Source organism: Nonomuraea glycinis (genome assembly GCF_014646515.1).
GTDB lineage: Bacteria > Actinomycetota > Actinomycetes > Streptosporangiales > Streptosporangiaceae > Nonomuraea > Nonomuraea glycinis.
Genome location: NZ_BMNK01000021.1, coordinates 57,672 through 115,342 on the forward strand (window position 1 = coordinate 57,672; position 57,671 = coordinate 115,342).

44 protein-coding genes (2 of these 44 cut by a window edge) are annotated in these 57,671 nt (G+C 69.2%); 22 read left to right on the plus strand and 22 right to left on the minus strand.

The annotated features are described in order from the left end of the window. The 4 genes from IEY87_RS39625 to IEY87_RS39640 all read left to right on the plus strand — a co-directional run. Positions 1-327: the final stretch of a phosphotransferase family protein gene (locus IEY87_RS39625; protein ID WP_189144011.1), read on the plus strand. The gene continues 696 nt to the left of window position 1, outside the view; 327 of the gene's 1,023 nt are visible here — the last part of the coding sequence; its start codon lies beyond the left edge, outside the window; the stop codon is at positions 325-327. 104 nt (positions 328-431) lie between these two features. Next, positions 432-683: a hypothetical protein gene (locus tag IEY87_RS39630; RefSeq protein WP_189144012.1), complete on the plus strand. Its 252-nt coding sequence runs from the start codon at positions 432-434 to the stop codon at positions 681-683. Positions 684-741: 58 nt separating this feature from the next. Next, on the plus strand, positions 742-1,593 hold the full coding sequence (locus tag IEY87_RS39635; RefSeq protein WP_189144013.1) for a helix-turn-helix domain-containing protein: 852 nt from the start codon (positions 742-744) through the stop codon (positions 1,591-1,593). 63 nt (positions 1,594-1,656) lie between these two features. Next, a complete protein-coding gene (locus tag IEY87_RS39640; protein ID WP_189144014.1) occupies positions 1,657-1,923 on the plus strand; it encodes a hypothetical protein in 267 nt (88 codons plus the stop codon). Between the two features lie 51 nt (positions 1,924-1,974). Here IEY87_RS39640 and IEY87_RS39645 read toward each other — a convergent pair whose 3' ends face one another. After that, on the minus strand, positions 1,975-3,327 hold the full coding sequence (locus IEY87_RS39645) for a sensor histidine kinase (RefSeq protein ID WP_189144015.1): 1,353 nt from the start codon (positions 3,325-3,327) through the stop codon (positions 1,975-1,977). Positions 3,328-3,338: 11 nt separating this feature from the next. Then, a complete protein-coding gene (locus tag IEY87_RS39650; protein WP_189144016.1) occupies positions 3,339-4,034 on the minus strand; it encodes a response regulator transcription factor in 696 nt (231 codons plus the stop codon). Positions 4,035-4,244: 210 nt separating this feature from the next. Between IEY87_RS39650 and IEY87_RS39655 the strand changes: the two genes are divergently transcribed. Then, complete coding sequence (locus IEY87_RS39655; RefSeq protein WP_189144017.1) at positions 4,245-4,886, plus strand: DUF2238 domain-containing protein; 642 nt, start codon at positions 4,245-4,247, stop codon at positions 4,884-4,886. A 58-nt stretch (positions 4,887-4,944) separates the two neighbouring features. Here IEY87_RS39655 and IEY87_RS39660 read toward each other — a convergent pair whose 3' ends face one another. After that, positions 4,945-5,466 carry an ATP-binding protein gene (locus IEY87_RS39660; protein ID WP_189144018.1) on the minus strand — a complete coding sequence of 174 codons (522 nt, stop codon included), beginning with the start codon at positions 5,464-5,466 and terminating at the stop codon, positions 4,945-4,947. A 225-nt stretch (positions 5,467-5,691) separates the two neighbouring features. Here IEY87_RS39660 and IEY87_RS39665 point away from each other — a divergent pair, with 225 nt between their 5' ends. Then, entirely contained in the window at positions 5,692-7,317 is a 1,626-nt protein-coding gene (locus IEY87_RS39665; RefSeq protein ID WP_189144019.1) for an NsdA family TPR-like regulatory protein, read from the plus strand. A 566-nt stretch (positions 7,318-7,883) separates the two neighbouring features. On the opposite strand, the gene IEY87_RS39670 is transcribed toward IEY87_RS39665, so the two are convergent. The 4 genes from IEY87_RS39670 to IEY87_RS39685 all read right to left on the minus strand — a co-directional run bounded on the left by IEY87_RS39670 (position 7,884) and on the right by IEY87_RS39685 (position 21,092). After that, positions 7,884-8,441: a hypothetical protein gene (locus tag IEY87_RS39670; RefSeq protein WP_189144020.1), complete on the minus strand. Its 558-nt coding sequence runs from the start codon at positions 8,439-8,441 to the stop codon at positions 7,884-7,886. Continuing rightward, positions 8,438-17,239: a DNRLRE domain-containing protein gene (locus tag IEY87_RS39675; RefSeq protein WP_189144021.1), complete on the minus strand. Its 8,802-nt coding sequence runs from the start codon at positions 17,237-17,239 to the stop codon at positions 8,438-8,440. The genes IEY87_RS39670 and IEY87_RS39675 overlap by 4 nt, the downstream gene beginning before the upstream one ends. A gap of 1,331 nt (positions 17,240-18,570) precedes the next feature. After that, positions 18,571-20,076 (minus strand): phytoene desaturase family protein, encoded by a 1,506-nt coding sequence (locus IEY87_RS39680; RefSeq protein WP_189144022.1) that lies wholly within the window; start codon positions 20,074-20,076, stop codon positions 18,571-18,573. A gap of 125 nt (positions 20,077-20,201) precedes the next feature. Beyond that, entirely contained in the window at positions 20,202-21,092 is an 891-nt protein-coding gene (locus IEY87_RS39685) for a LysR family transcriptional regulator (protein ID WP_189144023.1), read from the minus strand. A 71-nt stretch (positions 21,093-21,163) separates the two neighbouring features. Between IEY87_RS39685 and IEY87_RS39690 the strand changes: the two genes are divergently transcribed. The 4 genes from IEY87_RS39690 (at position 21,164) to IEY87_RS46875 (ending at position 26,612) form a co-directional block, all read left to right on the plus strand. Beyond that, positions 21,164-22,138 (plus strand): YeiH family protein, encoded by a 975-nt coding sequence (locus tag IEY87_RS39690; RefSeq protein WP_225277620.1) that lies wholly within the window; start codon positions 21,164-21,166, stop codon positions 22,136-22,138. Positions 22,139-22,252: 114 nt separating this feature from the next. Beyond that, positions 22,253-23,179: a pseudouridine-5'-phosphate glycosidase gene (locus tag IEY87_RS39695; protein WP_189144025.1), complete on the plus strand. Its 927-nt coding sequence runs from the start codon at positions 22,253-22,255 to the stop codon at positions 23,177-23,179. After that, entirely contained in the window at positions 23,176-24,105 is a 930-nt protein-coding gene (locus IEY87_RS39700) for a carbohydrate kinase family protein (protein WP_189144026.1), read from the plus strand. The genes IEY87_RS39695 and IEY87_RS39700 overlap by 4 nt, the downstream gene beginning before the upstream one ends. Before the next feature lie 83 nt (positions 24,106-24,188). After that, on the plus strand, positions 24,189-26,612 hold the full coding sequence (locus IEY87_RS46875; RefSeq protein ID WP_189144027.1) for a hypothetical protein: 2,424 nt from the start codon (positions 24,189-24,191) through the stop codon (positions 26,610-26,612). A 3-nt stretch (positions 26,613-26,615) separates the two neighbouring features. Here the strand turns inward: IEY87_RS46875 and IEY87_RS39710 are convergent, their stop codons facing one another. The 6 genes from IEY87_RS39710 to IEY87_RS39735 form a co-directional block, all read right to left on the minus strand. Beyond that, the gene (locus tag IEY87_RS39710; protein ID WP_189144028.1) at positions 26,616-29,498 is read right to left on the minus strand and encodes a helix-turn-helix transcriptional regulator; all 2,883 of its coding nucleotides are present in this window, start codon (positions 29,496-29,498) and stop codon (positions 26,616-26,618) included. 32 nt (positions 29,499-29,530) lie between these two features. Beyond that, on the minus strand, positions 29,531-29,965 hold the full coding sequence (locus IEY87_RS39715; protein ID WP_189144029.1) for a GNAT family N-acetyltransferase: 435 nt from the start codon (positions 29,963-29,965) through the stop codon (positions 29,531-29,533). A 103-nt stretch (positions 29,966-30,068) separates the two neighbouring features. Then, positions 30,069-31,205 (minus strand): acyl-CoA dehydrogenase family protein, encoded by a 1,137-nt coding sequence (locus IEY87_RS39720; RefSeq protein WP_189144030.1) that lies wholly within the window; start codon positions 31,203-31,205, stop codon positions 30,069-30,071. A 6-nt stretch (positions 31,206-31,211) separates the two neighbouring features. Next, positions 31,212-32,123 carry a hydroxymethylglutaryl-CoA lyase gene (locus IEY87_RS39725; protein ID WP_189144031.1) on the minus strand — a complete coding sequence of 304 codons (912 nt, stop codon included), beginning with the start codon at positions 32,121-32,123 and terminating at the stop codon, positions 31,212-31,214. Further along, positions 32,123-34,153: an acetyl/propionyl/methylcrotonyl-CoA carboxylase subunit alpha gene (locus IEY87_RS39730; protein ID WP_189144032.1), complete on the minus strand. Its 2,031-nt coding sequence runs from the start codon at positions 34,151-34,153 to the stop codon at positions 32,123-32,125. Before IEY87_RS39730 ends, IEY87_RS39725 begins: the two co-directional genes overlap by 1 nt. A gap of 3 nt (positions 34,154-34,156) precedes the next feature. After that, on the minus strand, positions 34,157-35,725 hold the full coding sequence (locus IEY87_RS39735) for a carboxyl transferase domain-containing protein (protein ID WP_189144033.1): 1,569 nt from the start codon (positions 35,723-35,725) through the stop codon (positions 34,157-34,159). A 64-nt stretch (positions 35,726-35,789) separates the two neighbouring features. Here IEY87_RS39735 and IEY87_RS39740 point away from each other — a divergent pair, with 64 nt between their 5' ends. The 4 genes from IEY87_RS39740 (at position 35,790) to IEY87_RS39755 (ending at position 38,956) form a co-directional block, all read left to right on the plus strand. Then, positions 35,790-36,386: an SACE_7040 family transcriptional regulator gene (locus tag IEY87_RS39740; RefSeq protein WP_189144034.1), complete on the plus strand. Its 597-nt coding sequence runs from the start codon at positions 35,790-35,792 to the stop codon at positions 36,384-36,386. A gap of 162 nt (positions 36,387-36,548) precedes the next feature. Then, a complete protein-coding gene (locus IEY87_RS39745) occupies positions 36,549-37,529 on the plus strand; it encodes an ATP-binding cassette domain-containing protein (RefSeq protein WP_189144035.1) in 981 nt (326 codons plus the stop codon). Further along, positions 37,526-38,386 carry an ABC transporter permease gene (locus IEY87_RS39750; RefSeq protein WP_189144036.1) on the plus strand — a complete coding sequence of 287 codons (861 nt, stop codon included), beginning with the start codon at positions 37,526-37,528 and terminating at the stop codon, positions 38,384-38,386. Before IEY87_RS39745 ends, IEY87_RS39750 begins: the two co-directional genes overlap by 4 nt. Before the next feature lie 114 nt (positions 38,387-38,500). Then, entirely contained in the window at positions 38,501-38,956 is a 456-nt protein-coding gene (locus IEY87_RS39755) for a GPO family capsid scaffolding protein (RefSeq protein WP_189144037.1), read from the plus strand. Positions 38,957-39,007: 51 nt separating this feature from the next. Here the strand turns inward: IEY87_RS39755 and IEY87_RS39760 are convergent, their stop codons facing one another. Then, the gene (locus tag IEY87_RS39760; RefSeq protein WP_189144038.1) at positions 39,008-40,357 is read right to left on the minus strand and encodes a hypothetical protein; all 1,350 of its coding nucleotides are present in this window, start codon (positions 40,355-40,357) and stop codon (positions 39,008-39,010) included. 240 nt (positions 40,358-40,597) lie between these two features. Here IEY87_RS39760 and IEY87_RS39765 point away from each other — a divergent pair, with 240 nt between their 5' ends. From IEY87_RS39765 to IEY87_RS39785, 5 genes are all read left to right on the plus strand, one after another. After that, entirely contained in the window at positions 40,598-42,778 is a 2,181-nt protein-coding gene (locus IEY87_RS39765) for a thiamine pyrophosphate-dependent enzyme (protein WP_225277621.1), read from the plus strand. 134 nt (positions 42,779-42,912) lie between these two features. Continuing rightward, a complete protein-coding gene (locus IEY87_RS39770; protein ID WP_189144040.1) occupies positions 42,913-43,965 on the plus strand; it encodes an ABC transporter substrate-binding protein in 1,053 nt (350 codons plus the stop codon). Continuing rightward, positions 43,962-44,789, plus strand: coding sequence for an ABC transporter permease (locus IEY87_RS39775; RefSeq protein WP_189144041.1), 828 nt, complete (start codon positions 43,962-43,964; stop codon positions 44,787-44,789). The genes IEY87_RS39770 and IEY87_RS39775 overlap by 4 nt, the downstream gene beginning before the upstream one ends. Continuing rightward, positions 44,765-45,454 carry an ABC transporter ATP-binding protein gene (locus tag IEY87_RS39780; protein ID WP_189144042.1) on the plus strand — a complete coding sequence of 230 codons (690 nt, stop codon included), beginning with the start codon at positions 44,765-44,767 and terminating at the stop codon, positions 45,452-45,454. The genes IEY87_RS39775 and IEY87_RS39780 overlap by 25 nt, the downstream gene beginning before the upstream one ends. Further along, positions 45,451-46,800 carry an LLM class flavin-dependent oxidoreductase gene (locus IEY87_RS39785; RefSeq protein ID WP_189144043.1) on the plus strand — a complete coding sequence of 450 codons (1,350 nt, stop codon included), beginning with the start codon at positions 45,451-45,453 and terminating at the stop codon, positions 46,798-46,800. Before IEY87_RS39780 ends, IEY87_RS39785 begins: the two co-directional genes overlap by 4 nt. 5 nt (positions 46,801-46,805) lie before the next feature. On the opposite strand, the gene IEY87_RS39790 is transcribed toward IEY87_RS39785, so the two are convergent. Next, positions 46,806-47,339: an ATP-binding protein gene (locus IEY87_RS39790; RefSeq protein ID WP_189144044.1), complete on the minus strand. Its 534-nt coding sequence runs from the start codon at positions 47,337-47,339 to the stop codon at positions 46,806-46,808. Between the two features lie 242 nt (positions 47,340-47,581). On the opposite strand from IEY87_RS39790, the gene IEY87_RS39795 reads away from it, so the two are divergent. Further along, the gene (locus IEY87_RS39795) at positions 47,582-49,141 is read left to right on the plus strand and encodes an NsdA family TPR-like regulatory protein (protein ID WP_189144045.1); all 1,560 of its coding nucleotides are present in this window, start codon (positions 47,582-47,584) and stop codon (positions 49,139-49,141) included. 16 nt (positions 49,142-49,157) lie between these two features. On the opposite strand, the gene IEY87_RS39800 is transcribed toward IEY87_RS39795, so the two are convergent. From IEY87_RS39800 to IEY87_RS39815, 4 genes are all read right to left on the minus strand, one after another. Beyond that, a complete protein-coding gene (locus tag IEY87_RS39800) occupies positions 49,158-49,691 on the minus strand; it encodes a hypothetical protein (protein WP_189144046.1) in 534 nt (177 codons plus the stop codon). Positions 49,692-49,705: 14 nt separating this feature from the next. Beyond that, a complete protein-coding gene (locus IEY87_RS39805) occupies positions 49,706-51,772 on the minus strand; it encodes a hypothetical protein (RefSeq protein WP_189144047.1) in 2,067 nt (688 codons plus the stop codon). Beyond that, complete coding sequence (locus tag IEY87_RS39810) at positions 51,769-52,020, minus strand: hypothetical protein (protein WP_189144048.1); 252 nt, start codon at positions 52,018-52,020, stop codon at positions 51,769-51,771. Before IEY87_RS39810 ends, IEY87_RS39805 begins: the two co-directional genes overlap by 4 nt. Positions 52,021-52,352: 332 nt before the next feature. After that, on the minus strand, positions 52,353-53,027 hold the full coding sequence (locus IEY87_RS39815; RefSeq protein WP_189144049.1) for a maleylpyruvate isomerase family mycothiol-dependent enzyme: 675 nt from the start codon (positions 53,025-53,027) through the stop codon (positions 52,353-52,355). A gap of 225 nt (positions 53,028-53,252) precedes the next feature. Between IEY87_RS39815 and IEY87_RS39820 the strand changes: the two genes are divergently transcribed. Together IEY87_RS39820 and IEY87_RS39825 are read left to right on the plus strand one after the other, a co-directional pair. Next, positions 53,253-53,807 (plus strand): hypothetical protein, encoded by a 555-nt coding sequence (locus IEY87_RS39820; protein WP_189144050.1) that lies wholly within the window; start codon positions 53,253-53,255, stop codon positions 53,805-53,807. Between the two features lie 500 nt (positions 53,808-54,307). Continuing rightward, positions 54,308-55,405: a cytochrome P450 family protein gene (locus tag IEY87_RS39825; protein WP_194511364.1), complete on the plus strand. Its 1,098-nt coding sequence runs from the start codon at positions 54,308-54,310 to the stop codon at positions 55,403-55,405. A gap of 158 nt (positions 55,406-55,563) precedes the next feature. On the opposite strand, the gene IEY87_RS39830 is transcribed toward IEY87_RS39825, so the two are convergent. The 3 genes from IEY87_RS39830 to IEY87_RS39840 form a co-directional block, all read right to left on the minus strand. After that, positions 55,564-56,868: an FAD-dependent oxidoreductase gene (locus tag IEY87_RS39830; RefSeq protein WP_189144052.1), complete on the minus strand. Its 1,305-nt coding sequence runs from the start codon at positions 56,866-56,868 to the stop codon at positions 55,564-55,566. Positions 56,869-56,933: 65 nt separating this feature from the next. Then, complete coding sequence (locus IEY87_RS39835; RefSeq protein WP_189144053.1) at positions 56,934-57,479, minus strand: PadR family transcriptional regulator; 546 nt, start codon at positions 57,477-57,479, stop codon at positions 56,934-56,936. Positions 57,480-57,560: 81 nt separating this feature from the next. After that, a protein-coding gene (locus tag IEY87_RS39840; RefSeq protein ID WP_189144054.1) for a TetR/AcrR family transcriptional regulator crosses the window boundary here: on the minus strand, positions 57,561-57,671 show its final stretch. The gene runs 471 nt beyond the window's last position; 111 of the gene's 582 nt are visible here — the last part of the coding sequence; its start codon lies off the right edge, out of view; the stop codon is at positions 57,561-57,563.

Consider the following 57,671-nt stretch of genomic DNA (forward strand, 5'->3'; position numbering starts at 1 on the left):
ATCGTGGACTGGGAGATGTGCACGATCGGCGATCCGCTGCTCGATCTCGGCTGGCTGCTGGCCGTCCTGCCGTTGAGCGAGGCGCAGATCCCCGGCCTGGCGTCGCCGCGCGAGATCGTCGACTGCTACGCGGCGCTGTCGGAGCGGGACCTGTCGGCGATCGACTGGTATGCGGTGATGGCCTGTTTCAAGCTCGGCATCGTGCTGGAGGGCACGTATGCGCGGGCATTCGCGGGCAAGGCGCCCAAGGACCTCGGCGACGCGCTGCACGCCACCACGCTGAGCCTTTTCGAGCGCGCGGGAACCATCATGCGTGACTCCCTTTAGCCATAGTGCCCGAAATATCATGACTTTTACGGAACATGATCACGACTCGTGCTTTGCCTCGTACAATTGCGCGCAATTGCAGTTGTTTTCGGGGAAGGATCGTCATGCGCATGCGGTTCCTGGGGTCGACATCAGAGGCGGGCGCCTGCCCCACCCTGTACGAAACCGACCGGGGCACGATCGTCGTGCAGGGCCTCCGGCTCACCGACGCCGAGGCCCTTGCGGACTTACGCGACATCCTCGACGGCGAGACCGCGGTCGAGGTGCCGCGCGAATTGCTCACCGAGATCGCCCGCCGGGTCCTGCGCGACGATTCGGCAACCGCTTTCCCTGATAGGAGCCCCGCATCCGGTTGATCACGATTGTCGGGTCAAGGCTGGCATGACCCCCGTGAGCGGTTTAGCCTCGTGCCGCGTGACGTCCTTTCAGCAGGCTCGGATGGACCTCGGTGGCCAGCTCCGGCAGCTGCGCGAGGCGGCCCGGCTCTCGGGCAAGGACCTGGCCGAGAGGCTGCGCTGGCAGCCCTCCAAGGTCTCCCGCCTGGAGAACGCGCGGCAGACCGCGACGGAGGACGATGTCGTGGTCTGGGCCCAGGCCGTACGGGCCACCGCCGAGACGACGGACGGCCTGATCACCCAGGCCCTCGCGCTGCAGGAGCGGCATGACGGCTGGAAGCAGCGGCACCGCAGCGGCCTGGCCGCCATCCAGGAGGACATGCGCGATCTGGAGGCGCGGACCAGGCTCTTCCGGGCGTTCGAGCCGGCCGTCATGGTCGGCCTGCTGCAGACGTCCGAGTACGCCCGGCACGTCTTCCGTAAGGTCAAGCGCCTCTACAGCGCCGCCGACCAGATCGACGCGGCGGTGCGGGTGCGGATGCAGCGCCAGGAGATCCTCTACGACCGGACCCGGACGTTCAGGTTCGTGATCTCCGAGGCGGTGCTGCACACCCGGCTGACCCCCGTCGACGTGATGCGCGGCCAGCTCGACCGGCTGCTGGCCGTGAGCACCCTGCCGAACGTGGAGTTCGGCGTGATCCCGTTCACGAAGGAGCTGCCGTCGGCGCCCATGCACGGCTTCTGGATCTACAACGAGGCGATGGTGGGGGTGGGCACGATGACCAAGGAGCTGGTCATGCGCGACCCCGATGACATCGCCTTTTACGCACGAGCCTTCGACGATTACACAAAGGTAGCGAAGTTTGCAGAAGAGGGGCGTGATGTCATCATTCGCGTCCTTGACGAATACCGCAAACAATCCTCACATTAATCTCGCAATTGCTTGCCCCCCGCCGCAAGATCGTGCAATTCTGGCGCGAGACGGAGGTGACGCATGATGCTGGACACCGCGCTCTGCCTCGAGCGATTCGCGTGGTTCATCGGACGGCACGCTGACCTGTCCGTGGAAGCGCTGGCCCTCGCCAGCGACCCGGCATACGTGTCCGTGCGCAACCGTTTCTCCGCCACTCTCATGGAAAGCGTGACGTGCTCGGAGAACGGAAGTTTCGTCACCTCCTGGGGATACCGGCTGGGCAGCACCGACGACGTGGAGTCCGCCGCCGCCCGCCTGGCTTTCCTCCTCGCCGCCCTGCCCGCCTGACCCGCCGGGCCGCGCACGCCACCTTGCCCGGCCCGCGCGGGTCCACCTGGGTCATGGCTTCTCGGACGCCTGCGGCCTTCCCGGCAGCCTCATCGTCGCGATGGTGCCCCCGCCGGTCGCGTTGGCCAGGCTGACCACTCCCCCGGCCTCCGCCGCCGCCTGCGCGACGATCGCCAGCCCCAGACCCGATCCCGGCAGGGAACGCGCCGACGGGGAGCGCCAGAAGCGCTCGAAGACATGCGGCAGCTCGTCCTCGGCGATGCCGGGCCCGTGGTCGCGAACCGTCAGCACGCCCTCGCGCAGCTCCACCTCGACCTCGCGGCCGGGGCTGAACTTGGCGGCGTTGTCGATGAGGTTGAGCACGGCCCGTTCGAGGGAGGTGGCGCTGCCGACGACGTACCACGGCGACAGCTCGGTGCTGACCTCGGCGCCGCGCAGCCTGGCGCGTTCCACGGCGGCCGTGACGACCTCGTGCAGGGGCAGCTCGACGTGCGGCTCGTGGTCGGTGTCGCCGCGGGCGAGCTGCAGCAGGTCGCCGACCAGCGTGGTGAGCTCGGCGAACTGCGCCTTCACGTTCACCAGCAGGCGCTCCTTGGCCCCCGGGTCGAGGCTACGGCCGGTCTGCTCACTGCGCAGCAGCAGGTCGATGTTGGTTCGCAGGGTGGTGAGCGGGGTGCGCAGCTCGTGCCCCGCGTCGGCAACGAGCTGCTGCTGGCGGACCCGGGAGCCGGCCAGGGCGGCGGTCATCGCGTTGAAGGAGGCGCTCAGCCGGGCGATCTCGTCGGTGCCCTCCACCGGGATGCGGGTGTTGAGATCCTCGGTCTGCGCGATGTGCTCGACCGCCCTGGTCAGGCGGCCCACCGGGCGCAGCGCCGCCCGCGAGACGAGCAGCCCGGCCGTCGCGGCGACGAGCACGCCGAGCGCCGCGACGATCACCAGCATGACCGACACCCGCCGGAGCGTGCTGCGCAGCTCGTGCAGGGGCCTGGCGATCACGAACGCGGCGTTCTGGTCGACGTTCTTGACCAGCACGCGGATGGGCTTGCCGTTGTCGGCGAAGCCGTCGTAGACCTCCTCCTGCCCCCGATAGCCGGCCGCGATCTTCCTCTCCCGATAGGTGACCTTGATCGCGGTGTTGCCCATGACGCAGCGGGTGCCGTCCGGGTAGACGATCTGCATGGGCTCGGGGAAGGGCGGGTAGTCGCCGCCCGCGGTGCTGATCGGGTTCGGCGAGCATTCCTTCACGGCCTTGTCCAGCAGGGACCACGGCACGCGGATGTCCCTGAGCGACTCGTTGAGCTGCCACGACAACTCCCGCTGGACGAAGTACCAGCAGCCCACCGCCGAGACGGCGACCGCGATCGCCACCGCCGCCGCGACCAGCAGGGTGAGCCGCGAGCGCATGCTGCGACCTCTCACGTGGCGCCTCTGAGAACGTAGCCGACACCCCGCACGGTATGGATCAACCGGGGCTGGTCGCCGGCCTCCGTCTTACGCCGCAGGTACATCACGTACACGTCCAGGGAGTTGGACGACGGCTCGAAGTCGAACCCCCACACTTCGGCCAGGATCTGGTCCCGCGTCAGCACCTGGCGCGGGTGTGCCAGGAACAGCTCCAGCAGCAGGTATTCGGTCCTGGTGAGGTCCAGGCGCCGCGCACCCCTGGTGACCTCCCTGGTCGCCGGATCCATCTTCAGGTCGCCGAAGCACAGCGTCGGCTCGGGCTCGCCGGCGCTCAACGCACCGCGCCGCAGCAGCGCCCGTACGCGGGCCAGCAGCTCGTCCAGCTCGAACGGCTTCACCAGGTAGTCGTCAGCCCCCGCGTCCAGGCCCGACACCCGGTCACCGACGGCGTCGCGGGCGGTCAGCATGAGCACCGGCACGTGGTCGCCCGCCGCCCTGAGCCTGCGGCAGGCGGTCAGCCCGTCGAGCCGCGGCATCATGACATCGAGCAGCACCGCGTCGTACGGGGTGCGCGCCAGCTCCTCCAGCGCCGCCTGCCCGTCGTTGGCGGTGACGACCTGGTAGCCCTCGAACTCCAGACTCGACTGAAGCGCCTCGCGCAGTGCGGGCTCGTCGTCCACCACCAGCAACCGGGCCAGCTCACTCATGCCCCAACGCTAGAGCAACATTCTGAGAACACGATGAAGGGGCCGCTTCGCGGCAGCCGTTCGAGCCCGAGCGCTGTCCTGAGCCGAAGCCGCCGCGGCTGTGCGGGGGCGCGCCCATCTTTTCGTGGCTTGGCGGCCTTTTCGTGGCGCGGCGGGGCAAGCCCCATACTGGCATGCACCTCCCGTCCCCCAGTATCCCGAGGCCGCCCCATGACCCTCACGTCCGCTCCTGTCCGACGGCTGCCTCTGGTGCTGGCCGCGGTGGTGCTGGTCGCCCTGGTCATCTCCGGCATCCAGCCCCACGACCGGTTCACCTGGTTCCTGGAGATCTTCTGGGTGCTCGGCGGACTGCCGTTGCTGGTGGTGACGTGGCGGCGTTTCCCGCTCACCACACTGCTGTGCTGCCTGCTCGCCGTACACGCGCTGGTCCTGATCGTCGGCGGGGCCTACACCTACGCCCGGGTCCCGTTCGGGTACTGGCTGCAGGACGTACTGGACTTGTCGCGCAACCCCTACGACCGCATCGGCCATCTGATGCAGGGCTTCGTGCCCGCCATCCTGGTCCGCGAACTGCTGACGCGGACGTCCCCGCTGCGCGGCAGCGCCTGGCTGGCCCCGCTGACCGTCTCCGTCTGCCTGGCCTTCAGCGCCTTCTTCGAGATGCTGGAGTGGTGGGCCGCGCTCGCCGCCGGAGAGGCGGCCGACGCGTTCCTGGCCGTCCAGGGGGACCAATGGGACACCCAGTGGGACATGGCCTGCGCGCTCATCGGGGCGATCACCTCGATCCTGCTGTTCAGCCGCCTGCACGACCGCCAACTCGCCCGCCTGAACGCCTCCGCACCGACCCGGTGACATCCTCCCGACGTCCGGGGCCGCCGAAGCTCAACAGACGCCGAGAGACTTCCCCCGATCAGCCGCCGGGCTGGAGCATCCGCGCCCACACCCGGTGGCCTACCTCCTCGTCGCCGTCGTACCCAAACTGGTCGGCGAGCGCGGCGACGATGGCCAGGCCCCGGCCGTGCTCCGCATCGATCCCGAAGAGCCTGCCGAAGCGGGGGATGCCGCCCCAGCCGCAGTCGTAGACCGCGATGGTGGTGGTGGCCGTCGTGCGGGTGAGCTCGACGATGAAGGTTCCCTTGGAGCGACCGCTGGCGGTGTGCCGGACGGCGTTCGCGGCGAGTTCGCCGGCGATCAGTTCGGCGTCGTGCCGGTGGTCGGAGTCGGCCAGCAGGTAGCGGGTGAAGTGGCGGGCGTGCGGGACCTGGTCGAGGGCGCCGGGGTAGGTGCGCCGCCAGGTCAGGCCGCCGGGGTGCAGGTCGATCATCGCGTCGATGTGCTCGCGGAGAACCGGGTCGGCGCTCGGGTCCTGCTCGCGTTGCCGGGGGATGTGCAGGCGAGCGGGCATGGCCGCAGGTTCGGTGATGTTGGGCACGGGGACCTCTCCAGGAACGCATAAGGGGTTCGGTCAGGTACCACTACGCTGCCCGGTCCGACGTGCCGCGTGGACCGCCACCGCATCCTCCGGCACCACCCCGGCGGCGTCGGCGCCGACCTGCCCGCACCTGCCGCAGCCATGAACGACACCCCGCTACGGCTCCGATCGACTACCCACCTTCTCGCACTCAACGTGACCATTGCTTTACAGTGAGCAATCAACATGGAGGTGGTCCAGATGTCCGGAGAAGGCTACCGGGTGCTCCTTCAAGCTCGCTCGTGGAGTCAGTGCCTGCGAGGGAAGGGCTTCACTTGGGATCAGATCGCGGACGTGCTCGCCCTCACCCACCAGGTGAGCCCGTTGCGGCTTCATCGACTGGCACACGGCCGCACCGCCGTCGACGTCGTGTCCATGGTCAACGACGCCGACCCGGCGGGCACCGCCGCACTGCGCGATTCGCGGCTGTACGACTATGAGGGGTGGCCGGAGACGGGCCGCCGACCGCCCGCCCGGCTGCTGGCCGTACTGGCCAGGATCTACGAGACCACGGCCCGGAGCCTGCTGCCTGAGGCGGTCATGGCCTCGTACGAGACTGCCGATCGTGTCCTGCTCGACGAGGCGGACTTCCGCCATCTGGACGCCAATCGGCCCACACCGCCCAATAGGGACAGTCGTGTCACCGCAAAGACGGATGCAGACCGTACGTCTGCGGGCAGGACGGCAGTGGACGCGGCGTCATGCATGCGGTTGCTGCGCGCCATCGACATTGAGGAGGCCGACGTGAAGCGACGCGAACTGCTCTTCGAGCTGGCCCTGGTGTTCGGCGGAAGCCGCGCACTCGATCTGCTACGAATCCTCACCACTGAAGAGGAGGAACGTCTGGCCGGAGTGCTGCGCAACACCTGGCGGACGGACGAGGCCACGGTGCGGACCTTCGAGAAGCTGACATTGCAGGCGCGGCGGGCCGACGACGTGTCCGGACCCGCAACGTTGGTGCCGGTCGTCAACGGACAGCGGGCAGCAGTTGGCAAGCTGCTCACCCGCGAGTCGATGGCACCGGGCCTGCGTGACCGGCTTCTCGACACGTACGCACAGCTGTCACAGTTGACTGGCTTTCTCTCCTACGACTTGTGTGAGTATGCGGCGGCTGAACAACCCCTGCTCGACAGTCTGCGAACAGCACACGACCTCGGAAATCCGACGCTGATCGCCTACGCGCATTACTGGCTGGGCAGGATGTCCGCCGACCAGCACCGCACCGCAGCCGTCTTCGACCATGCCTTCGCCATCCAGAGCTGGGCAACCCGATCTCCGAGCAAACTGCTGACCCCGCTGTGCCAATCGCTGTTCTCGCTCGCCTATGCCGCCGAGGGCGATGCTGCGGCGAGTATCCGAGAGCATGAGAGTGCGCTCGCGTCAGCGGGAGCGCCGAAGGCCGACGAACCGGCGTACATGTACTGGGTATCGCCAGCGGTGATGGAATCCAGGCGGACCACCTTGCTGGTTCGCCTGAACCAACCCAGAGACGTCATAGAGGCGGCCGGGCGCTATCTGGCTGAGCATGACTCGAAGTTCAAGAGGGCACGCGACTGCACGAGGGGGCATGGGTTCGTGCTCGCCCGGTACGCCGGCGCCCTGGCCATGACCAAGGAGATCCCCGAGGCTGCGGCCCGGCTGACCGAGGCGGCCAACATCACCAGGCGACACAGCTCAGCTCGGCTGACCGATGAGATCAACCAGGCACGAGCCCGACTGGAGCCCTGGACGAACACCACCTACGTCCGCCACCTGGACGAGACCCTGCGATCCTGCGGCCTCACCCCGACAGGTCCAGGAACCAGGGCCTGAACCGGCAGGAGGCGGCTCCCAGCAAGCTGGTCCAGCGGGAGACCGTGTCTCCTCTTCACCGAGATCGACGAGACCGCGATCCCCGAATTCCCCGAAGACATCTGGCAGGCCACCGTCCGCCAAGACGGCGGCAATCCACGAGCACGCTCATGTCGCCGAACCGACCGGTCTGAACGAAGGCGCCACGCTGTGGGGCCGTCAGGTTGCTGGTCCGCCGGGTCCGCCCTCCGGCCCGCGATGCCCGTCGGTTGATCAACCTGGAGAAGACCGCCGACTGGAAGCACGCGCTCATCGCCACCCACTGCCGTAGGCGGTGTAGCCGTTGATCGCCCAGGTGTCACCGGTCTCGCTGGTGATCTGCTCGACGTCGGTGTGCGGATTGTAGCCGCAGTAGGACGACTCTTCGCACCCTTATCGGCCACCTTCACCTGCAGGGTTTTCAGACCTTGGACCCTTCCCTCACAGTCGCTGTGCATCGATGAAGCAGCAGCCCTTCCCATCACCGCCTATTACGTACGTATTGGCCCCTCTGCAGAACGTGACAGAAGGGCCAATAAAGCACTTATCTACGTCGCCGTACCCTGGTGTGATTCCCGCCATTCCCAGAGGCGCCTGAGGAGAGGCCCCTCAACTTTCTTCGCGCCACAGGCATAAGCCAGCCAGCGGAGTTCCTCGCACGGAAAGGCTGGCTCGCCAGACGAGTCAACCCACAGCAGCACCGAATTCTTCGAAAGCATGGTCACATCCCACCACGCCCAGCCCCTCAGCTGTGGATCGAAGCAGAAGAGCCAATCCTGAAGTTCCCACGGCTCTTCGCCATGACGGGAAACATACTGTTGGCTTCCCGAGGACGCCGTATGGTCACAACCAACCACCACGGAGCCGCGAGTCACTTCTGCGAACCAGTCAGGGATCAGGATTTCTGGTATGGCTTCCGAATCGAAGTCAGCCTGATTCGCCGTACGGATTGCAGCAGACAATACTGCCCGGAGTCTAGTGACGTAGTCGACCGCGTCGACATTAGTGGTGACCAGGAACGTAGCGAAGATTGGCGGCCCCTTGGTCTTCTTCGTTGGCGAAATATCGATTCGCTCCAGTTCGCCAACGAACTTACTGGCATTCATCGGATCACCCGACCAGAACCGGGAGTGATTGCTCCCATGAGAGCACCGAACATATTCGATGGAATTCCATATAGCCCGGGTGAAACCGAAGGATCTGCAATGTCCGGGCGTGTCTTTCGGAGTCGACTCCACTCACGTGCACTTCCTGCGAATCCTCGCGGCTTTCGCTGCGGAAGAGCCGACTCTCGTACGCGGTCAACGAATGAGCCATCCACGTCGAAACTCAAAACTTGACCATCCGCACCACGGAACTGAAGTGAATGTGAAGCATCGCCACTCATGTTTAAGTACAGGCGCCCTTCTCCACTCAACGAGACGTTTCCGTAGGCATCGATCCCAAGGCGCTGACTATCAGGGTGGGAGGTCTGCGTCCGGTAAACCGTACAGTTGGAGTTGTGGACCAGTACTGGTGTCGTCCCTGCTAGTACATAGTACGTGTGCAGGTCGGCGACCGTCATGTTGTGGACTCGCTGGACGGCGGTCCACTTCTTGATTGCCTTGATCTGGACGTGAGTTCCCGCGGAGGTGCGGAGCCACATTCCCGGTGTGAGGTCGCTCGCGTGGAGCCATCGCCGCAGTTCGGGGATCCAGAAGGGGTGGTATTCCGTGGCGATCACCGTGCTACCGGCGTCGCCGTTGTCGATGCTGATCTGGACGAGGTGCTTGTCGCCCTTGCTCGTCATGAGCGCGGTGACGGGCTCGGCCCTGGTCTCTCCGGTTTCGGGATCGGTGGCCAGTATCTCGTCGCCGACCACCACCTCTTCGATCGGCTTATACGTCCCATCAGCCATGGCGACTTGGGTGCCTGGGACGAAACTGTGGCAGCGCCGCACCACATTCCCGATGTATTTTCCTGCGTCTCCGACGGGGAGGATTCCGACCAGGTCCCATACGGCGCCCTCGGTGTCCCCCTCGTTCAGATGCTTGATGGCGAGGGCGATGTCAGCCGGGGTGCCGACGATGGGGACGAAGCTGATGATCTCCAGTTCCTTCTCGCCCATGGGGCGCCCGTTCCTCGTACCACCGTCCAGCGATACTCCGGCGCGAGCAGCCTCCCGTGCGTCGATGAAGCCATCGCTGTCGTCGTCCTTCATCGACGAGTTGTATGTCGGATGGCTCAGGGAAGCAGGAATCTTCTCATCGGCGGAGCCTGGATTGCATTCGACGCTCGCGTTGTCGTGGCATTGCGATCCGTCGTATTTGGGATCGTGCCAGGGGCGTGGTTCGTGACCGTCGTGTTCGATACCGGTGATGGGGTTGCCGCCGGTGAAGGCGTAGCGGTTGCTGGTCCAGGGGTCGGTGCCGAGACTCAGGTCGTTGAGGGCGCCGTTGTAGGTGTCGCGGAGGAGGAAGCGGTTGAGGCCGGGGTTGTAGTCGCGGAACCCCATGTCGTACATGCCGGTGGAGTTGTCCCAGCGCTTGCTGTTGAAGCGGTAGGGGTTGTACTCCTCCTTGGCGGTGGGGTCGACGGGGTCGGGTTTGTCGACGCCGGTGAAGAGTTTGTCGTCGTTGCTGCCGTAGGCGGTGTAGCCGTAGGTCGCCCGGGTGTCACCGGTCTCCGAGGTGATCTGCTCGACGTCGGTGTGCGGGTTGTAGCCGTAGTAGGACGACTCCTCGCGGTTGTCGGCGGTGAACTTCACCTGCGACAGGCGCTCACCCCACGGCGAGTATTGGAAGGATTTGGTGAGCTGGCCGGCCACCTCCTCGTCCAGGACTTCGGCGGACAGGCCGAGGTAGGAGTAGGTGGTGGTTTTGGCGTTGGCGGTGCCTTCCTTCTCCGTCTTCGACGTCGTCCGGTCGAGCGGGTCGTAGCTGTAGGTGGTGACGGTGCCGGTGACGCCGTCGGCGCCGAGCTTTTCGTGGCGGGTGACGTGGTCGAAGCCGTCGTAGGTGTACTTCTCCTGGGTCTTGCCGCCGCCCTGGATCGTTCGGAGGCGCCCGTAGGGGTCGTAGGTGTAGGTGGAGGTGGCTCCGGCGGTGACCGAGGTCATCAGGCGGTTGCGGTCGTAGCTGAAGGTGGTCTGCTTGCCGAGGACTTCTTGTTCCCAGACGTTGCTGTTGGCGTCGTGGGAGTAGGTGTCGGTCTGCGCTGCGCCGCCGCCGGCCGGGGTCTTCACCGACGTGGTGATGCGGTCGCGGGGGTCGTAGGTGTAGGCGTAGACGTGTTCGAGGTAGGCGCCGGGGTTGTCGGCGTTCTGGATCTTGGCGTGGTCGCGGTTGCGGTGCAGGTTGCCCTGGTAGCCGAGGGTGTGTTCGGCCACGACCGTGGCGTTGGGTTTGGTCTCGATCGAGTGGCGCAGGACGCCGGACAGGAAGTAGTCGTAGGTGACGGTGTTGCCGTTGGCCTTGGTCTCGGTGAGGCGTTCGGCGCGGGGGGTGTAGGTGTAGCCGGTGGTCTTCGGTGCGGTGTCGGTGGCGTTCTTCTTGTTGACGACCTCGTCGACCAGGTCACGGATGTCGTAGCGGTAGGTGGCCAGGGTCTTGTCGTGGGTGCGCTGGATGGGGGCGCTGTTCTCGTTGTAGACGTAGCCGGTGGTGTTCTTCAGCGCGCCGTTGAGCTTCTCCTGGATCTGGTCGATCTGGTTGAGGTTGGTGTAGGCGATGTCCCACAGGTCGATCTTGGCGGTGGGTGAGCTGTCGGTGATCTGGGTGAGGTTGGCGTTGGGGTCGTAGGTGTAGGCGAAGTCCTTCGCCTCGGTGTCGGTGTCACCGGAGTTGTCGCGCACCAGCTTGACCGCGTCGGCCACGACGCTGCCGTTGGCGTCGTCGGTCAGCGTGACCGAGTGGGCGGTGCCGGCGGTGAAGGCGAACGTGCCGAGTTCGACCCAGTCGCCCGCGTTCTGGCTCTGGTCGATCGTGGCGGTGGCGGTGCCGCCGTCATGGTTGATCGTGTACGTGGCGTCGGTGGCCGTGGCGCCGGGCGGGAACTGCGCGTGCACGGTGTAGCTGCCCGCGGCCGGGGTGGTCAGGTTCCAGGTGAAGGTGGATGAGCCGGTGCCGGCGGGCGCGGTGGCGTAGTCGTAGCCGACGAACCCCTCGGTGGCGGTCACCGTGGCCTGCGGGCCGACGATGTTGGAGGACGGGGTGCCGCCCGAGGTGGTGGTCCAGGAGCCGACCGCGGTGACCTGGCCGGTGTCGGAGTTGTCGCCCATCACCACGTCGAGGCCGAGCGGGACGCCGTCATCGGAGTGGGTCTTGAGCTTGCCGTCGGGGTAGTAGCTCCAGTCCAGGGCACGCTGGGAGGAGCCGCCCGCCGAGGTGACGGTGCGGTTGGTCTGCAGGCCGAGCTCGTTGTAGTCGTAGGTGGTCTTGATGTCCCACGCATCGGTGGTCGTCTTGGACCAGCCGTTGTCCCAGTAGGACATGGTGGAGACGTTGCGCACGCTCTGGCCGTGCGAGGGCGGGTGCGAGATCTCCTTCAGCCGCGACACCGCGTCATAGGCATAGAAAACGCTGTCGGGGGTGTTGTAGACCGGGTCGTCCGGGTCGAACGGGTAGATCTGCTCGACGGGCCGGTTGAGCTGGTCGTACTTGGTCTCGTTGATGAAGTCGGCGGGGTCGTCGGCGGTCTCCACGCCGCGCGGGGTGATGGTCTTGGTCTGGTTGCCGACCTGGTCGTACTCGAAGCGGGTGGTGATGTGTTTGATGACGCCGTCGGTCTCCGAGTGCGGGACGCGCGTCTCGGTCACGTCGCCGCGCTGGTTGTAGACGGTGATCGCCTGGTTGCCCTCTTGGTCGGTCTGGCCGACGGGCAGTCCGTCCAGGTCGAAGGTGACGCTCGTCTCGTGGCCGGCCGCGTCGGTGACCTTGATGACCCGGTGGTTGCGGTCGGGGGTGTAGATCGCCGTGTGATCGTCTTCGGCCGTGGTGTTCTTGCGCGGGTCGATGACCTTGGTGGTGTTGCCGACGTTGTCGTACGCGTAGGTGATCTTGTGCTGGTCGGCGTTGAGGACGTCGGTCAGCTGGTAGATCTGGTCGTAGACGTAGGTGGTGGTGAACTGGGCCGCATCCGCGCCGGTCAGGTTGCCCTTGGGCTCGGTCTGGGTCTTGAGGTTGCCGGCCAGGTCCCAGGTGAAGGTGGCCTTGCGCGCGTCGCCGCTCTCGCTGTCCTTGGGCAGGTTCGACTCGAGTAACTGGTCGGCCTGGTCGTAGACGGCGGTGGAGATGGCGCCGTTCGGGGCGGTCGCCTTGGTGATGTTGTCGTTGCGGTCGTAGACCGGCGCCGGGGTGACGATGTGGACCGCCGGAGAGGCGTCCTGGTCCTTGGGGACCTTCGATTCGAGTGGCCGTTTGAACAGGTCGTAGGTCTGGGTGGTGGTCTTGCCGAGGGCGTCGGTGACCGACAGCACGTTGCCGCGCGCGTCGTAGGCGGTGGTGGTGGCGTTGCTGTACGCGTCGGTGATCGTCTCCGGATAGCCGGAGGGGTGGTAGTCGCCGAACGTGGTGGGGTTGCCGTTGGCGTCGGTGGCCGTAGTCAGCTGGCCGAGCGGGTCGTAGGCGTAGGAGGTGGTGTAGTCGCCTGCGGTTGCCGATTGCACGCCGAGGGGGTCGGTGACCGTGGTGAGGTTGCCGTTGGCGTCGTAGCCGAAGGCCCATTTACGGCCTTCCGGTGAGGTCTTGTCCACCAGGTCGGCGACGTGGCCGTTGAGGAAGCTCTGGTAGGCCAGCACGGTGGGGGCGGTGCCGTTGTGGTTGGCCTCGGCGTCCTTCAGCTCCAGCGGATAGCCGGTCTTGGGGTCGTAGCTCCAGGTCGCGAACGCGCCGTTGGCCTCGGTCAGTTTGACCACGTTGTGGTCGGGGTCCCACTCCAGCGCGGTGGTCTCGTTCTTGGCGTTGGTGATGGAGGTCGGCCGGCCGTAGGCGTCCAGTACGTACGTGCTCTGGTGGGTCAGCGGGTCGGTGACGGTGGCGTGGATGACCCCACCGGTAGGGCCGTCCGGGTCGACGTAGTCGAAGCGGGTGACCCCGTCGAGCCGGTCGGTGAGGGTCTCGATCTTCCACTTGTCCTTGGGGTCGACCGGCGCCTCGTAGTAGGTCAGGTCGCTGGTGTTGCCGCGCGGGTCGGTGACGGCGACGAGTTTGACGTTCTTGGTGCCCTGGGTGGCGTCGTAGCGGAAACCGAACGTCTTGGCGCCGTCGTCGCCTTCGCCGTCGATCATCCGGGCCATCAGGCCCTTGTCGGTGTAGGTGAAGGTCACCGTGCGCCCGGCGATGTCGGTGATCGACTCGACGTTGTCGATGATGTGCGGGTTGGTCAGCTTGGTGCCGGTGACCGGCTGCCAGGTCTCGTCGTCGATGGAGGTGTAGTCCTGGCCCTTGGCGTAGTAGTCCAAGGTCAGCGTCTTACGGCCGGCGGCGTCGGTGATGTACTGCAGGAACTTGGTCGGCTTGTTGGCCGAGCGGCGGCGTTCGTAGGTGAACGACATGGTGTTGCCGTTCTTGTCGACGATCGCCGACTGGAAGCCCTCGCCGTCGAAGAAGAACTGGGTGCGGTCCGGCTTGGTGAACACCCAGCGCCGCTGCTCGGCCAGGTCGCGCTGCTCGGGCGGGAAGGAGGACGGGTCGACCTGCTGCAGGTACAGGTGCACGCCACGTGGATGCGTGTACGCGCAGGTGTCGTAGTCGCACGTCTGCGGATCCTGACCCTCGGGCAGGGTCCACACGTGGGTGGTGCCGTCTCCGTCGGTCAGCCGGACCTGGGAGGGCCATTCCTGGCCGGGCGGGTGGAACTGCAGTTGTGAGCCGAGCTTGGCCAGCGTGGAGGTCTGCAGGCTCCAGCCGTAACCGAGTGAGGCGGTGGAGGTGTCGAGGCTGTTGTAGGTCATCCGGGCGAACGTCTGCGCGCCCCGGGAGGGGTTGGAGAAGGCGTTGTAGCCCCAGACGACGTTGCCGGCGTACAGGTTCGTCAGCGCGGTCGTCCCAGCGCCGGTGTTCTTGCCGGTGTAGGAGTAGAACTTCTCCAGCCCGAGCAGGTCGGAGGTGGGCGAGTGGACGCGGATCTGCTGCGGCAGTTGCGGCAGGTGGTGGGTGGCCGACTTCCAGTTGTTGGTGAGCGTGTCCTGCACGTCCCACACCAGCTGGACGCCCTCGATCTTGTTCGTGCCGGCGCCGCTGACGTCGGGGGCCTTGACGTCGGCATACACCTGGGCCGACTCGCCCGGCGCCAGGTCGTACGGCAGCGGCGTCTTGAGCTGGCTGGCGGCGGTGGAGATGTCGGTGCCGTCGGGCAGCTTCCAGTGGTAGCCGACCACGGTGGAGGCCGCCGGCCAGACCTCGTCGGTGGCGTTGGTGACGGTCAGCGGGATCGCCCGGGCGGCGCCTGAGTCCATCCGCTCCGGGGTGCCGGGCACGTACCAGGCCGAAGCACCCGCGTTCTGCTCGGCGTAGACGACCCGCAGCCGCGGCCGCAACACCGCTTCGCCGCTCTCGCCGGACAGGAAGGAGACCGCCTGCTTGGCCGCGCCGGCCTCGTTGGCGACCTTGACCAGCAGGCCCTTGTTGGCGGCCGGGTCGGCGACCCAGGCGCGGGCCGCGTCGGTGACCGTCCAGCGCTGCCAGCCCGGCGCCGCGCTCACCCCGGACACGCTGCCGAGCACCGCCGCGTCGACGTCGCCGCCCGGACTGGTCCAGGGCGTGTTCCAGGTCGCCGTCTCGTCGAAGCCGCCGGTCAGCCGGTGGGCGTCGAAGCTCGCGCCGGTGCCGGTGGAGTTCGCCGCCCACAGCGAGAGCGTGGTCTCGCTGATCTGCGCGTCGGCGGGGATCTGCGCGGCGAAGTCGTCGAACGTCACCGCGGCGCGGGTGTTGCCGAGCGCGGTGGTGGTGTTGCCCACCTGCAGCCGTTTCTGCCCGGCCACCTCATCGTGGCCGGTGGCGGGCTCGCCGGAGGCGAGCGTGGTGTCCGCGCCGCCGTACAGGGTCTTGGCGATCTGCCCGGGTCGCGGCAGCACCACCGTCATCTCCTGCGACGGCGAGCGCTGCCCGTTCTTCAGCACCGCCTCCACCCAGTAGGTCGCCTCGTGGATGTAGGACGGGTCGGCGACCGCGTCGGTCGCGCCGCCGCTGGAGGTGTCCACATACTCGGTGACATCCGCCGGCAACGCGGTCACCAGGGCGTCGGAGCTGGTGGAGTGGCCGTCACCAAGCTGGCACCCGGACGGGCAGTACCGGTACAGCTCGTAACCGGCCAGGTCGTCGGAGGCGTCGTCCGGGGTCGGGTCCGCATAAGCCGTCCACGACAGCGCCGCGCCCACCGACGTGGTGGAGGTGACCGGCTGCAACGTCACGCTCGGCGTGCCGTACGTGACCACCAGGCGAGGATGGTTGACCGTCTCGCCGAACATGCCGTCGCCGCCGTAGACGTCCTCGCTGGATTCGTACACCGGCCCGCCGGCCTTGGCGGTCGACCCTTCGTCGGCCGCCCGCAGCATGAACCCGTACGGCTCCAGGTCGGTGTTCATCCACTTGTTGACCACACCGGTGACGTCGAAGGCGTGCCAGCGCGACAACTCCCCCGGCTGCCGCGTCACCGTGGCCGCCGCGGTGGCCGCCACGGCGGGCTGGCTGTTCCAGGTGGCCGTCCACGACTCCCACTCGCCGGTGATCTCCCGCGCCTCGACGGTGACCGGCCCGGCCTCACCCAGCGCCTGGTCGAAGTACGTCTCCAGGCGGGCCTCATCGACCTGGGTGCCGAGCGGCATCGGCAGATTGAAGTGCAGCAGCGACCGGTTGATCGCCCCCGCGCTCGTCTTGCCCACCGGCAACTGCCAGGCCGCGTCGAAGTTGGTGGTCTTCTTGCCGGAGTCCACGTACGCGTCCTGCGTCTGCGGCGAGACGCTGAGGGTGGGGTCGATCACCACCGGCCACTTGCGCTCGGCCGCCGCCAGCCAGCCCGCGTCCGGCGTCAGCGTGATCGTCGCCTCGCCGCCCTGCTGGGTCACCGCCTGGGTGACCGCCTCGGAGTGGCGCATCCCGTACGGCGACGCCGGGTCCTTCTCCGCATCGATCATGAACGGTTTGGGAATGGTGAACGCCGCCGTGCCGTCCTGGCCGACGAACGCGATCGACCCATCCGGCCGCGCCTCGGCCTGGACGCCGCCGGTCTTGACGGTGAACGCGTAGGAGGTGCCCGCGGCTGGCGGCTTGGTCAGCACCAGGTACTCCTTCACCCCCTCCGGGGTGAGCTTGTAGACCACATCGACGCCGTCCCACACCTCCGTGTAAGTGACCGTCGAGGCGTCCACCTGCGGCGTGACCTGCCGGGCCTCCCCTGCCGCGCCGAGGGTGACCTGCCGGTCCCCCAGCTTGAGCCGCAGCAGCTTGTCGCTCCGGTCACCGAACCGGGTATCGAACCCCGTCCTGGCGTTGCCGTGCACGAACCCGTCCTGCGAGCTCGCCTCGATCCGGGTGTCTACCGGCTCCCACCCGCCCTTGGCGGTGCGGTAGTTGACCGGCCGGGACGACACCTCGGCCTGCGACCTGCCGTCCTCGAGCTCGTACACCGTGCTGAAGCGGGACCGTTCACCGGCCAGTTCCTTGACCCGCTTCCCCGGCGGCGCGGCGGCCTTCCGCTCCGGCGGGGTCGCGCCGGAGCTGCGCCCCGGCAGCGTGATCTCGCCCTTGGCCGGGCGCATCTCACCCTTGGGCCGCTCGGCGAACCAGCCCGCCACCGTGCCGTTCAGCCAGGAAGCGAACCGGCCGACCACTCCCGGCTCGGCGGAGGACGGAAGCATCGTCTGGGCCGCGACCGGAGGCGGCGGAGCGAGCGCGATCAGGACGACGAACGCGGACAGGGCCGCCACATAACGCCGCCACCGTCCGTGACGATGGCGGCGGGGCGATAAGGGTTCGGAACTCTGATCGGGGGGCGACTGCGCCATGACGGGCACTCCACTCCGCACGGCCGACGAGCGACCGTACATAAAGAGGATCTAAAAAGATCCACAGAGCAAAACACCCGAATCAGGCCACACAACGACATAATCGGTCAATGATCACCCAAGGTGACGATCGTGATATCCGAACACTCGACCGATCACCTCAGGACAGCGGCCCTCGGCTGCGAAGATCCACCCCATCCGTCACGACCGACCTGACCCATCGTCAACGTGACCGTCCGTAAACAGTGCAGGTCGAGATCGACTGGTCACCATCGAGGCCGGACTGTGACTCACAGCTAACTCACAGCAAACCGGCAAGCTCCAACACGGCTGCGAAATGCCGTTCTACCTGCATAAAGCCGACGATCACCCGTGTGTGCCCCAGGGGTCACGCGATCAGACGACCCACAGGGCAGTGCTCTGCATCGACCTCAACGGACCGCACACCGCCTTCCCGACGGAGCCGCATCAGCCCTCTTGACGACATGCCACATCCCATGTCTAGATCAATTCGGCTCATCTGAAGATCCCGGAGGCTGCACTTGGCGCTGACCCGCCACCCACCGTCGTGACCACCCGCGGCCCATCACTCCACGACCGTCCCAGCCCCCGCGCCCAAGCCGTCAACTGCGCCACCGTCCTCGCCGGCCTCATGCACCTGGTCCTCGCCGCCATCCTGCTCGGCATTCCCAGCAGTACTCCCACCTTGGACCCGTTCGGCACCCCTGATAGCGACGCCACCACCCCACCTGCCGCTGCCCTGCCCGTGTCCGCTCTGGTCCGGAACCGCACCACCTCCGTCCCCACAGCTCGCATCTCCCCGGTCGCCCTCACGCACCCGAGCACCCGACCCACGCCCGGACGGACCACCGAACCCGCCCCCGCCAGGACCCGGCATCCCACACGCACTCCACCGCCCGCACACACCCAGACGACGAGAGCCCTCACCCAACGACCGGCCGACAGACCCGCCGCGACACCGCACCACACGAGCCCCGCCACACCCACAGACGACGACCCGCCGGCCACCACCTCCAAGCACACCCCTCCGGGACAGACCCGGGAACCTCCTGGCCAAGCCGCCCGCAGAACACCTCCCGGCCAGCTGAAACAACCGCCTGGCCAGGCCGCCGACAAGGCTCACGGCCCGAAGGACCACCCGCTCGGCAACACCGGCCACCCCGGCGAACGACTCGACAGCCCGAACAGCGCTCAGCGTGGAAACGCGATGGGTGATTCCTCCGCTGAAGGGCTCAGCTCAGCAGTGCCATCGCCGCGTTGTGGCCGGGGATGCCGCTGACGCCGCCGCCTCTGCGGGCGGCCGCGCCGCACAGCAGGATCCGCTCGTGCTCGGTCTCCACGCCCCAACCGCCCTCCTCCCCGTACGGCCAGCTCAGGTCGCGGTGGAAGATGTGGCCGCCGGGCAGGCCCGCCTCGTTCTCCAGGTCCACCGGGGACTTGGCCTCGACGCAGAGGGTGCCGTCGGGGGCGCGCAGGAGGCAGTCCTCGATGGGCTCGGCCAGGACCTGGTTCATGGACGCGAAGGTGGCGCGCAGAGCCTCCTCCCTGGCCTTGTCCGGATTTTTCCGGAAAAGGCGGGCGGGCATGTGCAGGCCGAAGAGGGTCATCGTCTCCGCCTTGCCGCGTAGCTCCGGCCCGAGGATCGACGGGTCGGTCAGGGTGTGGCAGTAGACCTCGGCCGGGGGCAGAGCCGGGATCTCGCCCCTGGACGCCTGGGCGTAGGCCGTGGCGAGCTGGTCGCGGGTCTCGTTGATGTGGAAGGTCCCGCTGAACGCCGCCGCCGGATCCACCCCGGTGTCCTTGAGCCGGGGCAGCCGGCTCAGCACCATGTTCACCTTGAGCTGCGCCCCCTCGGGCACGCTGGGCTCTCTGCCGAGCACCCGGTCGAACACCGCCGGCGGCAGGTTGGCCAGCACATGCCCGCCGGTCACCGTGTGCTCCGCCTCATCCGCCGTACGGAAGGTGACCTCGCCGGTCGGCGAGATGCCGATCACCTCCGCGCCGGTCACGATCTCCGCGCCGGCCTGCCGGGCGGCGGCCTCCAGCGCTCCCGAAACCGCGCCCATGCCTCCCACGGGGACGTTCCACACGCCCGTGCCGTCGCCGATGACGTGATAGAGGAAGCACCGGTTGGCCAGCAGGTCGGTGCCGGGGTCGGCGAACGTGCCGATCAGCGCGTCGGTGAGCACCACGCCGCGCACCGTGTCGTCGGCGAACCGCTCGTCCACCGTCTCCCCGATCGGCCGGGCGAACAGGTCCTGCCACGCCTGCGGCCCGACCAGCCGCTCGACCTCCCTGGCCGGGCGCAGCGGCTCCAGCAGGGTGGGGGCCAGCGTCTCGGCGATCCGGGCGGTCATGGCGTAAAAGTCCCGCCAGGCCCGGTGGTCGGCGTCGCCGCCGGTGACCGTACGGAAGGAGGCCGCCGTCCGCCCCTCGTCCTCGCCGTCGACGAGCAGGCCGGTGTCGCCGCAGGGCGTGTACGAGGCGTAACGGCGGCCGCGCAGCTCCAGGCCGAGGCCCAGATCCTTGACGATCTTCGTGGGCAGCAGGCTGACCAGGTAGGAGTAGCGCGACAGCCGTACGTCCACGCCGGGGAAGGCGCGGGTGGAGATGGCCAGGCCCCCGGTGTGGTCCTGCCGCTCCAGCACCAGCACCCGCCGCCCGGCACGGGCGAGGTAAGCGGCGGCGACCAGCCCGTTGTGGCCCCCACCGGCAACGACCACGTCATATGCACCCATTCATGCACCTTAGCGGCGAAGAACGTTCCACGTCAGGGAGGGATGGCGGCGAAGAGCGGTCAACCCTCGGAGAGTCATGACGGCGAAGAACGTCCACCGGCCGGGACGGCGGATGGCGGAGATCGTCAGGGGCGGCTGGCGATGGCCAGGAGGGTCGCGGCGGGGCCGGTCAGGGTGCGGCCGCGACGCCAGACGGCACGCAGGCTCCTGACCAGCGTGTGCCCGGCCAGCGGCACCTCGACCAGCCGCCCGGTGGCCAGCTCCGCCTCGACCGCGTACCCGCTGATGACGGCCGGCGCCGCGCCCGCCTGGGCCGCGCCCTTGACCGCCGAGTTGGAGCCCAGCTCCAGGCGCGGGCTGGCCTGCCTCAGGTCCCTGAACGCCACGTCCAGCGTCTCCCGGGTGCCCGACCCGGGCTCACGCACCACGAGCGCCGTCCCGGCCAGCTCCGCCCCTCTCAGCGCGGTACGGCGGCGCGTCCAGGGATGTCCGGGCGCCACCACGACCACCAGCCGGTCGGTGCCCACCACCCGGCTGGCCAACCCCTCGGGCACGTACGGACCCTCCACGAACCCCAGCTCCACCTCCTCGGCCAGCACCCGGGTCGCGACGTCGGCGGAGTTCACCACGTCCAGCCCCACCTGAACGTCCGGCTCCCGGCTCTGCAACTCACCGAGCCACCGGGGCACGAGGTACTCGGCCACCGTCATGCTCGCCGCCACCCGCAGGTGGGCGGCGCCGCCGTGGCGCACCGCCTCGGCGGCCCGCATGAGCTCCTGGGCGGCCGCGACCACGTGCGCCGCCCAGCCGGCCACCACCTTGCCCTCGTTGGTGAGCGTGGAGCCGCGGGGCGTCCGCTCCAGCAGCGACAGGCCGAGCCGGCGTTCGAGCTGGGCGATGCGCTTGCTCGCCGACGGCTGGGCGATGCCCGCCACCTTGGCCGCCCGCCCCAGACTGCCCAGCTCGCCGACGTCGACCAGCAGCTTCAGCGAGTCCAGATCGGGCAGCGAGCTCATAGCCACAGGCTATGGGCTCACAGGCAACCCGTGGCTACCGGGGGCCTCCGGCCGCCCGAAGACTGGACATCGTGCTGCAAACCCCCTCTCGCAAGACGCACACCTCTGTCCTGCCCGGCCTGTTCGCGGCGGCCATGGCGGTGGTACTCGCGCTGGCCGTACACGCGTTGCTGCCCGTGCTCAGCCCGGCGGTGGTGGCGGTGGCGGCGGGCGCGGCCCTGGCCGCGTCCGGGGGCGTCGGCGAGAGACTGCTGCCCGGCCTGCGGCTGGTGTCCAAGCGGGTGTTACGCGTCGCGATCGTCCTGCTCGGCCTGCGGATCTCGGTGCCCGAAGTGCTGGCCATGGGCTGGCGGACGGTGGTGATCGTGCTGGTGGCGACGGGCGTCACGTTCGTGGTCACGCCGCTGGTCGGCCGCCGCCTCGGCCTGTCCCCCGGCACCGGCCTGCTCGTCGCCACCGGGGTGTCCATCTGCGGCGCGGCCGCCATCGCGGCCATGCGCGACAGCGCGGGCGGCGACGACGAGGACGCGGCGAGCGCCCTCGGCGTGGTGGTCCTGTACGGCAGCGCCGCCATCATCGCGGTGCCCCTGCTGGCGGCCTGGCTGGGCCTGTCACCGGCGCAGCTCGCGGTGTGGACGGGGGCGGCGGTGCACGAGGTGGCGCAGGTGGCCGCGATCGGCGCGGCCTCGGGCGTGCTCGCCGCGGCGGTCACCGTCAAGCTGGGCCGGGTCATCCTGCTGGCCCCCATCGTCGCCCTGAGCGCGCGGGCCCGCCCCGGCGCCGGCCGGCCCCCCGTCGTCCCGCTCTTCGTCGCCGGATTCCTGGCCATGGTGGCGCTGCGCGGCACCGGGCTCGTCCCCGAGTCCGTGACGGCGGCCGTGCCCCCGATCACCGACGTGCTGATGGCCGCCGCACTGTTCGGGCTGGGCACCGGGATCGACGTGCGCAGACTGCTGAGCGGCGGGCGCGCTCTGCTGCTCGGCGGGATCGCCACCGGGCTCATCGGAGGGATCGCGCTGGTGGGGGCCGTGCTGCTGATCCCGTGACGGGTGGACGCGCACGCGGTCCCGCCGTAACCTCCTCAGTTTGGAACAAAGTCCGGGAAAGACATCGTTCTGATTGAGAATCATCGGGACCATTCGAGGAGCACGAAACCCACCATGCGCAGCGCCGCCGAGTCACACCTGCAGCCGTCCGACGAGGTCGCCGAGGCGCTGGCCACCGGTGCCCCCCTGGTGGCGCTGGAGTCCACGATCATCTCCCACGGGCTGCCGCAGCCGCGCAACCTGGAGGTCGCACGGGAGCTGGAGGAGATCGTACGAGCCGCCGGAGCGGTGCCCGCGACCATCGCCGTGCTCGACGGGGTGGCCAGGATCGGCCTGTCCGAGGTGGAGCTGGAGCGCGTGGCGAGCGAGTCCGGGCTGCGCAAGCTGGGACAGCGTGACCTGCCGGTGGCCTCGGCGCTCAAGGCGAGCGGCGCCACGACGGTGTCGGCGACGTCGTTCCTGGCCGCCCGCGCGGGCATCCGGGTCTTCGCCACCGGCGGTCTCGGCGGCGTGCACCGTGGCTGGACCGAGGAGCAGGACGAGTCCGCCGACCTCGACACGCTGGCCCGTACCCGGATCACGGTCGTCTGCGCCGGCGTCAAGTCGATCCTGGACGTGCCCGCGACCCTGCAGCGGCTGGAGACGCGCGGCGTGACCGTGGCCGGCTACCGGACCGACACCTTCCCCGGCTTCTACCTGAACTCCTCCGGCCTGCCCGTCGAGTGGCGGATCGAGTCGCCCGAGGACGCCGCCGCGATCATGCGCGGTCAGGACGCGTTCGGCGGCGACGAGAGCGCGCTGATCGTCGCCAACCCCGTCCCCGTCGACCAGCAGCTCGACCCCGCCTTGCACGACCGGGTGCTGGCCGAGGCGCTCGACGCCGCCGCCCGCGACGGCGTGACCGGGCAGGCGATCACCCCGTTCCTGCTCGGCTATCTGGTGCGCGGCACCTCCGGCGCATCCCTGGAGGCCAACCTCGCCGCCGTACGCGGTAACACCGCCCTCGCGGCGCAGATCTCCCTAGCCTGGTCGCGATCGTGACCGGCAAGGGTCTCCTGGTCATAGGTGATGTCGTCACCGATGTGGTGGCCCTGCACGGCGCACCGGTCATGTCGGCCTCCGACATCGCCGCCGACATCGTGCTCCGGCCGGGCGGCTCCGGCGCGAACACCGCGTCCTGGGCCGCCCACCTGGGCGGCGAGGTCGGGCTGCTGGCCAGATGCGGATACGACAGCAGCGAGTGGCACATCGGCGAGCTGGTGAAGGCCGGCGTCCGGCCACACGTCCGCCTCGACGCCGACCATCCCACGGCGGTCGTCATCGCCATGGTGGATCGGACCGGCGAGCGATCCATGCTCACCAACCGGGGCGCGGGCGGGCTCATCTCCACCGACGACTGGGACGACGCCCTCCTCGACGGCGTCGCCCGCCTGCACGTGTCCGGTTACACACTGTTCGGCGAGCCCGGCCTGCGCCTGGTCAGGCTGGCCATGGCCCAGGCCGTCGCCGCCGGGATCGCCATCAGCGTCGACCCGGCCTCCACCAGCCCGCTGCGCGAGTTCGGCGTCGAGCGCTTCCTGACCGAGACCGCGCCCGCCGAGCTGATCTTCCCCAATCGGGACGAGGCACTTCTGCTCACCGGCGCCGCCGCCCCCGAACGCGCCGCCGAACTGCTCAGCGAGAGGTACGGCACGGCGGTGGTGAAGCTGGGGTCCCAGGGGGCGCTCGCGGCCACCGGCGGGCAGGTCGTCGCCAAGGCGGACCCGGTGCCGACGGAGATGGTGGACTCCACCGGAGCGGGCGACGCGTTCGCAGCGGGATATCTCACAGCCACCCTGACAGGTGCCGGCGAAAGGGCCGCTCTTGAGGCAGGTTGCCGTGCCGGTGCCGAATGTGTGGCCCTGGTTGGGGGTAGGCCACGGTACGGTTTGGACGTGAAGCGTCTTTACCCTATTCGCACCGATTGATAGCTTGCCGCGTAGGCTGCACGAACAGCCACATACGTATCCAAGAGCACCATGCGGCTCACTGGGGAGGATAAGGTCCGCCGATGGAAGTCGAGTCATCGATCTGCCTGAGCGACCTGGTCCCTGCCCTGCGCTGGAGCCGTCCCCAGCAGGTGGCGGAGGCACTGACCGATGCGCGGCTACCGGCCGCCTGGTGGTCCTCGCTCCCCCTCTCACGAGCCCTCGCCATGGCCGGGCTCGACTGGATCTGCGACCGGCTGGCGCTGCTGGCCACCGCCCGCTGGGACTACCTGCCGCTCGCCGACGTGCTGCCCGCGCTGACGATCCACCACATCGACCCGGCACTGCCGGGCTGGCCCGAGCCCACCAGGGCCGCCATCGCCGGCCTGGGCGGCTGGCACCGCCTGCGCCGCCTGTCCCCCGGTGACATGGGCACCCCTTCGGCCACGCCCGAGGCCGTGCTCGGCTCGGTGTTCCGCGAAGTGCTCGGCCGCATCTCGGCCCAGCCGGAGTCCGCGGCCCGTGCCGTACAGGCGGCAGGGCAGCCCGAGGCCGGCCGCGCGCCGCAACGCGGCCCGGCATCCGGCACCGGTTCCTTCCCCGCCGTCGGCGAGGGCGTACCGCGCACGACCGGCGCCTTCCCCGCCGTGGGCGAAGGCGTGCCGCAGCGCACGACCGGGACCTTCCCCGTCGCCGGCGAGCCGCAGCGCGCGACCGGCGCCACCCCCGCCCAGGGCGACGGGGCGCCGCAGCGCGCGCCGGGCGCCGTCCCCGCCCAGGGCGAAGGAGTGCCGCAGCGTGCGGCGAACGCCTTCCCCACCCCGGGGGACCCTGGCCCCGCCACCGGCATGTTCGCCGCGCAGAGCGGCAACCGCCCCGGCACCGGCTCCTTCCCCGCGGTAGGCCCCGGCGCGGGCTCGCCCGGCGACGGTGGTCCCAGCACCGGCTCCTTCCCCGCCCAGCGGGACAACCGCCCCGGCACCGGCTCTTTCCCAGTGCCGAACGCGAACCGCCCGGGCACGGGCTCCTCCCCGAACGAGAACCGCCCCGGCACCGGCTCTTCCCCGAACGAGAACCGCTCCGGCACCGGCTCCTTCCCCGTGCCGAACGCGAACCGCCCCGGCGCGGGGCCGTTCCCCGGCAACGGCGGTCCGAGCACGGGCTCCTTCCCCGCCCTTGGTGAGAACCGGCCGGGCAACGGGCTCTTCTCGGGACCGGGCGACAAGAATCCGAGCACCGGCTCCTTCCCCGCCGTCGGCGACAACCGCCAGAACGGCGGTCCCCCGCCCACCACCGGCTCCTTCCCGGCCCTCGGCGAGAACGGCGAGCCCCGGTCCCGCCAGACCGGCTCCTTCCCCGTCCAGAACGGGAACGGCTCCCCGCAGCGCCCGCAGCCCGAGGCCCCCGTCGCCGCGCCTCTCGCGGCGCCCGCCACCCCGGCGCCCAGCGAGACCGACCACGCGATGGTCCGCGTGGTGGACAGCCTCTTCCGCAGCCTGAACAAGCTGGAGCTGTCCGTCGCGGTGCACCGCCTGTTCGCCGAGGACCCGATCAGCCTGCGCACCCTCGCGCACAAGATGCTCGTCGAACGGGACGTGCTCTCCCAGGCCCAGCGGACGGCCGAGGAACGCGTACTCAACTGGCTGCGCTCCTCGGAGTCCGCGCCCGTCACCGGCCACATGTTCCGGCTCACGGAGTGGCTCGGCTCGGCCGCCACCCAGGACCAGCTCATCGGCGCCGACCCCGCCCACCCGGTGATGGTGCCGTCGCTGCGCACCCCGCTGTGGCGGGTGCTCGTCACGCTGATGCCGGACCGCCGCCTGCAGGACGGCTGGCTCGTCATCGGTGACATCCACGGCCTCCAGTCCCGCACCAGGCAACTGCTGGCCGCCTCCCCGCCGGACACCGACATGGTGGCCCTGATGACCGAGCTCGGCATCCGCACCCACTCGGCCAAGGCCTGGCTCGACGCCCTCCCGGCGGAGTCCGGGCCCGATCCCGTCGCCTCCGCCGCCCCTCCCCAGCCGCTCCCGCGCCGCACCCCCGGCGCCAACGGCCACCACCACAGAGGCGGCCAGCCCATCCCCGCGGCGTCGTCCGCCACCATCGACCCCACGGCCGCGCTCGCCACCCTCTCCGCCCTGTCCGGCGGCCGCTCCCCCGTGTTGCCCGGCAGCCTCGCGGGCACCCCCGCCACCCCGCCGCCCCCGCTCCCCAGCCCGTCGTCGGATCCCCGCCGCTGGCAGCGCATCGACGTCACCCCCGAGTATCTCCGCGGCGGCCCCGTCCCCGTCCCCGAGGGCTACGCCACCCAGCTCGGCATGCGCCCCGGCACTCTGCTCTCGGTCACCGGGCCCGGCGACAACGCCATCGTCCTGGTGTGGCAGGGCCACCAGCCGGTCTTCGACTCCCTCCAGCCCGTCCTCATGCGCCTCAACGCCCGCCCCGGCGACCAGGTGTACGTGACCGTGGACGGCTACCGCCTGGAGGCGCAGCTCACCGGCTGACCGTCAGTCGTCGAACAGCCCCACCGCGTGCACCTTGGCCGCGGCCTCGCCCCGGGAGGCGACGGCGAGTTTGGCCAGGATGTTGGAGACGTGCACGCTGACCGTCTTGACCGAGATGAACAGCTCCCCGGCGATCTCGCGGTTGCTGCGGCCGCGCGCGACCTCCCGCAGGACCTCCAGCTCGCGGGCCGTGAGGCCGAGGGGCAGGCCGTCGGGGGCGGCGCCGTCCGTCAGAGCGATCCTGGCGCGGCGGGAGAAGACGTCGAGCTGCTCCAGGAGGGGAACGGCGCCCAGTCGCTCGGCGAGCTCCCGGGCCCTGGTCAGCCGCGCGGTGGCCTCCTGCCGATCACCGGCCGCGTGCGCCGCCTGCGCCGCGCCGCTCTGGGCTCTGGCTTCACCGTAGGGCTGGTGGAGAGCCGCCCAGGCGGCCGCGGCCTCGTCCCAGGCCTTGACGCGCCGACCGGCCGCCTCGGCCCCGTCCAGAGCCTGCTCGGTCAGGGCCGTGAAGGTGAGGCGCTGGGCGTGTTGCAGGTCGCCTTCGACGTCGAGCCACTCGGCGATCGAGCGGAGCTCCGGCAGGAGGGGGCCGCCGAGCTCGGCCAGGTGGACGAGCAGACCCCAGGAGTAGCGCGGGTCGGCCGTCAGGTCGTGCTCGCGCAGGGCGCGCGCCGCCGCTTCGCGGGCCTCGCCGAGCCGGCCCTGGGCCTGCAGGAGCTGGACCTCCCTGCGCACGTGCGGTAGCACGGTCTGCTCGCGGGACTTGCCGCGGGACAGCACGCGCCGGGAGGCGGCCAGCAGCGTCTCGGCGCGGTCGAGCAGACCGCGGGCGAGGGCGATGTCGGTGCCGAAGCCCTGCAGACTGGCCTGGTGCGGGGGTGGCGGCATGAGGCCGAGGGCGTGCTCCACCACCTCCAGCGCCTCGTCCCAGCGGCCGAGCGACACCAGCGGCTCCGCCAGGTTGATCGACAGAAAGGTGCCGGAGGTGCGGGCCAGGCCGTAGCGCTGGGCCAGGGAGATGCCGTCGCGGGCGACCTGGGCCGCCTGTTCGTGCCGGCCGGCGCCTTCGAGCACGTCGGACTCGGAGATGGCGCCGCGCATGATCGCGCTGTAGGCGTCGGCCTGGTCCGCGATGCGCCGCGCCTCGACGAACCCGTCGCGGTGGGAGTCGATCTGTGAGTAGCGGCAGCGCTCCCAGGTGAGGCTGATCAGCGCGTGCGCGTGGGTGGCGGCGTCGCCGACGGCACGGCCGATGTCGATGGCCTGCTGCGCGTTGGCGATCTTCTCGGCGAGCTGCTCGGGCCGGTGGAGCATGCGCGAGAGCGATTCGAGCACCCGGCCGCGCAGCCTGCTCGGCGGGTCGGCCGGCACCAGGGACGCCGCCTCCCGCAGGTCGTCGACGTAGCCGGGGCGGCTCAGGTCGTAGCGCATGAGGCCGCGCTGGCGCAGCGCGCGGGCGGCGGCGGCCGGCTCCGCCGCTCGGTCGATCTCGGTGAGGGCGGCGGTGGCCAGGGCCACGCCGCGGTCGTATTCGCCGGCGAGGTAGGAGACGACCGAGGTCTGGTGCAGCACGGCGGTGTGCCCGACGCCGATGCGCTCCTCCGCGTCGGGCACGTGGTCCCACAGCTCCAGCACTCTGGACAGCATCCCGAACTGCGCGTCGTAGGCGGTGGACTTGCGGGCCGCCGCGGCGGCGTGCCACGCGCTGATGAGCGCCCAGGTGGTGTCGCGGGCGGAGTGCCAGTGGTGGGCCAGCTCGACGGCGCCGCGCGGCGCGGGCAGGATCGACAGGTCGCGCTCGAGCGCCTCGGCGAACCTGGTGTGCAGGCGGGTGTGCTCCCCCGGCAGCAGGTCGTCGTGGAGGGCCTCGCGGATCAGCGCGTGCCTGAAGGCGTAGCCCTCGCCGTCGACGACGAGCACGTTGCCCGCCACGGCCGGGCGCAGCGCGCGCGCCAGCGCGCTCTCGTCCAGCCCGGCGACGGCGGACAGCAGGTCGTGCTCGATGCGCTGCCCGCCCACACTGGCCACCCGCAGCAGCTCCTGGGTCTCCTCGGGAAGCCGCTCCACGCTGGCCAGCAGCAGGTCACGCAGCGACTCGGGCAGCGCGTCGCCGCCGCTCACCTCGCTGAGCAGCGCCTCGACGAACAGCGGATTGCCTTCGCTGCGCGCGTAGATCCGGTCCATGTCCACAGGGGACGGCTCGCGCTCCAGGATGCTCGCCGCCTGCTCGACGACCTCCCTGCGGGTGAGCCTGCCGAGCTCCAGCCGGGTGACCCAGCCGACGCGCCCGAGCTCGGCCAGCAGCGGGCGCAGCGGGTGCGCGCGGTGCAACTCGTCGGCGCGGTAGGTGACGACGATCAGCAGGCGGCCGTCGCCGCGCTGGTAGCGGACCAGGAAGGACAGCAGGTCACGGGTGGACCGGTCGGCCCAGTGGGCGTCCTCGACGATCAGCACGACCGGCTGGTCCTCGGTCAGCCGCTCCAGCAGCCCGAGCACCTGCTCGAACAGCCGCGCCCGCGCCTCCGCCCCGTCCTGGTCGGGCTCGCCGAACTCGGGCAGCAGCCGCGCCAGCTCCCTGGTCGAGCCGCCCGGCACGAGCCGGGCGACGCCGTCTCGCCCGAGCGTGCGTACGAGACCGCGCAGCACGGCGGTGAACGGCGCGAACGGCAACCCCTCGGTGCCCAGCTCCAGGCACCCGCCGACGAGCACCAGGGCGTCATGGGCACGCTCGGCCAGCTCACCGACCAGGCGTGTCTTGCCGACTCCCGCCTCGCCGCCCACGAGCACGGTGGACGCCGTCCCGGCCCGCGCCCCGTCGAGGGCGGCGCCGAGCACGGCCAGTTCGCGGGCTCGCCCGACGAACAGGGGGCTCACCGTATGGATACTCACGCCCCCAAATATGCCACCCGTTTACGACCAGGTCAGCGCAGGACCTTGCGGAAGAACGTGGCCGACGCCTCGTAGCCCAGCGCGTGGTAGAACTCGGGCGCCCGCCGGGTGGCCATCCCCACATACCGGGCATTACGCGAGCGGGCCCACTTCTCGAACTCCTCCAGCAGCGCCCGCCCGATCCCCTGCCTGCGCGACCCCGTCTGCACCATGGCCTCCTCGACCCAGGCGACCGGCCCGTTGGCGAACAGCGTGAGGTGCACGTTGCCGAGCAGGTAGCCCTGCACCCGCCCGTCGACCACGGCCGTGATCAGCAGGGTGTCCTCATCGTGCAGCAATATCGGCAACGCCTCGTCGAAGGCGTCGCGCTCGGGCCTGAAGGTCAGCCCGAACTCACGCGCCAACGCGAACACCGCGTCCGCGTCCGCCTTCTCGGCCTTCCTGATGACAAGGTCGTCAGCCGTCATGACGTATGACCCTAGATCGTGCTCCATCACCAGTCCAATCGCCGTTCACCGAGTGTCGAGGATTCCCGGTGAATCGCCTGGCCTGGGAGGGCCCCGTCCCCTGTCACAGGTCGCCGAGGCCGAGCTGGCGGGCGATGAGCATGCGCTGGACCTCGCTGGTGCCCTCGCCGATCTCGAGGATCTTGGCGTCGCGGTAGAAGCGCCCGACGGGGAACTCGTTCATGAACCCGTAGCCGCCGAAGATCTGGGTGGCCTCGCGGGAGTTGTCCATGGCGGCGTTGGAGGAGACGAGCTTGGCGATCGCCGCCTCCTTCTTGAACGGCAGGCCCGCGCGCATCCGGTCCGCCGCGTGGTAATAGGCCAGCCGCGCGGTGTGCGTACGGGCCTCCATGTCTGCGATCTTGAACTGGATGGCCTGGTAGTGGCCGATCGGGTGACCGAACGCCTTCCTGTCCCTGACGTACTTGAGACACTCGTCCACGCAGCCCTGCGCGAGGCCGACGCCGACGGCGGCGATGGCGATGCGGCCCTCGTCGAGGGTCTGCAGGAACTGCGCGTAGCCGCGGCCGCGCTCGCCGAGCAGGTTCTCGGCGGGCACGCGGCAGTCGGCGAACGACAGCTCGCGGGTGTCGGAGGCGTTCCAGCCGACCTTGGAGTATTTCCTGGAGACGGTGAAGCCGGGGGTCCCCGCGGGCACCAGGATCGTGGAGATCTCCCGCTCGCCGGTGAGCGCGGCCACGCCGACGACGCCGGTGAGGTCGGTGCCCGAGTTGGTGATGAACGCCTTCGTGCCGTTGATCACCCACTCCCCGCCGTCCAGGACGGCGGTGGTCCGCATCCCGCCCGGCACGTCGGTGCCACCACCGGGCTCGGTCAGGCCGAAGGCGCCGAGCAGCTCACCGGCGGCCAGCCGGGGCAGCCACCGCGCGCGCTGGTCGGCGGTGCCGAACCGCAGGATCGGCATGGCGCCGAGCGACACCGCCGCCTCCAGCGTGATCGACACGCTCGAATCGACCCGGGACAGCTCCTCCAGCGCCAGGCAGAGCGCGAAGTAGTCGCCGCCCATGCCGCCGTACTCCTCCGGGATCGGCAGCCCGAACAGCCCCATCGCGCCCATCTGCCGCACGATGTCGTACGGGAACTCCTCGCGCTCGTAGAAGTCCCCGATGACCGGGGCGACCACGTCACGCGCGAACGCCTCGACGGTCTTGCGCAGCTCTTCGTGTTCAGGGGTCAGCATGGCAGGTCAGCCTTTCGAGAGGGCCTGGACGACGCGGGAGGGGCTGGGCCGGCCCAGCCGTTCGGCCAGCCAGGTGCTGGTGGTGACGAGCTTGTCCAGGTCGAGCCCGGTGTCGATGCCGAGCCCGCGCAGCATCCAGACGAGGTCCTCGGTGGCGAGGTTGCCGGTGGCCGACTCGGCGTACGGGCAGCCGCCGATGCCGCCCGTGGAGGCGTCCACCGTGGTCACCCCCGCCCACAGCGCGGCCAGCGTGTTGCCGAGCGCCTGGCCGTAGGTGTCGTGGAAGTGCACCGCCAGCCGGTCCGGGGAGCCGAACGCGTCGATCAGGGCGGTCACGTGGCCGGGGGTGCCGACGCCGATGGTGTCGCCGAGCGAGAGCTGGTAGCAGCCGAGGCCGAGCAGCCGCTCGCCGACCGCCACCACCTGCGGGATCGGCGTGTCGCCCTCCCACGGGTCGCCGAAGCACATCGACACGTACGCCCGCACCCGCACCCCGGCCTCCAGCGCCCCGGCGACGACCGGCTCGAACATGTCGAACTGGGTCTCCAGGCTCCGGTTCAGGTTCTTGGCGGCGAACGTCTCGGTGGCGCTGGCGAAGACGGCGATCTCGTCGACGCCGTGCGCCAGGGCCCGTTCCAGGCCGCGCAGGTTCGGCACCAGCACCGGGTAGCGGACGCCCGGCCGGCGGTGCAGCCTGGACAGCAGCTCCTCGGCGTCGGCGAGCTGCGGCACCCAGCGGGGGTGCACGAAACTGGTCGTCTCGATCACCTTGTGCCCCGCGTCGGCGAGCCGGTCGACGAACTCCGCCTTCACCTCCACGGGTACGATCGCCGCCTCGTTCTGCAGCCCGTCGCGCGGGCCCACCTCGTGCACGGTGACCTGCTGCGGGAGGTCCCGCATCGGATATGACCTGCTCATCACGCCTCCTCGCTGGTGACGACGGCCAGTACGGCGTCCATGTCCACCTGCTGGCCTGCCTGCACGGGCAACTCCGTGACGAGGCCGTCGCGGGGGGCGGTGACGGTGTGCTCCATCTTCATGGCCTCCACGATCAGCAGCGGCTGCCCTTCGCCGACCCGGTCGCCCACCTGGGCCTTGACGACCAGGACGGTGCCCGGCATGGGGCTTCTGACGACGCCGTCCCCGCCGCCCGCCGCGCCCGGCCGGTCGCCGGGGTCGCCGACGCGGTGCCGCGTCAACGCCCAGGTGCGACCGTCCCTGCCGAGCCACAACGTCTCGAGGTCGCGCGCCCAGGCGTACCGGTCGGTACGGCCACCCAGGGTGACGGCGAGGCTGTGCCCACTTGCCCGCAGCCTCGCGGGCACCCCCTCGGCATCACGAGAGCTGAGGTCCTGCTCGGCTGCTCCGGCGGCGGCTGTCGTACGGACCTCGGCGGCCTCTCGTGGCAGGCCCCGGACCTTGACGTCGTGTACGCCGTCCCGCGACTCCAGGCGGTAGGCGGTCCAGGCCGGTGGGCCGACGCGCCAGCCGTCGGCGATGTCCCACGGGTCGCTGCCCTGGGGGGTGTCGTGGAAGGCGAGCGCGGCGGTGGCCAGGACCTCGTCGGGGACGGCGGTGGTGGGGAGCAGGTCGGGGAGGATGCGTTCCACCAGACCGGTGTCCAGGTCGCCCGCCTGTACGGCCGGGTGGGTGAGCAGGCTTCGCAGGAACGGGATGTTGGTGGTGACGCCGAGGATGGTGGTGTCGCCCAGGGCCTGGTCCAGGGTCCTCAGGGCGGTGGCCCGGTCGGGCGCCCAGGCGATGACCTTGGACAGCATGGGGTCGAACTCGCTGCCCACGACCCCGCCTTCCAGGAGACCGGAGTCCACCCGTACGGACGGCTGCGCGCCGAGCTCCCCCACGGCACGCGGGGGCGACGGTTCGTGGAGGGTGAGGATGCGGCCGCCGGTGGGGAGGAAGCTTCGGGCGGGGTCTTCGGCGTAGATGCGGGCTTCGACGGCGTGGCCGGTCAGGCGTACCTCGTCCTGGGTGAAAGGGAGAGGGTGGCCGGCGGCGACGTGGAGCTGGAGGGCCACCAGGTCCAGGCCGGTGACCAGCTCGGTGACCGGGTGCTCCACCTGGAGGCGGGTGTTCATCTCCATGAAGTGGTAGGCGCCCGTGGTGCCGTCGACGATGAACTCGACCGTGCCCGCGCCGGTGTAGCCGACGGCGCGGGCCGCTTCGACGGCGGCCGAGCCCATGCGCCGGCGCGTCACGGCGTCCACGAAGGGGGACGGGGACTCCTCGATGATCTTCTGGTGGCGGCGCTGGAGGCTGCACTCGCGTTCGCCGAGGTGGACGACGCCGCCGTGGCCGTCGGCGAGGATCTGGATCTCGATGTGGCGCGGGTCGCCGATGTAGCGCTCGATCAGCAGGGTGCCGTCGCCGAAGGCGGCGCTCGCCGTACGGCGAGCGGACGCCAGGGCGTCGGGCAGGTCGGCCGCGGCGGTGACCAGGACCATGCCCTTGCCGCCGCCACCGGCCGACGGCTTGATCAGCGCGGGGAAGTGCCGCCAGGCGGTGAGGTCGTCGCCGGGCTCGGCGGCGCCGGGGACGACGGGGACACCGGCGGCCGACACGGTGGCCTTGGCGCGGATCTTGTCACCCATGGCCTCGATGGCCCCGGCCGGCGGGCCGACGAAGACCAGACCGGCCTCGGCGCACCGGCGGGCGAACAGGGCGTTCTCCGCCAGAAATCCGTACCCCGGATGGACGGCCCGCGCCCCGGCCGCCCCAGCGACCTCCACAATTGCCGAAATATCCAGATAATTCGGGATCTGGTAGGCCAGGTCAGCCTCCACGACGTGCCGGGCGCCGGCGTCCGAGGCGGTGTGCACGGCCACCGAGGTGATCCCGAGCGCACGCAGCGTACGGATGATCCGCACGGCGATCTCGCCTCTGTTGGCGACGAGCACGCGCTCGAAGGGCGTGCTGGGTGGGTGAGCCATGAGTCACATCCGGTAGACGCCGTAGCCGATGGGGTCGAGCGGGGCGTTGGCCACCGCGGAGAGAGCCAGCCCGAGGACCGTGCGGGTGTCGAGCGGGTCGATCACGCCGTCGTCCCAGATCCTGGCCGTGGAGTAGTAGGGGTTGCCCTGATGCTCGTACTGGGCCCTGATCGCGTCGGCGTCCGCGTTGCCCACCGTGGTCAGCACGTTCGCCGCCTGCTCGCCGCCCATGACGGAGATGCGCGCGTTCGGCCACATCCACAGGAACCGGGGCGAGTAGGCGCGACCGGCCATGGCGTAGTTGCCCGCCCCGAACGATCCGCCGATCATCACGGTGAGCTTGGGCACCCGCGCGCACGAGACCGCGGTGACCATCTTGGCGCCGTGCTTGGCGATGCCGCCCGCCTCGTAGGCCTTGCCGACCATGAATCCGCTGATGTTCTGCAGGAACACCAGCGGGATCCGCCGCTGGTCGCACAGCTCGATGAAGTGCGCGCCCTTCATCGCCGACTCGCTGAACAGGATGCCGTTGTTGGCGACGATCCCCACCGGGTGGCCGTGCAACCGGGCGAAGCCGGTGACGAGCGTGGCGCCGTACTCCGCCTTGAACTCCAGGAACCGCGAGCCGTCGACCAGCCGCGCGATGACCTCGCGCACGTCGTACGGCTGCCGGGTGTCGGCGGGGACGATCCCGTAGAGGTCGCGCGGGTCGTGGGCGGGCGGCTCCGGCTCGGTCGTGTCCCAGGGGCGCGCGGCGCGCGGGGCCAGGGTGGAGACGATGTCGCGGACGATGGCCAGCGCGTGCGGGTCGTCCTCGGCGAGGTGGTCGGTGACGCCGCTGACCCGGGCGTGCAGGTCGCCGCCGCCGAGCTCCTCCGCCGTGACCTCCTCGCCGGTGGCCGCCTTCACCAGCGGCGGACCGCCCAGGAAGATCGTGCCCTGGTCGCGGACGATGACGGCCTCGTCGCTCATGGCGGGCACGTACGCGCCGCCCGCGGTGCAGGAGCCGAGCACGGCGGCGATCTGCGGGATGCCGCGCGCCGACATCGTGGCCTGGTTGTAGAAGATGCGGCCGAAGTGCTCGCGGTCGGGGAAGACCTCGTCCTGCTTGGGGAGGAAGGCCCCGCCGGAGTCGACGAGGTAGACGCACGGCAGGTGGTTGTGCAGCGCCACCTCCTGGGCGCGCAGGTGCTTCTTGACGGTGATCGGGTAGTAGGTGCCGCCCTTGACGGTGGCGTCGTTGGCGACCACCACGCACTCGCGACCGGAGATCCTGCCGACGCCGGTGATGATGCCGGCGGCGGGCGCCTGGTCGTCGTAGAGCCCGTTGGCCGCCAGCGGCGACAGCTCCAGGAAGCGCGAGCCGGGGTCCAGCAGGCCGTCGACGCGGTCGCGCGGCAGCAGCTTGCCGCGCGCGACGTGGCGCAGCCGCGAGCGCTCGGGGCCGCCCAGGGCGGTGGTGGCGAGGCGTTCGAGGAGGTCGGCGGCGAGCCGCTCGTTGAGCTCGGCGTTGCGCTTGTAAGCCTCGCTCGCACGGTCGGCGGCCGACTTCAGCACCGGCCAGTCGCTCATGTGTCCCCTCTCATCATGGCCATGATGTTAGCCATCATTAACGTAACCGTCTAGCATGTGAGACGTGACCACCGCTCAGGCACCTACCCGAAATCGCGGCAACAGGCGTGCGGAGATCCTGGCGGCCGCCGCCAGCCTGTTCGCCGCGCGCGGCTTCCACGGCGTCTCCATCGAGGACATCGGCGGCGCGGTCGGGATCTCGGGCCCGGCCCTCTACCGGCACTTCAGCGGCAAGGACGCGCTGCTGGCCGAGATGCTCCTGGACATCAGCTCCCGACTGCGCGAGTCGGCGGTCGCGGTCGTCACCACGGCGAGCGGGCCGGGCGAGACGCTCGACGCGCTGCTGCACGTGCAGATCACGTTCGCGCTGGAGCAGCCGGCGCTGATCACCGTGCACGACAGGGAGCTGAGCAACGTCCCCGAGGGCGAGCGGCGGCGGATCAGGCGGCTGCAGCGGCTGTACGTCGAGGAGTGGGTGACCGTCCTGGCGGAGCTGCACCCGTCGTGCCCGCCCGCGCGCCTGCGCGCCGCCACCCACGCGATCTTCGGCCTGCTCAACTCCACGCCGCACAGCGCCGGCGAGCTGCCGCCGCAGGACATGCGGCCGCTCCTGCACGCCATGGCGCGCGCCGCGATCGAGGCCTCAGTTAACGCCCGCTAACATTCGGTCGATCCACTAAAAACGTCTTGTTGTACCGACTATCTAGATATATCTTTTACATATCTCGAAGGTAGAGGTTTGTCTGCGACGACGGCAGCCGTGCCTACCGGCTGACCGGGCGGGCCGCCCGCCACCTCAGGCCAGATACCGGCGGAGGATCGCATGAGCACCGAAACGGCTGTGGCCGTCAACAGGTTACGCAAAACGTATGGTAAAACCGAGGCCGTCAAGGGCGTGGACCTTGAGGTGGCGTCGGGAGAGGTGTTCGGCTTCCTCGGGCCGAACGGCGCGGGCAAGACCACCACCATCAGCATGCTCTGCACGCTGGTGAACCCGACCGGCGGCACCGCCACGGTCGCCGGGCACGACGTGGTCAGGGAGCGCGACGAGGTCCGCCGCAACATCGGGCTGGTCTTCCAGGACCCGACCCTCGACGGCTACCTCAGCGCCGAGCAGAACCTGCGCTTCCACGCCGAGCTGTACGGCGTGCCCAAGGCCATCGTCGGCGACCGGATCAAGCAGGTCATGGAGATGGTCGCGCTCTGGGACCGCAAGGACGCCAAGGTGATGACGTTCTCCGGCGGCATGAAGCGGCGGCTGGAGATCGCCCGCGGTCTGCTGCACTCGCCCCGGGTGCTGTTCCTGGACGAGCCGACCGTCGGGCTCGACCCGCAGACCCGCGCGGCCATCTGGGGCTACATCAACCAGCTCCGGATCAGCGAGGACATCACCATCTTCATGACCACCCACTACATGGACGAGGCCGAATACTGCGACCGGATCGCGATCATCGACCACGGCGAGGTGGTGGTGATCGACTCCCCGGAGAGGCTCAAGGCCAGCGTCGGCAAGGACCGGGTGCAGATCCACACCCGCGACGACGAGGCCGCGATCAAGGCGCTGCGTGACCGGTTCGGCCTCGAGGCGGCCGTGCACGAGGGCGCCGTGACCTTCGCGGTGGCCTCGGGCGAGGAGTTCGTGCCCCGGCTGTTCGCCGAGCTCGGCATGCCCATCACGGCGGTGAGCGTGTCGCGTCCTTCGCTGGACGACGTGTTCATGTCCTACACCGGTTCCACGATCCGCGACGCCGAGGCCGGCGACGACAACAACATGGCGTGGATGCGCACGATGGCGAGGCGATGACCATGACCACAGAGGCGATCAGGGTGCGGGTGCCCGCCCGCAGCGCGGGTCACGACCTGCGCGCGGTCAAGGTGGTGCTGCACCGCGAGCTGCTGCGCTTCCTCAGCGACCGCACCCGCATGCTGTCCATGCTGCTGCAGCCGGTGCTCTGGCTGTTCGTCATGGGCACCGGGCTGGGCTCGCTCGTGCAGGGGTCGATCCCGGGAGTGGACTTCCGTACGTTCATGTACCCGGGCATGATCTCGATGACGGTGATCATGACGGGGATGTTCTCCGCCGGGTCGATCGTGTGGGACCGCGAGTTCGGCTTCCTGCGCGAGATGCTCGTGGCGCCGGTCTCGCGCGCCGCGATCGTGGTGGGCAAGTGCCTCGGCGGCGCGATCGTCGCCACCGGGCAGGGCGTCATCATCCTCGCCATGGCCGGGCTGGTGGGCGTCCCCTACTCGCCCGTCCTGATGCTCACGCTGCTGGGTGAGATGTTCCTGGCGGCGTTCACCATCACCGCCTTCGGTGTGATGCTCGCGGCCCGGATGAAGAACATGCAGACGTTCTTCGGGCTGATGCAGATGGCGATCATGCCGATGATGTTCCTGTCGGGCGCGATGTTCCCGCTGGCCAACCTGCCGTCGTGGCTGCACGTGCTGACGGTCGTCAACCCGATGACGTACGCGGTGGACCCGATGCGGCAGGCCGTCTTCGCGACCCTGGACGTGCCACCGGCGGTGAACGCGACGCTGAACCCGGGCGTGCAGTGGTTCGGCTGGCAGGTGCCGATCCCGGTGGAGCTCGGCCTGGTCGCGGCGCTCGGAGCGGTGCTGCTGGGTGTGGGCATCGCCCAGTTCCGACGCGCCGACTAGACCCGGTTGGTTGGAGCGCCAACAAAGGTCTCGTGTTCGAATGCGACATGGGCTTCACGGAAGGTAACTTTCCCGATGCGTGGCGGCATTACCTCTCCTGGAAAGGAACCCCCCGTGTTCGGTCTGCAAGCTCAAGTGAACGACCATGAGGTCAGACTCACCGCTCTTGAGTCTCGTACAGTGAGCGGCGTGCCTGATACGACAATCGCAGTACGTTTCACCACTCTTCACGAGCGGGTGGACGCGGTCGCAAACAACCTCCTTGACAAAATCGATGCGCGATTCAACCAGCTCAGCGCTCAGACCGATGCACGGTTCGAGCAGGTGGACCAAAGGTTTGAGCAGATAGACCAGCGGTTCGAGCAAGTGGATCAGCGGTTCACGCAGATAGACCAGCGGTTCGAGCAAGTGGATCAGCGGTTCACGCAGATAGATCAGCGATTCGAGCAGGTAGATCAGCGGTTCGAGCAAGTGGATCAGCGGTTCACGCAGGTGGATGGCCAGCTCGGCGAGATCAAGAGCATGCTTCTGAGCCTTGGCGCGACGGCCCCCGCCGATCGGGTCAACTGACGTGACAGAGGCCCGGGACAGGTTCGTCCCGGGCCTCTTCGTTTTACGGGGTCAGCGGATCACGCGGACGTGGTCCGAACGGCTTGCGTCGCCGTTGGTGTCCTCGTCGCCGCCGTAGACGAACCTCCACCGGCCCGAGTTCCAGGCCCGGACCTTGGTGAAGAGCCTGCCGCTCTCGCTGGACCAGGTGGACTTGACGTACCGGTAGGAGTCGGAGCCGTTGGCCTTGAAGAACAGGGCCACCTTGCCCCGGTAGCCCTCCCAGTCGCCCTCGTCATCGACCTGCAGCGCGGCCCTGATCCGCAGGAACTCGCCGCGCTCGACCGGCTCCGGGTAGGCGTTGAACCCGATGACGCGGCTGTCCGCCTTCTCCTCCTGCGGTTCGACGACCTTGACCCAGGTGGGTCGGCTCACCGAGCTGTCGACCCCGCGAGCGCCGCGGAATTCCGCCCGCCACCAGCCGGATTCCTCCGCGGTGGTGGAGGCCCAGAAGCGGCCATGACGGTCGGTCACGTCACTGGTGACGTACTTCCAGTGCCGTGAGCCGTTCGCCTTGAACCTGATGGTGACGCGCTGGCCGGGCAGGGCGCGGGCGTCGGTGCGCAGGGCGCCGGTGAAGCTGAGCCGGTCGCCCTGGTCGACGGGCTCGGGACGGGCGTCGAAGTCGACGATACGGCTGTCACGGTCTCTGACCCTGACGCCGACCCGTGCGGTGTCGCTGACCGAGCCGCCGGCCGCGGAGGTGGCGGCGAACTCGGCCCGCCACCACCCGGTGGCCTCGGCCCGCACCTGGGCGGCGAACCAGCCGTTGCCGCCGGAGGTCACGCTGGTGACATTCTGGAAGGTGTCGGAGCCCCGGCCGCGGAAAGCGATGGTGACCTTCTGCCCGGCGAAGGCCTTGCCGTCGACCTCGAGCCGGCCGGAGACCCTGACGTTGTCGCCCGCGTCGACGCGGCCGGGGTCGGCGTCGAATCCGACGATCTTGGTGGTGGGGAGCGCCTTCTTGACCTCGAAGGCGCCCTTGGTGGAGGCTTCGCCGTCGCCCTTGGCGAGGGCGAGGAAGTTCCAGGTGCCGGCCGAGGCGGCGTCGAAGGACTTGGTGGCGGTCCACCGGGTCCATTCGCCGCGCTTCAGTCCGGCATCGGCCTTCACCGGGGTGAAGACTCCCGCCTGGCCGGGCGCCTTGAGCTGGAACTCGGCGCTGGTCGCGCCCTTGGCGAAGAACGTGAACGTCGCCGTGACGGCCTTGTCGGAGACGACGATCGGGGATGCCGGGCTCAGCTGGACGTCGGAGATCTCCGGTGCCGCGGCCTGGACTTCCGCCGACGCGGGTGACGTCAGGGCCAGCGCCCCGGCGCCCATCGCGAGCACGACGGTTACTACACGGATGCGTTGTAACATGCGGGTTTCCTTTCTGGATACCCCAGGGGTTTCAACGCGGCATTTGAGGGTGCCACGTGTTTCGTCTCAGTAGACGCCGCGACAAGGCCCAAAGTTCTCAACTTTGACAATCCGTCATAGATCTATGTCAAAAGGACCGGTCCAGAACATCTCCCCGCCGACTGGCAGACGCGAGAGCCCACGGAAGACATAATCGGCTTTGTGGCGCGCGACACAGTTGAGACTCATTTCATTCAAGCGGTGGCGACTCTTGAGACGGGCGCGGCCCGAGATCCGGCGAGTCCCATCCGCGAGGGGACCGCTCTCACCGGCGAGCGGTGCCACGCGCTCTACTGGCGCCAGCTCGACAGCCGGCTGCTCGACATCGCCGCCCGCTGGCTGCGGGAGCAGGATCTGGGCTTCTACACGATCGGCTCGGCCGGGCACGAGGGCAACGCGGCCGTCGCCGCCGCCCTGCGGCCCGACGACCCCGCCCTGCTCCACTACCGCTCCGGCGCTTTCTACCTGACCCGGTCGGAGCAGGCGGGACGGCTTCCCGACCAGGGCGTCCGCGACGTCCTGCTGGGCCTGACCGCCTCGGCGGAGGAGCCCATCGCGGGCGGCCGGCACAAGGTGTTCGGCCACCCCGACCTGGCGGTCATCCCGCAGACCTCCACCATCGCCAGCCATCTGCCGCGAGCCGTGGGGGTGGCCCTCGCCATCGAACGAGCCCGCGCGCTCGACGCCGGCCAGGCGTGGCCGGACGACGCGATCACGGTCTGCAGCTTCGGCGACGCCTCGATCAACCACGCCTCGGCGCTGACCGGTTTCAACACCGCCGCCTACGCCACCCACCAGGGACAGCCGCTGCCGATCCTGTTCGTGTGCGAGGACAACGGCATCGGCATCAGCGTCCGCACGCCCAAGGGCTGGGTGGCGGCGGCCGCCCGCCGGCCCGGCATCGAATACTTCGCCGCCGACGGCTGCGACCTGGCCGACGCCTACGACACGGCCCAGCGCGCCGTCTCCTACGTACGCACCAGCCGCTCCCCCGCTTTCCTGCACCTGTCCACCGTGCGGCTGATGGGCCACGCCGGCTCCGACGTCGAGGCGGCCTATCGCACCCAGCGGGAGATCCGCGCCGACCTGGCCCGCGACCCTCTGCTGCGGACCGCCCGGCTGCTGGTGGAGGCGGGAGTGACCACGCCGGAAGAGCTGCTCAAGCGGTACGAACTGTCGCGCGAGCACGTCCTGCGGATCGCACTGGAGACCACCCGCAGCCCGCGACTGGCCTCCGCCAAGGAGGTCATGAAGCCGATCGCGCCGCGCCACGCCGACCTGATCGCCAAGATCAGCCCGGTCGCGGCGGAGAGCCGTGTCAGAGTGAAGGCGTTCGCGGGCGCGCTGCCCGAGACGGAGCAGCCGATGACGCTCGCCCAGTCGATCAACCGCACGCTCGCCGACGCGCTGGCCGTCTACCCGGAGATGATGGTCTTCGGCGAGGACGTGGCCAAGAAGGGCGGCGTCTACGGCGTCACCCGGGGCCTGCAGAAGCGCTTCGGCGGAAGCCGGGTCTTCGACACGCTCCTCGACGAGCAGTCCATCCTCGGGCTGGCGCTGGGCGCGGGGGTGTCCAAGCTGCTGCCGGTGCCGGAGATCCAGTATCTGGCCTACCTGCACAACGCGCTGGACCAGATCCGCGGCGAGGCGGCCACGCTGTCGTTCTTCTCCCAGGGCGCCTACCCCAACCCGCTGGTGGTGCGGGTCGCGGGCCTGGCCTACCAGAAGGGATTCGGCGGCCACTTCCACAACGACAACGCCGTCGGCGCGCTGCGGGACATCCCGGGGCTGGTCGTCGCCGCGCCGTCGCGGCCGGACGACGCCTCGGCCATGCTGCGCACCTGCCTGGCGGCGGCCCGTACACAAGGCTCGGTCTGCGTGTTCCTGGAGCCGATCGCGCTCTACCACACCAGAGACCTGTTCGACGCGGGCGACGGCGGCTGGCTCGCCCCGTACGCGCCGCCCGCGCGCTGGGCGGAGACGCACGTGCCGATCGGCCGCGCCCGCTCCTACGGCGACGGGCGCGACCTGACGATCGTGACGTTCGGCAACGGGCTGCGGATGAGCCTGCGCGCGGCCGTACGGCTCACGCAGGAGGGGGTCAGCTGCCGGGTGCTCGACCTGCGCTGGCTGGCGCCGCTGCCGGTGGAGGATCTGGTACGAGCCGCCGAGCTGACCGGCAAGGTGCTGATCGCCGACGAGACCCGGCACAGCGGCGGCGTCTCAGAAGGGGTCGTAGCCGAGCTCGTCGACGCGGGGTTCCAGGGCCAGATCGCCCGCGTCACCTCGGCCGACAGCTTCATCCCGCTGGGCGCCGCGGCCGACCACGTGCTGCTGTCGGAGGAAGAGATCGAGGAGGCGGCCCGCAAGCTGCTGAGCTGACCGTCCCTTTTCAGCCGAGACGGATCGCCGCCCGCCTATTACCTAGAAAACAGGTAGGAAATATTGCTTTAGCCTCATCGGCATGCCTATCGTGAGTGCGGGGTTGATCTCGTCGCTCGTCGAAGGGTCATGCCATGCCTGTTTCGCTGTTACGGCCAGCGCTCGCCGTACTCCTGTTCGCCTGTCTGACCGCGTGCGCCGGGGGTGACGGGCGGGACGCGGGCGAGCCGGTGCTCGCGGCGAACGCGGCGCTGCCCGCCTCCGTCCCGAAGGGCACCAAACTGATCATCGGAGATCCGCCGACGAAGGTGGCGCTCGAACTCTCCGGTGAGATCGACACGTTCTCGTTCGACATCGAGTGGGCCAACATCAGCGGCGGCCCGCTGACCAGCGAGGCGTTCAGGGCCGACGCGCTGGATGTCGGCGCGGTCGCCGACATCCCGCCGATCCACGCGACCTGGACCGGCCTGCCCGTGAAGATCGTCGCGGCCAAGTTCCGCAAGGACCCGCTCGACCATCCCACGTACGAGCTGGGCATCGCACCGGGGGTGGCCGTCAAGACCCTCGCCGACCTGCGGGGCAAGAAGATCGCCTACAGCCCCGGCCAGGCGCAGGGCGCGCTGGTGCTCCGAGTGCTCACCCGGGCCGGGCTCACCAAGGACGACGTCACCCTGGTGGAGCTGCCGAGCACGGCCGACGTCTACCCCAACGCGCTGGCGTCCAAGCAGGTGGACGTGGCGCCGATCGGGGGCGTCAACATCAAGCGGTACGTCACCAAGTTCGGCCGGGACGGCGCCACGACCGTCCGCCACGGCCTGCGTGACGACCCGGCCCACCTGTACGTACGGACCGTCACGCTCCAGGACCCCGCCAAGGCCGCGGCGATCCGCGAATTCGTCGCCGCCTGGGCACGAGCCTCCCAGTGGGTCTACGACCATCCGAAGGAGTGGATCGAGGGCTACTACGTGAAGGACCAGGGCCTGAGCGCCGAGGACGGCCAGTACCTGGTCGACCTGGCGGGCGAGCCCGAAATCCCCGCCGACTGGGCGCCGGTCATCGCCAGGCACCAGGAGACCATCGACATCCTGGCCAAGGAGACCGGCAACGAGGCGCTCAAGGCCGGGGACCTGTACGACCTGCGCTACCAGGCGGTGGCCGCGGACGCGATCAAGGAGGGTACGTCATGACGCTCGTCACCGCCCGCCCCGTGGCGCCCGCACGGGTGCGGAGCCGCCGCCGTCGCCTGCGGCCACGCCGCCCGATCAGGTTCGGTTTCCTGGTGGGCCCGGCCCTGCTGCTCGCGTTCTGGGCCGGGGGCTCGGCCTCGGGGCTGCTGGATCCCCGGTTCCTGTCGCCCCCGTGGACCGTGGTCACCACCGCGGGCGAGCTGGTGGCGAGCGGCCGGCTGCAGGAGCACCTGCTGGCCTCGGTCCAGCGCGTCGGGCTGGGGCTGGCCATCGGCGTCCCGCTCGGCACGCTGCTCGCGCTGGTGTCCGGGCTGAGCCGCTGGGGCGAGGCGGTGATCGACGGGCCGATCCAGATCAAGCGGGCCATCCCGGCGCTCGCGATGATGCCGCTGCTGATCCTGTGGCTGGGCATCGGCGAGGTGATGAAGGTGACCGTCATCACGCTTGGCGTGCTGGTGCCGATCTACATTCACACGCACAACGGGCTGCGCGGCATCGACAGCCGCTACGTCGAGCTGGCCGAGACCGTGGACCTGCGGCGTGGCACGTTCGTCCGCAAGGTGATCCTGCCCGGCGCGCAGCCGGGATTCCTGCTCGGCATGCGGTTCGCCGTCATGACCGCCTGGCTGTATCTGGTCGTGGCCGAGCTCATCAACTCCACCACCGGCATCGGCTACATGATGGACCTGGCGCGGACGTACGGGCAGACCGACGTGATCCTGGTCGGCATCGTCCTGTACGGCCTGCTCGGCCTCTTCTCCGACGCCGCGGTCCGGCTCGTGGAGAGGAGGGCGCTGTCATGGCGACGGACGTTGGCCGGCTGACCCGCGTACAAGGACTGACCCGCCGCTACGGCGAGCGGCTCATCCTGGACCACCTGGATCTGGAGATCGCGCCGGGCGAGTTCGTGGCGCTGCTCGGCCGGAGCGGGTCCGGCAAGAGCACCCTGCTGCGCGCCCTGGCCGGGCTGGACGACGACGTGGCCGGGGACGGGCTGGTGGAGGTGCCCGCGCAGGTGTCGGTCGTCTTCCAGGACGCCCGGCTGCTGCCCTGGCAGCGGGTGCTCGACAACGTCGTCCTCGGCCTGGACGGGGGCGAGCGGCGGGGCCGGGAGAGTCTGGCGGAGGTCGGCCTCGGCGGGCGGGAACGGGCCTGGCCCAGCGAGCTGTCCGGGGGCGAGCAGCAGCGGGTGGCGCTGGCGCGATCCCTCGTCCGCGAGCCGCGCCTGCTGCTCGCCGACGAGCCCTTCGGCGCGCTCGACGCGCTGACCAGGATCAAGATGCACGGGCTGCTGCGCCGCCTGGTCGAGCGGCACCGCCCCGCCGTGCTGCTGGTCACCCACGACGTGGACGAGGCGATCGCCCTGGCCGACCGCGTCCTGGTGCTGGACTCCGGCCGGATCGCCGCCGAGCGGCGGCTCGGACCGGGCAGCACCGACATCCGTACCGATCTGCTGCTGGCCCTCGGCGTGACAGGAGAAGGCGCGTGACCCAGCTCAATCTCAACCTTTTCGTCTACCCGGCCGGTCATCACGAGGCGGCCTGGCGCTTCCGCGGCGCCGAGCCGCACCGGGTGCTCGACATCACCTACTACCAGGAGCTCGCCCGGCGGGCCGAGGCGGCGACGTTCGACGCGGTCTTCTTCGCCGACGGGCCTTCCCTGCCGGACAACGTCCGGTACGCCAGCCGCTTCCGGCTGGAGCCGTTCACCTGGCTGTCCGCCATCGCCGCCGCCACCAGCCACATCGGGCTGATCGCCACCGCCTCCACCACCTACCTGGAGCCGTACAACCTGGCCAGGCTGTTCGCCTCGCTCGACCACCTCAGCCGGGGCCGGGCCGGCTGGAACATCGTCACCACCGGCGCGCCGCAGGCGGCCCAGAACTTCGGGCTCGACGAGCATCCGGCGCACGGCTCGCGGTACGCCAGGGCCGACGAGTTCGTGGAGGTGGTGACGGCGCTCTGGGACAGCTGGGAGGATGACGCGCTGGTCATCGACCAGGAAGCCGGCATTTTCGCCGATGACACGAAAATTCATCCGATCGACCATTCTGGGGAACGGCTGCGCGTCCGGGGCCCGCTGAACACGCCGCGCATCCCGCAGGGCCGGCCGGTGTACGTACAGGCGGGCTCGTCGGAGGACGGCAAGGGCTTCGCCGCCCGCCACGCGGAAGCGATCTTCACGGCGCACCAGACGCTCGCCAACGCCCGCGACTTCTACGCCGACGTGAAATCCCGGGTCAAGGCGGCGGGCCGCGATCCCGGGCTGGTCAAGGTGCTGCCGGGGATCAGCCCGTTCATCGGCTCGACCGAGGCGGAGGCGCTGGCGCTGCGCGAGGAGTTCAACGAGCTGACCCAGCCGGAGTACTCCCTCCACCAACTCCGCCACCTGCTCGGCATCGACCTGACCGGGTACGACCTGGACGGTCCGGTCCCCCGGGAGGAGCTGCCCACGCACGAACAGCGCGGGTACGGCAGCCGGTTCCAGGTGGTGGTGGACATCATCGACCGGGAGCAGCCGACGATCAGGCAACTCCTGCACCACCTGGCCGGAGCCCGTGGGCACTGGGTGACCGCCGGGACGCCGGAGCAGATCGCCGACCGCATGCAGGAGTGGTTCGAGGGCGGGGCGGCCGACGGCTTCAACGTGATGCCGCCGTACCTGAACGGCGGCTTCGACGTGTTCGCCGACGAGGTGGTGCCCATCCTGCGGCGCCGTGGCCTGTTCAGGAAGGAGTACGACGGCTCGACCCTGCGCTCGCACTACGGCCTGCCACGCCCCGCCAGCCAGTACGCGAGCCGGGCTCCCGACGGTCAGGCCCCCACGGGCACCTGATCGGTTCAAAGTCCGGTCCTACGAGGGGTGTGGATCTTCGCCCATACTCTGTGGCCGATCACGTCGTCGCCCTCGTACCCGGCCTGGTCGGCGAGCGCGGCGACGATGGCCAACCCCCTGCCGTGCTCCGCGCCGGTCGGGGATGGGCCGTCGAAGCGGGGAACGCCGCCCCAGCCGCAGTCGTAGACCGCGAGGGTGACCGTGGCGGTCGTACGGACGATCTCCACGATGAAGGTCCCGTGCGCACGGCCGCTTGCGGTGTGGTGGACGGCGTTGGCCGCGAGCTCAGCGACGATCTGCTCGGCGTCGTCGCGACACCGGGCGTCGGCCAGGAGGTAGCGGGTGAAGTGGCGGGCGTGGGGGACCTGGTGCAGGAAGCCGGGATAGACCCGCCTCCAGGTCAGGCCGCCGGGGTGCAGGTCGATCATCGCGTCGATGTGCTCGCGGAGGAGCGGGCCGGACGGGTCGGCGCTCGGGTCCTGGTCCCGCTGCCGGGGGATGAGCAGGGGTACGTCCGCCCGGTCGGTGATGTTGTGCACTGGTGGCTCTCCGTGGACATGTAGGGGTTCGACTTCTCGCCTCTACGTTGGCCTGTCTGGCGCGCCGCGCGAATTCCCACCCCGCCCATCCGGGTAACCACCTTCGCATCACTGCTGACCTGCGCGAATCCCATCCCGACCAGGATCGCCGTCCCGCCGAGGCCCGGATGGCCGCCCTCCGATGATTTCTGTCCGTGACTTCTGTTTTACTGTGCGTACACGTCGATGTGGAGGTGGTGGGGATGTCCGGCGACAGCTACCGGATGCTGCTGCAGGCCCGCTCCTGGAGTAAGCGCCTCCGGGAGAAGGGCTTCACCTGGGACCAGATCGCTGAGGTGCTCGCGCTCACACACGAGGTGAGCCCGTTGCGGCTCTACCGGCTCGCCCACGGCCGCACGGCGACCGACGTGATCGCCATGGTCAGCGACGCCGACCCAGCCGGCACCGCCACACTGCGCGAATCACGACTGTACGAACATGAAGCCTGGCCACAAGCAGGCCGCCGCCCACCCGCCCGGCTGATCGCCACCCTGGCCGAGATCTATCAGACCGCATCCCGGAGCCTGCTGTCCGCTGAGGTCATGGCCTCCTACGACGCCACCGATCGCGCTCTGATCGGCGACACGGACTTCCGCCATCTCGACGCCAACCAGCTCACCCGGCCGGATCGCGACAATCGTGTCACCCCGCAGACCGATGCAGGACCCACCTCCTCGGGCAAGACAGCATGGGACGCATCGGCGTGCGTGCAACTGCTGCGCGCCATCGACGTCGAGGAGACCGACGTGAAACGACGCGAACTGCTCTTCGAACTGGCCCTGGTGTTCGGCGGCAGCCAAGCGCTCGGCCTGCTGCGCATCCTCACCCCTGATGAAGAAGAACGTCTGACCGGAGTGCTGCGCAATACCTGGCGGATGGACGAAGCCACCGTTCAGACCTTCGAGAAGCTTTCGTTGCACGCGCGCGAGGCGGACAACCTGGCCGGTTCCGCCACCCTGCTACCAGCCGCCAACGGGCAAAGGGCGGCGATCGCGCGACTTCTCGCCCGGGAGTCGATGCCACCGAACCTGCGTGACCGGCTCCTCGATACGTATGCGCAGATGTCGGAGCTGACCGGTGTCCTCACCTACGACCTGCTCGACTATGCAGCGGCTGAGCAGCCGTTGCGCGAGGCGTTGCACGCGGCACTCGACCTCGGTGACCCCAAGCTCGTCGCCTACGTGCACTACTGGCTGGGCAGGCTAGCCGCCGAACAAAATCGGACCGCCGCGGTTCTGGACCATGCCTTCGCCCTGCAAAGCTGGGCCAGCCGGTCTCCGAGCAAGCTGCTGACCTCGCTGTACGAGATGCTGTTCGCCCGCGCCTATGCCCTTCAAGGCGACGTAGCGGCGAGCGCCCGCGCGTATGACAACGCGCTCGCATCGGCCGGAGCATCGAAGGTCAACGAACCGGCGTTCCTGTCCTGGATCTCGCCCCTGGTGGTGGAGAGCATCCTGCTGGCCTCGCAGAATCGCCCCGGACCCGTCATAGCGGCGGCTGAGCGCTTTCTCGCTGAAGTCGACCCGAAGTACAAGAGGCGCCATGGGTTGGTTCTCGCTCGGTACTCCAGCGCACTGGCCCTGGCCAAGGAGATCCCCGAGGCGGCTACCAAGCTCACCGAGGCCGCCAACATCGCCAGGCGGCACAGCTCGGCGCGGCTCTCCAACGAGATCAGCCAGGCCAGAACCCGGCTGCAACCGTGGGCTGACACCACCTACGTTCGTCAACTGGACGAGACTCTGCGATCCTGCGGCTTGAATTGAACATCGGCTCTGTCGATCACCTGGGCTTGTCCAGCAAGAGGGGCTTAAGCTGGCGGAAGAACTCGGTCGCGTCCGCCGCGGAGTCCCGGCCGGGTGCGCCTTCCACGATGTTGATGGTGAGAAGGCGCTCGTAGTCGGGCGTCCAGCCGTAGACGAAGGCGATGGTCTGATCCTCACCGTTCATCCGCCGAGCTACGAAGCCTGGCCCCAGTTCGGCGGGTAGGTCAGTCCCTTCGGTGGCAACTTTGGTGTTCTCCAGGTCTACCGAGTCATGCGGGGACGGGTCGAAGATTTCGACCACGAGTCCTAGCTTGCCCTCTGGACTCAAATCCTCGACCACCGAGCATGATACAAAAAGTCCCTTATCTCCTTTCGTGGCGACAGCCCTGTAGTCGTCGAAGCCAGTTGCGAGCTTGATGGCGTTTGCCGAGATCAAGTCGCATTCCTGTGGGGCGGCGGTCGCGTTACCCAGCGGCCGGGTATCCGGCGGCGGAGTGGGAGGAGACGAGCACGCCGTCACCAAGGCAAAGATGGTAAGGGCGGAGGCCATCGACGGTTGAATCCTCATGAACCCCGTCCCGTATAACTGGTTTCGGCTTCCTTGAAACCGATCGCAATGGATTCATCCGGCCTGCTGAAGACGGGGCCCGTAGTGTTGAGCCCTAGCCACTCTTCATAGTCCTCGCGCTGCTCAGCATTCATCTCGGCCCAGGGAATGATTTTCCCATCGGCCAGGAAGTAGCCTTCCGAGCCGGGGGCGAAGTCCTTGTGGTGATGCGGGTGCGTCTCAACCGGCACGGTTCCGTCTCCGAAAAGGCCGTGGCGCATCATCGCCGCCGCCGTAAGGTCGGTGAACATGTGCTTAGCCGCTCCTATTGCTGTGTCCGCGTCCGCACGTGCATGTTGCTCATGGCTTGACTTTATCTCGCCGAAGATTTTCCCCTTCGCGGAGTCGACCAAGAGCCCGACGAACTTACCTTGCGGACCTGGTGCCAGACCGACTACTTTCTCGGTTATTTCCTTGAACATGGCGAAGCGTGCATCGTTCTGCTTCGCCTCTGTGATGTCGGCGATGTTGGCGGCATCGGTGATCACCCAAGTCGTCATGCTGAGACTTCGCGTGGCTGTGGCAAACTCGGCACCTTCGCTGCGGCTCATGCGTTCCTCAAGTATTTCCTGCCGCATAGCGTTAAGTTGCTGTTCGGTGGCCTCTGGATGCGAATTCCGCCACGCCTCGAATTCAGTCTTGACCTCGAGTGCGATCTTGTCGGCCAATTCGTCGAGCATCTTGGTGGCATACTGCGCGTGCGCGACGGCCACGGTTTTGAACGCATCATCGCTCTCGAAGGCCCAAGTCATAACCTTCTGCAAATCCTTCGCGTTGAACTTGGCGCCATACGGTTCCTCGCCGCTCAAATTCTTGTCCGCGTCGGGACCTGTCACTACACCCGGCGTTTTCTCCGTGAACGATCGCGTATCGCGGTGCACGTCGCCGGTGTACTGCGCGAGGACCTTGCCGAGGTGGGCGCGGGTTTGCGGAAGGTTCGCCTGGGCCTTGGGGTCGCTCCAGAAGTGGACCGCCCATGAGGCGATCAGCGCCGACTTGTAGCCGCGCGATTCACCCGGCGGCAGGTCGTGGTCGCGGAATTCGGTGCTGGCCACCTCGATCGCCCGGCCGAGATCCGCGTCGGCGTCGCCTTGCCAGGGGTGCTTCCGCATCAGGTAGGCCAGCGGCCGGCGTTGCGGGTCGGTGAAGAAGTCCTGGGCGACGGCGGGATGGTGGGCCAGCGCGACGAGGGCCGTACCCATGGGGCTGAGGTCGCCCGGCGTGATGTCCTTGGGGCCGGGCATCGTCCAGGGGTCTCGCGGGAGGCTGAGGTCGGGCGGGTGAGCCACGTCCTGGTCGTAGAGCTTCTGGGCCACGGTGAGCAGGAACTTGTGGTCGAACTCGCCGTCCTGGAGCAGCTTCTTCACCGCGAACGCGTCCTGCGGGTTTTCGATGTCCTCGACCAGCCGATCGGGATAGTCGTCGGCCAGTTGCATCCGGCCCACGCCCCGGGAGGCCGTACCGAGCAGGGTGCTGAGCATCGTGCCGAGCCGTTCCTGAAGCGCGACGTCGTGCTGGAGTGGGCGCTGCGATGGCGGCAGGTCGGAGCCGTACGTCCTGGCGAGCAGAGCTTTGAGCTCGCGCGGCGGGACCTCCTTGGCGAAGGCCAGGGCGAAGAACGGGTCGTTCTTGTGCCGCTCGATCTCGGCCACCGTCTCGGCGTCCAGCGAATGGCTCCCGACTTTGTCCCGGAGCCTCGCGGCCAGCTTCTTGGCGGCTGCCGCGCCTTCGGCGGGAGACTTCGACAGCCAGTCGGATTCGCTGGCCCACAGCATGCCGCCCTTGCCCAGTTCATGGTCCGGTTCGGCGAGGATCAGGTCGAGGCGGCCCTGGAGCGCGGGGATCTGGTCGCTCATCTGGCGGCCGATGCCATGCAGCGCGGTCGGGCCCCACAGCTGGATGTCCAGCGAGGTCAGGGCCCGCTCCACCTGCCGGCCGACGTCTGGGATGGTGCCGCTGACCCGCCTCATGCCATTGATCAGCTGCGTCATCAGCGTGGGGTTGATGCCGAGCTGGGGACTCATCGTGTGGGAGCTCCCTTGGCCGGGTCGGACGGCTGGAGCGAGTCCAGCAGCGACAGAGCCCGGGTGAACAGGTCCTTGAAGCCCCGATCCCACGCCCGCAGATCGGCGGCGAGCCTGTCTCCGGCCTGCCCCTTGATCGCGCCCGCTTCGACCAGACGGACAAGCGCGACCACGTCGTTCGCGTGGTGATCGCGCAGCTGCTCGATGTGCCGCCTCGCGGCGTCGATCTGTTCCTGCGTCGCCATCATCGCCTGGTCTCGCTGATCTCGGGGACGCCGGGCCGATCGCATCGTAACCGCGAGCTGGGACGCGGTGAAGCTGAATGCTGCGAACCCAGCGAAATGGCTATGGAACAGGATCTTCTGGTCTATACCCCGTATGGGGTTATGGCTTAGCCACACACAGAGAACCGGTCGATACTCATTGCCGCCTTAACGGACACTTACCAGAATCCATGATGCGCTCTTAACGCCCGGCCGACGCCACTCGCGACACCCGAAGGGCGAGGCGTACGACCTGGATATGCGCGCCTTCGGTGCCGGCGCGTGCGACTCCGGAAAGACGTGACCGGGCCGGCCTTTTAGAGCCAGCCGCCGATCGCCGGCGCCCCCGCATGCGGTGCGGGGCCGCGCCCAGTGACCCAGGCCGCCAACTCGGCGGCGGTCCCGTGCACCTCGTGGCCCTGCGCGTCACCGGCGCGGAAAGTCGCCTTGGTGTCGGTCGCGATCAGCACGGGCGCGAGCTCCTCGCCGCGCCGTTCCCACAGCTTGGCCACGTCCGCGAGCAGCGCGTCCAACAGGTCCGGCGGGAAGTCCGCGAACCCACCGCCCGTCCCCAGGTCCACGCCGTGAATCCACACCTCACGACAGCGCATCCAAACGATCTCCGAGGCGGGCACCGCCGCGCCCTGCGCAGTCCGTACCAGCACCTCCCACCGTGGCTCCGGCAGGCTGAGCAGGGCCGCGCGAAAGTCGGCGGCGGTCTGCTCGAACAGCGCCACCAGCCCCTCGGGCGGAAGCGTGGCCAGCTCCTCGATCTCAGCGTTGCGCGCCTGCGCGGAGGCGTACATGGGAGTCTCCTCGCCGGTCGCGGCCCAGTGCGCGAGCCGGCCGAGGCCGCGGGCATTGGCCGCGACGTGCGCCACCACGTGCCGGCGCGTCCAGCCGGGCAGGGAGGAGTCCGCGTAGAGGTCGGCCCCGTCCAGGCGGGCGGCGAAGTAGGCGGTGCCGGCGTCCATCCAGAAGAGATCAGGCATGGTGGCACACCATATCGCCACCGGCCAGCAGCAGTTTGCGCAGCGTGACGCGGCTGACCGCATGCTCGCTGGTCGCGGCCGTCCCCGAGCTCCTGCGACAGTCAGCTTCCGTTATGACCGGTCCGGGGCAATCATCACGCCTCGAAGAGGTAACTGCAGCCCTTCAACCTCAGCATCATGAGAACCAGGCGCTCCGCCGTCAAGTCGCTTTTTATACTTGCTCACATGGACAGAGAAGAGCCATTCGCCGTCGATACCAGCCGATTAATGGTCAAGGTGTGGCATGGGCAGGTCTACCTTGCGGACGAACTACTGGATGGAGATGTGTCAGGCGATTCCGAAGACTCGCCCACCTCTTCAGTGGGCGTCATCCGCGTGACACCTGGCCTTGCCACCCTGAACATGGGCATCGACATGGGGGAAGTGCCCATCACGGTGGTCGTGGCCGATCGGGATCCGGGCGCCGACCTCGAAAGCCATGAAGACGCTGTGGAGATCAGTTTCGAGTCCCTGTCGGGCCGGATCGTTCTGCTCGAGTGGGACTGGGATGAGCCCAGGACCCACGATCTCACCCCACTACCGGCCGGTCCCGGACCATATCGCATCAGGTTCCATGTCACAGGCCTGGACGATCACGCAGGAGCACTGGTTCACCACCTACAGATATGGCCTGAGCCCTTTCATGATCCCGCTGTGCTCAAGACTACGAGCAGGAATTTCCTGTACCTTTTGGATCCTGACGGGTTCGACCCTGACCAGTACGCTTCGGGCACTGTCTGAGCGATGAAGGGAGGAGGCATGAGCACCCTCCCTTCATCATGGTCACCGTGAAAAGCGACTAGTCTACGACCGCCACCCAGAAGGAGCCGTTCGCGGAGGCCGCTCCTTGCTTGGTCGTGGCGAAGGGGTACTCATCGCAGTTCATCCAGACTGCCGGCGCAGGATAGTCGGGATGGATCTCGGACATTTCCCGGAGAAGTAGTATTTACAGTAATTCGTTCCCCTGCCTTTGAGCCAATGCTTATGCGGACCGTCGCGCAGCATGTCCGCCCCGTAGGCGCTCAACGCCCGCGGCGACTGCTCCTCGCTGCGGTCGGCGGCACTGGACCCAGGCTGGTAGAGGGTCTCCACACCTCGGGGAAGGCCCCCGCGCCGCTGGCCGACCGGCTTGCCGGGCACCCAAGACCGCGAACACCGCAATATCGTTGTGAACGCGCATTCACCGCGGAACGATCTGTGGGCGCGATGTGAGGAGATGTGCAGTGACCTCTGATGTCCAGATGATCACGTTACCCAACGGCACCTCGGCCTGGCTGGTCACCGGCTACGAGGCTGCTCAGCAGGCGCTGTCGGACCGGCGTCTGTCCAAGGTGCTCAAGGCGGAGGAACTCGGCCTTGAGCCGGAGCTCGCCGGCTCGATGTTGCGCATGATGATGTTCCTCGACCCTCCAGACCACACGCGCCTACGCCGGCTGATCTCGGCCACGTTCACCGCCCGCCGCGTCGAGGCTCTGCGCCCGCGCATCGAGCAGATGACCGCCGAGATGCTCGATGCGATCGCCGCCCACGAGACGGTCGATCTGATCAAGACGTTCGCCTACCCGCTGCCGCTGCAGGTCATCTGCGAGCTCCTTGGCGTGCCGGTCGAGGATCGCATCGAGTTCCGCGACTGGTCCGCGATCGTGGCTGCCGGCCCGGCCCGGCAGCACGAGATGCCCCACGCGTTGGCGAGAGTGTTGAAGCGCATACGGGCCCTGCTGGCCGACCGGACCGCACATCCCGGCGATGACCTGCTGAGCGGTCTGCTTGCGGCGCGTGAGGAGGACGATCGACTGTCCGAGGACGAGCTGACGTCGATGGTGTTCATGCTGTTGATCGCCGGCCATGAGACCACTGTCAACCTGATCGGCAACGGCGTGTTCGTCCTGCTCGACGACCGCGACCGATGGATCCGGCTACGCGACGAACCCGAGCTGCTGCCGACCGCCATCGAGGAGTTCATCCGGTACGAGTCGCCGGTCGCCACCGCGACGCAGCGCAGGACCACTGAGGCGATCGAGCTCGGCGGCCGGTCCATTCCGGCCGGCTCACGGGTGATGGTCAGCCTGGCAGAGGCCAACCGTGACGGAGCCCGCTTCCAGGACGCGGGCGAGCTGCGGCTGGACCGTGCGCAGAACCCGCATTTGGGTTTCGGGCATGGCCTCCACTACTGCCTCGGCGCGCCGCTGGCCCGTCTGCAGGGACAGGTCGTGTTCACCGCGCTGATGACTCGGTTTCCCCACCTGGAACTGGCGGTACCGGCTGAGGAAGTCGGCCGGCGATCCGACTTCCAGCGCGGCGTCACCCGGCTGCCCGTCCGCCTTCACGGTGGTCACTAGAGGCATCGTCACCGACCATGATCTCCACCGCCTCGGCTGACCTCCGTCATCCGGGCCATCTCGGCGTTCTGCGCCTGGGTGACCAGCGTCGAATTCACCACCAGGATGTCCTGGAACTGGCGGACCAGGCCGACCCGCGCCGGTGGACGTCGACCACCTCAGCGCTTCCCGAACACCGCGCGGCCGAGAGGCGGGATGGCCCCGCAGACCCGGAAGAACCTTCGAGTCGTTGACCGCTTCAGCGCGCTTGTGGTGATCGCGGCTTCGGTGTTGCGCACGACCTCGCGGACCGTCTCGAACCCGTGGCGCAGCATGTCCGCCTCGTAGGCGCCCAACGCCCGCGACAGCGGCTCCTCGCCGCGGTCGGCCGCGGTGAGCGCGGCGCAGAGCCGGTGCGCGTCGCGCAGCGCCGCGTTGCCGCCGAGCCCGCCGACCGGTGGCATGTGGTGGACGGCGTCTCCGAGCCCGGTGACGTTGCCGGGCTCGCCCCGGACGATCGGTTCGGCGGCGCTGAACCCGGTCCGGTAGAGGGTGTCCGGGGTAGAGGCGGACAGGAGGCGGCGCAGGTCGGGATGCCACCCGGCCGTCCGCTCGGCCAGCAACTCCCGCAGCGCGGCCGGGTCGTCCTGCGCCTTCGACGTGAAGCTCGCCGGGAGGGAATCGCGGTGTGTGATGAACGCCCACAGGACGTAGTCGTCGTCATGCGAGTCCGCCAGCAGGTGCTCCGGGTCGAGCCCGAGCGCGCGCACCCGGTCGCCGAGCCTGGCGGTGATCGACGCGGGGTGCTCGCGCCTGCGGAAGATCGCGGTGAACAGGAAGTCCCTGCGCGGCCAGAAGACGTTGCGGCCGGCGAGCAGGTCCGGCAGCCATCGCCGGTTCTCCTCGGTGAGGAACAGCTTGCCGGCGACGGCCGTCGCCGGCAGTTCGGTGCGGCCGGCCTCCGGATGGAGCTGCGACCACACCCGGGAGCCCGCGCCGTCGGCCGCGACGAGCACGTCGGCGGTCGCGGTGGTGCCGTTGGCGAACTTCGCCGTGACCGTCCCGTCGTCCGCCCGGGCGAAGCCGGTGAACTCATGGTCGAAGCGGACGACATCCTCCAGACCGGCCAGCAGCAGTTTGCGCAGCGTGACGCGGCTGACCGCGTGCTCGCTGGTCGCGGGATCCAGCGGGTCACGAGCCGGGCCGCCCTGCCCGATGAGGACGAGGGGCCGCATCCGCTCGTCGCGGAAGCCGATCCCGCGCCCTGGGTCGCCCGCGGTGGCCACCAGCAGCTCCCACAGGACGGGTGGCAGGCAGGCGTGCAGGGCGGTGCTCCCGGTCGGCTCGATGTTCAGCCGGAAGCCCTGGAGCCGCGAGTCGGCCGTGCGGTCCCGTTCGTACACGGTGACGCGCACGCCGGCTCGCCGCAGACCCTGCGCGAGGCAGAGCCCGCCGATCCCGCCGCCGATCACGGCGACGTCCAAACGCCGAGGGGACATGGGAGTTCCCGCTTTCCGGTGAGGGGCGCGCAGCCCGCGAGCCCGTGCCATCAGGTCTGCTCAGCTGTGTCCGCGAGCACCGCCAGCAGGCGGTCGTGCCAGCTGACCTCCGTCTCGAGCCGCATCAGGGTGTGGTCGAAGGCGATGGCCTCCAACCTGGTCAGGTAGGGCTCGGCCTCGGCGCGTAGGTTGCGCCAGAAGTCGAGCTGCGCGGCGTAGGAGTCGCGCCGCTGCTGGGCCGCTGTGCGCAGCTCATCGGGGCCGATCTCGTCGCCGTGCAGGAGCACCAGCTGGATCGGATCCGGCCGGAGTTTCGTGTCGGCCAGGACGGATCTGATCACTGAGACCAGTTCGGCCCGGCCCTTGTCGGTGATTCCGTACACCGTCCGAGCAGGGAGATTGCCTTCCTGCTCGGTGCGGACCACCTCGACGACGCCTTCGTCCGCCATCCGGCGCAGCGCGCCGTACAGCGATCCGGGCTTGATGTCCGCCCACAACTCGACCCGGTCGACTTGCGCTGCGGCTCGGATCTTGTGCCCGTGCATGGGGCCGCCGTCGGCCAGGGCGCCGAGAATGAAAAGGCGCGGTGCTCGCATATGAGTACTCAAACACGACTTCTTGCCGTACACAAGAGTGAGGCCCGATGGCGATGCGGCCTCACGCGCGAAGAGACAGCGTCAGCAGCGAGGGCCGGGGCTGAAGGTGCCGGCGACGAACTGCTCCGCCGTCGGCGCACGCTCAGGGTCGGTGAGCCATTGGGAGGCAAGCCCGACGAGCAGGGCGAGGTA

Coding starts and splice junctions, on each gene's coding strand:
- IEY87_RS39815 (WP_189144049.1), bottom strand. CDS start 53,027: ATGCCTGATCTCTTCTGGATGGACGCCGGCACCGCCTACTTCGCCGCC.
- IEY87_RS39760 (WP_189144038.1), bottom strand. CDS start 40,357: ATGTTACAACGCATCCGTGTAGTAACCGTCGTGCTCGCGATGGGCGCC.
- IEY87_RS39715 (WP_189144029.1), bottom strand. CDS start 29,965: ATGACGGCTGACGACCTTGTCATCAGGAAGGCCGAGAAGGCGGACGCG.
- IEY87_RS39665 (WP_189144019.1), top strand. CDS start 5,692: ATGGAGGTGGTCCAGATGTCCGGAGAAGGCTACCGGGTGCTCCTTCAA.
- IEY87_RS39720 (WP_189144030.1), bottom strand. CDS start 31,205: ATGCTGACCCCTGAACACGAAGAGCTGCGCAAGACCGTCGAGGCGTTC.
- IEY87_RS39645 (WP_189144015.1), bottom strand. CDS start 3,327: ATGCGCTCGCGGCTCACCCTGCTGGTCGCGGCGGCGGTGGCGATCGCG.
- IEY87_RS39800 (WP_189144046.1), bottom strand. CDS start 49,691: ATGGCCTCCGCCCTTACCATCTTTGCCTTGGTGACGGCGTGCTCGTCT.
- IEY87_RS39835 (WP_189144053.1), bottom strand. CDS start 57,479: ATGCGAGCACCGCGCCTTTTCATTCTCGGCGCCCTGGCCGACGGCGGC.
- IEY87_RS39810 (WP_189144048.1), bottom strand. CDS start 52,020: ATGATGGCGACGCAGGAACAGATCGACGCCGCGAGGCGGCACATCGAG.
- IEY87_RS39820 (WP_189144050.1), top strand. CDS start 53,253: ATGGACAGAGAAGAGCCATTCGCCGTCGATACCAGCCGATTAATGGTC.
- IEY87_RS39695 (WP_189144025.1), top strand. CDS start 22,253: ATGCGCAGCGCCGCCGAGTCACACCTGCAGCCGTCCGACGAGGTCGCC.
- IEY87_RS39640 (WP_189144014.1), top strand. CDS start 1,657: ATGATGCTGGACACCGCGCTCTGCCTCGAGCGATTCGCGTGGTTCATC.
- IEY87_RS39685 (WP_189144023.1), bottom strand. CDS start 21,092: ATGAGCTCGCTGCCCGATCTGGACTCGCTGAAGCTGCTGGTCGACGTC.
- IEY87_RS39750 (WP_189144036.1), top strand. CDS start 37,526: ATGACCATGACCACAGAGGCGATCAGGGTGCGGGTGCCCGCCCGCAGC.
- IEY87_RS39745 (WP_189144035.1), top strand. CDS start 36,549: ATGAGCACCGAAACGGCTGTGGCCGTCAACAGGTTACGCAAAACGTAT.
- IEY87_RS39805 (WP_189144047.1), bottom strand. CDS start 51,772: ATGAGTCCCCAGCTCGGCATCAACCCCACGCTGATGACGCAGCTGATC.
- IEY87_RS39725 (WP_189144031.1), bottom strand. CDS start 32,123: ATGAGCAGGTCATATCCGATGCGGGACCTCCCGCAGCAGGTCACCGTG.
- IEY87_RS39735 (WP_189144033.1), bottom strand. CDS start 35,725: ATGAGCGACTGGCCGGTGCTGAAGTCGGCCGCCGACCGTGCGAGCGAG.
- IEY87_RS39730 (WP_189144032.1), bottom strand. CDS start 34,153: ATGGCTCACCCACCCAGCACGCCCTTCGAGCGCGTGCTCGTCGCCAAC.
- IEY87_RS39650 (WP_189144016.1), bottom strand. CDS start 4,034: ATGAGTGAGCTGGCCCGGTTGCTGGTGGTGGACGACGAGCCCGCACTG.
- IEY87_RS39780 (WP_189144042.1), top strand. CDS start 44,765: ATGGCGACGGACGTTGGCCGGCTGACCCGCGTACAAGGACTGACCCGC.
- IEY87_RS39770 (WP_189144040.1), top strand. CDS start 42,913: ATGCCTGTTTCGCTGTTACGGCCAGCGCTCGCCGTACTCCTGTTCGCC.
- IEY87_RS39680 (WP_189144022.1), bottom strand. CDS start 20,076: ATGGGTGCATATGACGTGGTCGTTGCCGGTGGGGGCCACAACGGGCTG.
- IEY87_RS39670 (WP_189144020.1), bottom strand. CDS start 8,441: ATGAATGCCAGTAAGTTCGTTGGCGAACTGGAGCGAATCGATATTTCG.
- IEY87_RS39630 (WP_189144012.1), top strand. CDS start 432: ATGCGCATGCGGTTCCTGGGGTCGACATCAGAGGCGGGCGCCTGCCCC.
- IEY87_RS39795 (WP_189144045.1), top strand. CDS start 47,582: ATGTCCGGCGACAGCTACCGGATGCTGCTGCAGGCCCGCTCCTGGAGT.
- IEY87_RS39775 (WP_189144041.1), top strand. CDS start 43,962: ATGACGCTCGTCACCGCCCGCCCCGTGGCGCCCGCACGGGTGCGGAGC.
- IEY87_RS39825 (WP_194511364.1), top strand. CDS start 54,308: ATGATCACGTTACCCAACGGCACCTCGGCCTGGCTGGTCACCGGCTAC.
- IEY87_RS39655 (WP_189144017.1), top strand. CDS start 4,245: ATGACCCTCACGTCCGCTCCTGTCCGACGGCTGCCTCTGGTGCTGGCC.
- IEY87_RS46875 (WP_189144027.1), top strand. CDS start 24,189: ATGGAAGTCGAGTCATCGATCTGCCTGAGCGACCTGGTCCCTGCCCTG.